The following is a 47,278-nucleotide window of genomic DNA, read 5'->3' as shown; positions in this document are numbered from 1 at the left end:
GCGGCAGGTCCTCGACGCCTTCGCCCGCGACCACGGCCGCCGTTCCGGGCCGTAGCCGACGGCCGCCGTCAGGCAGGCGGAATCAGACGGTTCTCGTGGGCGAAGACCACGGCCTGGATCCGGTCGCGGAGTTCCAGCTTGAGCAGGGTCCGCCCCAGATGGGACTTCACGGTCGCCTCCGCGAGGTGCAGGGCGGCCGCGATCTCCGCGTTGGACAGGCCGCGGCCGACCTCGACGAGCACCTCGCGCTCCCGGGCGCTGAGCCGTTCCAGCCGCTCGTCGCGGACGGAGACGCCCCGGTCGGTCAGGTGCGGACGGAAGTCCTCCAGCAGCCGCCGGGTGATGCGGGGGGAGAGCACCGCGTCGCCCGCCGCGACGTTGCGGATCGCGGTGAGCAGCTCCTCGGGCCGGGTGTTCTTCAGGAGGAAGCCCGAGGCCCCGGCACGGAGCGCGGCGAAGGCGTACGCGTCCAGGTCGAAGGTGGTCAGGATCAGCACCCGGCTGCCCGGGGAGACCTCGACGACCTGCCGGGTCGCCTCGATCCCGTCCGTCCCGGGCATCCGGACGTCCATCAGGACGACGTCGGGCCGCAGTTCCCGGGCGAGGCGGACGGCCTGGGCTCCGTCCACGGCCTCACCGACCGGCACCATGTCGGGCTGGGCGTCCAGGACCGTGCCGAAGGCCATCCGCAGCAGCGCCTCGTCGTCGGCGATCAGGATCCGGATCGTCATGCGGCGCCCGTCCCGGCGCTGCCCAGCAGGAGCCGGGTCCGCACGCCCCAGCCGCCGCCCGGAAGCGGTCCGGCCCGCAGCGTCCCCCCGTAGGCGGCGGCGCGCTCGCGCATGCCGGGGATGCCGTGACCGGACGGAGCGGTGGCGGGCAGAGCCGGCCGGGGGCCGCTGTCGGTGACCTCCACCCCGACGCTGCCGGCCGAGCAGTCGACCAGGACCGTCGCGCGGGTGCCGGCGGGGGTGTGCTTGAGGGTGTTGGTCAACGCCTCCTGAACCAGGCGGTAGACGGTGAGCTGTGCGGTGGCGGGCACATGGGCGTGGCCGCCGCGGACCTCCAGACCGGTCGGGAGCCCGGCGGCGGCCATCTGGTCGGCGAGCGCCTCCAGTTGGGCGATGCCCGGCAGCGGGTGGCGCTCGGCGTCCGGTTCGTCGGCCTGCAGGACGCCCAACGAGCGCCGCATGTCGGTGAGGGCCTGCCGGCCCGTCTCGGAGATCTGCAGCATCGCGGCGGTGGCCCGGTCGGGTGACCTGTGCTGCGCGTAGACGGCGGCGTCGGTGAGCGCGACCATGACGGACAGGTTGTGGGTGACGATGTCGTGCATCTCCCTCGTGATCCGGGCCCGCTCCTCGGCGACGGCCAGCCGCTCCTGCTGCTCCTGGTGCAGCGCCAGCCGTCCGGCCCGCTCCTGCACGGCTGCCAGGTAGGCCCGGCCGGTCTGTACGTTCACTCCGAGGACGGCGGCGGCGACCACCATCGCGGAGAGCGCGACGAACGGGGTCAGGAACGCGCCGTCGGGTGCCCAGCGCAGGCAGGCCAGCACGGCCCCGCCCTCCACGATGGCGGCGGCGAGCAGCGCGCCGCGCCGGCCGGTGTGCGCGGCCGCCGTGTACAGGGCCACCAGCAGGGCGATGTCCGCGGTCAGCTGGACGTCCGCCAGCCACTGGACGAAGGCCGCGGCCAGCACGCAGGCGAACACCGCGAGCGGGGCCCGGCGCCGCCACACCAGGGGCAGCCCCAGCGCGGCGGTGAGCGCTGCCGCCACCGGCAGCTCCCGCGCCGGGTAGGTGGTCACGACGTTGAGCAGGAGCAGCGCCGGCAGCACCGATTCCCACACCTGGGGCGGTACCCGATCCCGGTGGCGCACCGTCACACCTCTCGTCGACCGGTCGTCGTGGCGGCCCGACCCGGCCCGGCCGGGCCGCACCGCATACAGCCGCAGCCTAGGCCCCAGGCCCGCGCCGCACATGAGCCCGGCGTCGTAGCGTGGGGGGCCGGGGGTACGACTCCAGGAGGAGACCCCCGCCTCCTGCGGTCGCAGGCCGACTGCCGGTCGGGGGCGCCCGGTTGCCACTCCGGTCGCACCGCGGCCCGCCCCGGCTGCCACACCGGTCGCAGCCGGCGGCGACCCCGGGCCGATGTGGCGGCCCGGGCCCGGTGCCGAGCATGGCGGGGTGACCGAAACCATCCCGGGGCTGTTCCTGTCCCTTCCGGAAGTCCTCGTCCTGCTGGGCGCCGTCGCACTGCTGGTGGCGCGCTGGCTCCCACCGGCCGCCCGCCGGCCCGGCACCGTCGCCGCGGGGGCGGTCCTCGTACCGTCGGCTGCCGTGCTGGGCTTCGTGGGGATCCGCTGGCAGATGCTGCCGGTCCTGGCGGGCGCCGCCGCCGCCTCGGCGTTCGCCCTCCCGCCCCTGCTGCGGCGCGGTGCCGGCCGGCCGGTGTGGCGGGCCCGCTGGTGGCCGGCCCTGCCGGGATCGCTGGCCTGCGCCGGCCTGATCGCCACCGGCCCGGTGGCCGCCTGGGCGTTCCCCGTCCCCGTCTTCCCCGAGCCGACGGGCGCCTTCGCGGTCGGCACCCGGGTGGTGCAGTGGACCGACCCGCTCCGCCCCGAGGGCTTCACCGCCGATCCGGGCGACCTGCGCACGGTCGTCGTCCAGCTCTGGTACCCGGCGCAGAAGAGCCCCGCCGGCGCCTCCCGCGCCCGGTACCTGGGACGTACGGAGGGCGAGGCGCGGACCGTCGCCGAGGCCCTCGCCGACGGGGTCGGCCTGCCCGGCTTCCTGACCGACGGCCTCCCGCGGGCCCGCAGCCGCGCGGTCGTCGACGCCCCCGTGGCCGACGGGGGAGAGCGGTTCCCCGTCGTCCTCTTCTCCCCGGGGGCGGGCGGGGTACGGACCCAGAACACCGCGTGGGCGGAGGAGCTGGCCAGCCACGGCTACCTGGTCGCCGCTCTCGACCACCCGTATGACTCCACCGCCGTCGTCCTCGCCGACGGCCGTACGATCCGCGCCACCACCGCCTCTACCGGGGACCGCGACCGCGACGAGGAGCGGGCCGCCGGCTGGACCGCGGTACGGGCCGCCGACCTCGGCTTCGTCCTCACCCGGCTGGAGCGCCTGGACCGCGGGGGGACCGCCGACCCGCTGACCGGACGCCTGGACACCGCCCGCGCCGCGGCGGCCGGCCACTCCCTGGGCGGGGCCGCCGCCCTCCAAGCGGCCCGGCAGGACCGCCGGTTCGACGCCGTGATCGACCTGGACGGCTACCCCCACGGCCCCACCACGCCCGCCCTCGTCCAGCCGGCGCTCGCGCTCACCCAGGAGATCACCGGCGGCACCGACCTGCGCTACCTGCCCCGGCTCACCGAGGCCCTCCGGCACAACACCGCGACGAGCTACCGCCTCACCGTCCCCGGCGCCGGACACCTCACCTTCACGGACGGCCCGCTCTACCTGCCGCCGGTGCCCTCGATCGTCGGCACCTTGGGGCGTACCGAGAGCCCGCGCGTCGTCGCCGCAGCCACCCTCGCCTTCCTGGACGCCACCCTGCGAGGCCGCCCGGGCGACCCGGCCGACGCCCTCCGGGCCTACGGCGCGGTCACGTCATCAGGGGGGCGGGGGACCGCGGGGCCCACGCCGTACGTGCATGCGCATCGGAGAACGGCCGTCGAGGCGGCGTGGTTCGCCAGGGCGGGCGCCGAGCGGTGAATCGGCCGGCGCCTACGCGGAGTGGAGAGAGGACGCTCGGGGGTGGCGGTCGCCCCTGGCAGAATCCCGGAGTCGTCACAGACTGCAACTGCAACTGCGACGGCTGCAATGGCCAGGGTGCGTGGCTCCTCGTGCGCGCCTGACCGTCCCGACCGCGCAGCCGGAGGCACCGCCCACCACGCGGCGCCTCTGGTGCGTCACAAGGATGGCATCCTTGGCCAATGCTCCCCTCTGATCATGCAGGTGCCGCGTTCTTCGCCGCCGACGGCACTCTCGTCCCGCGTCGACGGGCGGGACGGTGAACGAACCGGTCTTGGTCGAGTCCGTCGGGTACTCCTCCGCATGCCAGGGATGCGGCGCCGAGGCCGCCTGCTGCGGTGTCCAGGCGCTGGTGGGCGAGGCGCTGCGGTGGGATGTCGAGTCGAGGTGTCAGGCCTGCGGGTTTGCCGTGGCCGTGTGCGGTGGTGACCTGCCGGAGGACCTGCGCGGTCGGCTGCTCGCCGAGCACGGAAGGGCAAGGTTGCAGGTGGCGCCGCCGGCGAGAAACGCCGCCGTCATGCGAGTGCTCCGGTCGGAACTCGGCATCGGCCTGGACGGCGTCCGGGCCGTGCTGGACCAGGTCCTGGCCGGTCAGTACGAGGGGACCCTTCCTGAGATGGAACTCCTGGCCCGGAAACTGCGAGCCTCGGGCATCGAAGCGACCGCTGCACGGGTGGTGGACTGAGCGGGCCTGCCGGGCCGGGGAAGCCTCAAGCCCGTCTTCGTAATCCCTTCGTATGTGACGGTAGCGGACCCGCCACCCGCCACCCGGCGGCCCGAGCAGGGCAGGGACGTATCGTAGGCGCGAAGTTTGCTCACATGTTCGGGGGTTGGGTGCGCATTACTGATCACGCGCGGTGGGACCGGGGCTTCCCGGTGAAGTACCTCCTGGTCCAGGAGGACGAAGACGGCGTGGAACGGCTCTGGGGGAGGTGCGCGGGCGTCGAAGGGCTGTTCGTCGAGCCCGTCCCGCCGACACGGGAGATCCTCACCCTCCGCGGATGCAGCCCCGACGGCCTCCTGAGCGAGGTCCTGGCCGAGCCCGGCGCCTCGTACCGGGGCCTGGGCGACGTGTGCGTCGAGGTCTGGAACGACGACCGGCCCGTGCAGTGGTGGACTCTCGCCGATGCGGTCGTCGTGGCCCATCAGCCCCACCCCGGCGACCCGGCACGCCACGACCTTGTGGTCGGTGCCGGCGTCACGAACGACGAGGGCTTCTTCGAAGTGCCTGAGGCGACACGCTTCGAGCTCTTCGCGGGAACGACGACCGTCGCGGCAAGTGCAGGCCGGTGCTCCGCTGTGGACGGCCTGTTCGAGCCGCGGGCGGACGCGGCCCCCGTCCCGATGGAACTGATCGGCTGCGAGCCTGCGGAACCGCTCCTTGCGGCGCTGCGGCGACCCCAACGGGCGGAGCGGGACTGGGCCGACCTCCTGGTGCTGGATCGCCACGGCGCTGTGATGGCCTCGCGCACCGTGGGCCTGGACATCACCGGCGCAAGCCCGTCCGTGCTCGGTGGCACGCTCGTCGACATCACCCTCGCCGACGGCGGAGACGACCGTCCATCGCCGACAGCACGCGCGATCTGGGCGGAGTGGTACGAGGGACCGCCGACAGAGCCCAACAGGTGGGCGCCGTACGACTCGAAGGGCAGAGCCGCCTGGCTCGACCTCGCCACCCGTGCCTGGCGGGTGCCGACACCCCGACCGGACCGCACCGGCGGCGCGTACGACCTCGACGGCCGGTTCGTCACGGACGTCCCCGGACTGCACTGCGCGATCGCCGAGGCCCTGCTCGGACCCGGCCGCTACTTCGGCCGGGAGTGGAACGCCCTCAAGGACTGCCTGGGCGGCGGCTTCGGAGTGGCCCCGCCCTTCACCTTGACCTGGCACGACTCCGAAGTCGCACGCCGCGCACTGGCGGATGCGGAGGACCCGGAAGGCCGGCCCTCCTACCTCGAGGAGATCGTGCGACTCCTCGAACGGCACGGCGTCACGGTCGTGCTCCGGTAGCCCGCCGATCAGTCGGGGCATCCCGGAGGTCGCGGAGCGCCGTTTCCGCGACGTGGAGTTCTTCGGGGCCGGGTGTTTCCGGGGATTGGGAGCCCATGACGGTCGGCCGTTTCCGCGAATCGCCGCGGGAACGAGGGCCGTCACGCGCACGGCCTCGGGTGGCCGTACCCAGCCGAGCAAGGCTTCCGTACCGTCCGGCAGCCATACGCCACGCACGGGACGAGCGCAGCACGGAGCCGGGGGATGGCGAACCGTGCATCCCGGACGGGGTCACCAGCGGGCGACGAGGGTCTCCTCCTCGCCCCGGTTGCGGTACAGCCAGGTGGTGCCCGGAGCGACGGCCCCGCTGAGGTAGCCGACGATGGGCTCGCGCTGGGTTGCGCTGTCCAGCTAGCCGAGCAGCTTCAGTGCCTCGGGCAGGGGGAAGAAGGCTGCTCGCTCGATCTCGCCGTCCGTGGGCGCGAGGTCGCCCCGCCATGCGTCGACTTCGAAGGCGACGGCCACTGCTGACGGGTGCCGCTCGGAGTCGATGTGCATGAGGAAGGCGGTCCGTACCGGGTTTCCCACCAGGAGCCCGGTCTCCTCCCGCAGTTCGCGCCGGAGTGCTTCGTTCATCAGCTCGCCGTCCTCGACCCCGCCGCCGGGCAGGGACCAGAGCACCTCGCCGTTGACGCCCAGGCTCTCACGGACGAGCAGGACCTCCTCGCCGCGCCGGATGACACCGATGACCAACTGCACCCGGGGCTTGGGGACCTTCGCGTGTTCTGCCGTCATGCCGTAGACCGTATGCGATGGCCCGTATGCCGTATGCCGTATGCCGTATGCCGTCGGCACAGGCCGTCGGTGCTGTCTGACGCCGCTGCGGGCCCCGGCACGGTGGCGCAGCAGCCCGGCGGCGATGATGGCCGGGGCGTCCGGGGGAGAGGCGCCCGCTGACCGGAGAGGAACGCCCCGTGCGCCGCTACCACAACAGCCGCTTCCGTGACGTGGAAACGGTGCTGACCGGCGTTCAGGACCCGCGGGCCCACCTGCTGGTCCTGGCAGCGTTCGGGCAAGGCCTACGGGACGATCTTGCTCGGGCCCTGCGCGAGGTCATCGCCACCGGCATCTGGGACGAAGACCCCGAAGCACCGCTGCGTTCGGACGGGCCGGGGCCGTCCGACGCCTTCCGGCAGTTCCTGAACCGCGACCTCAAGGACCGCCGTGATCGGGGCCCGACGTGGACGCACTTGGCGGCCGCCCTACTGTTCGACCGGGAGGCGCGCGCGGTGCTCCACCGCAGCAAGTTGGGCTGCCCGCAGAACTGCCGGACCACGGCGGAGCCGTACAGCGAGGGCTTCGACCAGCTGGCCGACTACTGGCAGGCGCTCTACGGCTGGTACGGGGTGATCCGGCATGCCGGAGACGGGCTCGCCCGCGCGGCCGCGCACTTCATCCAGGACGAGTCCCGAGCCGAGCACGCAACGTTCACGGCGTACCTCACGCCCTCCGAGCCCTGGCCGGTACGCAGGAACGGCAGGACCGACGCGAGCGCTGCTGATGCCTCACTGAGGGTCCTGATCCTGATGATGCAGGCGTGGGACCCCGGTACGGTCCACACGCTCCAGCAGGTCTTGAAGTACGCGGAGGACCCCGAGTGGCACTACGAGCCGGGCCGGATGGGGCTCTTCGGAGCTCAAAACGCTCCTGGGATCCTTGTGGAGGCTCTGAACGCGGGGGAGCGGGCGCGGCTGCGGGGCATCGTGGAGGAGTTGCACCGCGCCCTGGAGTCGGACTCGCGTCCCGAAGGCGGAACGGAGGACCCGGGGCCGTGCTCCAGCGACGTCCATCGGCCGCCGAGGGGCCGGGAGGTCAAGGGCGAACGGGCCCGGTGTACAGCAGCCCGGACTGCCGTTTTCCGGGCCGGGAACAGCCCGGAGGCTCCCCTGTGGTTCCACATGGCCAGTGGGAGCGCCCGTATCACGTGGCCGCGGGCCGGGCAGTGGCTGCTGGGCAGCCCGGGCCGGCGGCTCGGAGCCCTGGCCGCCCGCCTCGTCGCCGGGCTGCCGCAGCCGCTCACGGCGGCCGCGGCTTCGTGCTGGCCGGACCGCGCCGCCGAGCTCGGGCAGTTGCGCAGGGAACTGGGCCTGACCACCGACGCCATGGCGCAGGCACTCGGCATGCAGGAGAAGGACATCTCCGCAATCGAGACCGGCACGGCCCCGCGCCCGGCGACCGTGGCACAGGCGGCCGGCTACCTGTTGGTGCTCGCCCTGGCAGCCGCGGAGGAGAGCAAAGAGACCGAGGTCCTTCCCACGGACCTGACGGATCACGTCCGGGCCGTACGGGAAACCGAAGGTGCGGTGGCGCTGTAGGGCAACCTGCGCCGTTCCGGCTGCGCGCGTGGCTCGGACTGGACACCAGGAGCCACCGGAGGGCACTGCTGAGTTTTTTCGTTCAGGCGACACGGCAATGGCCGAGTGGCTACGGTTGCGTCAGCGAGTCCGGGTCCAACCGTCGGCATAGTGAAGCCCTCCAAGGACCCAGGTTGCTGGCGGAACGCGTGGGATCCGGATGTCCTGCGCGTGTCGTCAGCCGGCCCGAGGATCCGCAGCTCAAAAGGCATGGCCATGCCTCGTTCAAAAGTTCCGAACAGCTCGATCAGCAACAACACCTGAGTCTCCAATCACCGGCACGGAACTCGGTTCAGCCACACGATGTGGCCGAACTGAGCAGCCCTGCGCAGTTCGGCCCCTGCCTGCGAGGGAAGACGAACGGTGGATTCAGCAATCATTCTCGGGGTTCTGGCCTGGTCTGGGGTCGCAACGTTTACCGTCTGGGCGGCCCGGGAGTTCCTGGCCCAGCTACCGCCACTGATCGACGCCTGGCGACGGGTGTCGGAAGCGCTGCGCCGGGATGGTGATTCCAGCGAGTGACGCCCCAGACAGGTGACCCGAGAGCCATGCCTGGCGATGTCAGACCCCTGCGGCATGCTCGCCGGCATGAACGAAGACGCCTTCTGGCAACTCATCGAGGACTGCCGTCCCACAGGACCTGACCCGGACGCCGAGGTCCTTGCGGCCACGCTGACCGAGCGGCTTGCCCGGTCCCCGTTGTCGCTGGTCATCGGCTTTGCCGAACAATTGTCATGGGCGCTCTACCGGCTGGACCGCAAGGAGTACGGACACGACCTGGGCGGAGACGCCTTCCTCTACACGCGTGCCGCGGTCGTCGCCGCCGGCCGCACCGTGTTCGACAGCGTCCTCGCAGATCCCTCGGTGTTCACTCCCTACGTCACCGACCTCATCTGGGCCGAGAGCCTGCTCTACGCACCGGACCGTGCGTACGAACGCATCACCGGTGAGGGCTGGGACCGCGACACGCGTTATTCCTACGAGTCGTGCTCGAACACCGAGGGCTGGGCCGTTTGAACGCATGGGCCCTTCCTCCCGCCTTGTTCATCGATTATCGTCGATTGACGATGAAGGAGGCTCTATCCGTGCTCAGCGACGATGACGCCCGCATGTATGCGGGCTGGTTCAAGGCCCTGGCCGACCCCACCCGCGTACGCCTGCTGCACCTGCTGGCCGGCGAGGGCCGGGCGATGAGCGTGGGCGAGGTCGTGGAACGGGCCGAGGTCGGCCAGTCGACGGTCTCCCACCACCTCAAGATCCTGGCCGAGGCGCGGTTCGTCCTGGCCGAGCGCCAGGGCACCTCCACCCTGTACACGGTCAACCGCACCTGCCAGAGCGTCTTCCCCCGCGCCGTGCGCGCGATCCTCGGCGAGGAGGAACCCGCCGATGGCTGCTGAGATCCGCATCGCGGCGATGACGGCCGCACACGCCGAGCAGGTGCTGGCGATCTACCGGGCCGGGATCGACGAGGGCGACGCCACCTTCGAGACCCAGGCACCGGCCTGGGACGTCTTCGATACGGGGAAGCTGCCCGCGCACCGGTTCGTCGCCCTCGACGAAGACGGCGACGGCCGGGTGCTGGGCTGGGTCGCCGCGAGCGCGGTCTCCGACCGGTGCGCGTACGCGGGCGTCGTCGAGCACTCCGTGTACGTCCACCCCGACGCCCGCGGCCGCGGCGTCGCCGGCCGGCTCCTTGCCGCGCTGATCGGGTCGACCGAGGCCGCGGGCATCTGGACGATCCAGTCCGGCATCTTCCCCGAGAACACCGCCAGCCTCGCCCTCCACGCCCGGGCCGGATTCCGCATCATCGGCACTCGCGAGCGCATCGGCCGCCACCACGGCGTCTGGCGCGACGTGGTCCTGCTGGAGCGCCGGAGCCCGCGGATCAGCTGAGTGCCGTGCGTGCTCGGTGGTCTCAGGATCCCAGGAAGTCCGCGATCTCGCGGACGGCCCCGCGTGCCGTGCGGCCGACGCCGATGAGGGTGGCGGAGGCGGGGCCGGTCCAGTCGCCGTAGCCGAGGAGGTGGAGGCGCGGGTCGGCGACGGCTCGGGTGCCCTCGGTGGGGATGCGGCCGCCCTCGGTGCGCAGACCCAGCGGGGACAGGTGAGACAGCGTGGGCCGGAAGCCGGTGCACCAGATGATCGTGTCGGAGGGCCAGGTGCTGCCGTCGGCCCAGCGGGCTCCGTCGGCCGTCAGGCTGTCGAACATCCGGTGGTCCGGGATGAGGCCGGCGTCGCGGGCGGCGCGTACGGGCGGGACGGCGACGATGTCGCCGAGGTCGGAGATGCGGGGGCCGCCGGACTGGACCCGCTGGGTGGCGAGCCGGAACAGGGCGCTGCCGTCGACGTCGTCCGGAAGGTAGCGGGCAGGCCGCTGGGTGACCCAGCGGACGGTGGCGTGCGGGGCGAGGTCGGCCGCGATCTGGGCGCCGGAATTGCCGCCGCCGACGACGATGACGCGCTGTCCCGCGTAGTCCCCGGGGCTGCGGTAGTCCACGGTGTGGTGCCGGCGGCCCCGGAAGAGTTCGCGGCCGGATACGGCGGGCAGGAAGGGGCGCCACCAGGTGCCGGTCGCGCTGATCACGACGCGGGCCGTGTAGTCGCCGGAGTCGGTCCGGACGTGCAGGAAGGGGGCCTGGTCGCGGACGGCCTCGACGCGGACACCCCGCTGGACGGGGAGCTCGTACCGCTTCTCGTAGTCGGCGAGGTAGGCCAGTACGTGGGAGACGTCCGGGAACGTCTTGCCCGCCTGCGCCGGCATGAGGCGGCCGGGCAGGGAGGAGTAGGCGGCCGGGGAGAACAGGTGCAGCGAGTCCCAGGCGTGCTGCCAGGCCCCGCCCGGGGCGGCCTGGGCGTCGAGGATGGTGAAGTCGATGCCCGCCCGGCGCAGGTGGTAGCCGGCGGCGAGCCCGGCCTGGCCGCCGCCGACCACCACCACGTCCGCGTGCCGCGTCATGCTGCGGACTGCCCGCTGCCGGTCTTGCCCCGCATGAAGATGACCGCCACGAGCGCAAGGCCCACGACAGCACCCGCCAGCTGCGCGACGACGAACGCCGGGACGGACGCGGGGGCGATGCCCGCGAAGGTGTCGGTGAAGGCGCGGCCGATGGTGACAGCCGGGTTGGCGAAGGACGTGGAGGAGGTGAACCAGTACGCGGCGCCGATGTACGAGGCGACGGCCACGGGTGCGAAGCGGAGGCGGTCGGTCCGCGCGAGGCCGAAGATCAGCAGGATGAGGCCCGCGGTGGCGACGACCTCACCGAGGAGGAGGTTGCCGGCGGAGCGGTCGTGCTGCGACCACTTCACCAGGGGCTCGCCGAACATCGCGTCCGCGAGGATCGCGCCCGCTATGGCGCCGGCGATCTGGGAGGGCACGTAGACGGCGAGTTCGCGGGCGGTGACGCCGGCGCCGCCGCGGCGGGCGGTCCACCACTCGGCCAGCGTGACGGCCGGGTTGAAGTGGGCGCCGGAGACCGGGCCGAGGAGGGCGATCAGGACGCCGAGGCCGAACACCGTGGCGGTGGAGTTGGCCAGCAGCTGGAGGGCGACGTCGTCGGTCAGCTCGGTGGCCTGGATGCCGGAGCCGACCACGACCGCCACGAGGGCCGCGGTGCCGACCAGCTCGGCTGCGGCCCGGGCGACGAGCGGGGCGCGGGGCGGGGTCGCGCCGGGGGCGGGCTGGGGCGCGTCGGCGGCTGTGGCGGTCTCCGCTGCGGGGGCGGCGCCGACGGGCTCGGTGGCGGTCAAGGCGGGTTCTCCTAGGCAGGTGAGGCAGTACGGCTGCTACGGGCTACGGGCTGCCGGCTGTGAGCTACGGGCAGGACCGCTTGAGGTTCGCGTCGGCGGTGGCACGCCCGGTCCGGGCGAGCTCGGCGAACTGGCCGGCGAGCGACTCGATGACTTCCGGGCGCAGGCGGTAGTAGGTGAACCGTCCGCAGGGCTCCGTCTCCACGACCCCGGCCTCGCGCAGCACCTTCAGGTGGTTGGAGAGGTTGGTCTGCTTGGCGCCCGTCTCCTCCACGAGGTGGGTGGTGCAGAGCGTCTCCTCGGCCAGGAGGGTCACGATCCGGAGCCTGAGCGGGTCGGCCAGAACCCGGAGAAGATCAGTGTCGACTGACGTCATCATGGACTGATATTTTCACATCACTCGGGGCTGATACCAGTCCGGGCCGAGTCATTGGATTGAAGGAAGAGACGATGTCCTCCACCCCGCTCGCATCCGTGCTGTTCGTCTGCATCCACAACGCAGGCCGCTCCCAGATGGCCGCAGGCTTCCTGCGCCACCTCGCCGGGGACCGCGTCGAGGTCCGCTCCGCCGGCTCCGTGCCCGGCGACCAGATCAACCCCTCCGCCGTGGCCGCCATGGCCGAGCTGGGCATCGACATCTCCGACCAGAAGCCGAAGGTCCTCACCCCCGAGGCCGCCCAGGCGTCCGACTACATCATCACGATGGGCTGCGGCGACGCCTGCCCCTACTTCCCCGGCAAGACCTACCTCGACTGGCAGCTCGAAGACCCGGCCGGCCAGGGCGTCGAGGCCGTCCGCCCCATCCGCGACGAGATCAAGGGCCTCATCGAGGGCCTGATCGCCGAGATCGACGCCAAGAAGCAGGGCTGATTCTCGCCGTAGTCTGGGCTGTGGCGTACTGACGGCACGGGCAGCAGCGAGCGGGGGGATCCGAGTGGATCTGGAGATCGAGAGCCGGCCTTCGGAGCTGCCCTCCATCGAGCGGGTATGGCGCAGCCGCAGTATCGGCGCGGGCCGGATGACGTCGATCGCGGCGTCGAATTGGGACCTCGTCTTCTGGGAGCACGAAGGGAAGATGCAGGCGGCCGTGGTGGGCCCGGAGCCCAAGGCGTGTTCTGCTCCGGTCCCCGAGGACGCCACGTTCTTCGGGATCAGCTTCGCCCTCGGCACCTCGATGCCGCACGTGCCGATCAGCCGGCTCGTAGGCGGCGGCGCGGAGATACCCGACGTGACACGGCGGTCGGTCTGGCTGAAGGGCTCCGCCTGGCACATGCCCGACTACGACAACGCGGAGGCCTTCGTCCGGCGCATGATGCGCGAAGGGATCGTGGACTGCGACCCGATCGTGCCCGCCGTGCTCGGCGGCGCGGTTCTCGATGTCTCCGAGCGGACCCTCCAGCGGCGTTTCGTCGCGTCGACGGGGCTCACTCAGGGTGCCATCCGGCAGATCCACCGCGCCCGCGAGGCAGCGCTGCTGATCCAGGGAGGGACGCCGGCCCACGAAGTCGTCCACGTACTGGGCTATTTCGACCAGCCGCACCTCTCGCGGTCCCTGTCCCGGTTCATCGGCCGGACCGCGACTCAGCTGGCGGCTCTGGACGGCGCCGAGCCACTGTCGCTTCTGTACAAGCCCTCCTCCTCGGCCGGCTCGTAGTCTTCCTGACGTAGCCGACGGGGTCGGCCCGCCCCGGCCGGAGCGCTTTCGGCCGGGACCGGGCAGACGGCCCCGAACTCTTCTCACGTCTCACGGAGGAATCATGCGCAAGGTTGTTTCGGGTCTGTTCGTCTCGCTCGACGGTGTCGCCCAGTCGCCGAACGAGTGGCAGTTCGCCTTCGACGAGGAGATGGGCGCAGCGCTCGGCGAGACGCTGGAGACGGCCGACACGATCCTGATGGGCCGTGTGACGTTCACCGAATGGGCCGGGTACTGGCCGACGGTGACCGAGGGCGAGGACGCCGGCTTCGCCAAGTGGATCAACGACTCGCCCAAGTACGTCGTCTCCTCCACCCTGGACGGCGTCGACGACTGGGCGAACAGCACGCTCGTCGACGGCGATCTCGCAACCGCGATCGAGAACCTCAAGGCGGGCGAGGGCAAGGACATCACCGTCGCGGGCAGCCCCACCCTGGTGCGTTCGCTGCTGGAGCAGGACCTGCTGGACGAACTGGTGCTGCTGATCCACCCGGTGGTCGCCGGCGAGGGCCGCAAGAAGCTGTTCGCCGACGACGCCTCCCTGAAGAAGCTCGAACTGATCAGCGCCCGGCCGACCAGCAGCGGAGTGATCATCGCCACCTACCGGCCGCTGCGCTGAGCGCAGCCCGCGCCTTCCTCCGGGCAAGTCAGCGGGGGGAAGCAGGGGCGGCCGGGGTGATCTGCACACGGACGACGGCCCGGTTGTTCTCGGGGTACGGGTCTCCCGGCGGAGTCTCCACCGAGATCTCACCGGTGGCGCCCGGCACCTCGCGGTCGATCCGCACATGGAACTCCGTCGAGTAGTAGCCGTACTCCAGCGTGCAGGTGACCTCCACGTCTCCCGGATTGCCGCACCAGCCGGTCTCGGAGCCGTACATGCCGTAGTCCGGCGGCGCTGCCACCGAAACGCCTTGGGGCAGGCGGATCTTGAACGACTGCCAGGTCGGCGTGCCGTGGGAGACCTGCGGGAGCGACAGGGGGAAGCGCAGGTTCTCCCCGACCCGGCCCCTCACGGTCGCCTCCGCGACCGACAGGTCCTGGGGCAGGGAGCTGTTGTCGGTCGCGAAGCGCACCTCGCCGCTGTGCCGGTCCCGGGCGGTCTCCGAGTCCGTCCGGATCAGGGTGAGTTCGTTTCCGGTACCGCGGGCGAACCGGGTGCGGTAGCCGGGCATGTGCGGGGGGAGGGGGAGGTCCGGATCGGCCCGCACCTTTCCGGCCCGCCCGATGTCCTGGAAGCTGCGGGCCAGGCGGCCGAGCGGCCACACCTCGTACACGTATCGTCCGTCGACCTGCCGCGTGTCGTTGTGCGGCTCGAAGGATGCGGAGGTCGTGTAGGTGCCGCCGGCCTCGATCGGCATCGGGAACTCGCAGTACGCCTGAGTCCGGTCCGGGGAGTAGAAGCAGTTGGTGAACGTGTCGGGCAGGGCGACCCTGTTGCCGGCGGAGGCCATCCGCAGCGCGAGGACCGCACCCTCGGGCGAGGCGCCGGTGCCGGCGTTGGTGAAGGCCGGCCGGAAGGCCGGAGGCTTGCCGACGAACGGCGGCAGGGGCTTCTTCTCCGGCCGGTTCTGCACGCGCAGGTCGGGGATGCCGGTACGGACCAGAGTCTCGGCGGTGAACCCGCCCGCGTCGAGGCTGTTGACCCGCATGGTGAAGGGGGCACTGAACTCCGTGCCGACTCCCTGCGCGGTGGTGAGCCGGAACAGCGGGAGCCTGTCGTGTTTGCCCGCCGGCAAGGTCCTGATGTTGCAGTGGAGGATCCGGTCGCGGAGCTTGCAGCGGTTCTCCGGATGCACCACGACCTTGTCCCGCAGGGCCGTGAAGTCGAAGTCCACGGTCACGCGATGGGCCACGTCCCCGCGCGAACCCTCCACGTTGAGCACCGTCACATAGAACGGCTGGGTCCGCTTGGTGGTGCCGACGAAGTACACCGGCTCGTGGTGGATCGCCGTGAGCTTCATCCCGGGCCGCGTCCCGCCGTGCGCGCTCCGGCTCTCTCCGCCCCCGCCGGTGGCCGCCCGCCCCGGTCCGACCGGCCCGGACAGCCCGAAGATCCCGAGCAGTCCGGCCAGGCACCCCAGCGCGAGGACCGTCACCGCTGCCTTCCGCGTGAGACCGCGCATGCTGTTCTCCTCCTGCCGGGCGGCGCCTACGCAGAGTTCGACTGCCCGGGCAGGGGCGGGGTTGCACGGCGTGACCAGCTCGTGATCCGGCCGGACCCGCCGTGCGGCGGCTGGGCCTACCAGGTCACCGGCAGTCCCACGGGCCCGCGGATGAGCACGTCCTTCTGCCAGGCCACCTCGCCGGGACCGACCGCCAGGCGCAGGTCCGGCAGCCGCCCGACCAGGGTGGTCAGGAGCAGCTCGGCCTCCAGCCGGGCGAGCAGTGGTGCCACGCAGTGGTGGGGGCCGTACCCGAAGGCCAGGTGGGGCGGGCCCTGCCGGTCGATGTCGATGCGGCCCGGCTCGGGGTAGCACGCCTCGTCCCAGTTGGCCGCCACGTACGAGACGTACACGGCCTCGCCCCGGCGGATCCGGACCCCGGCCACCTCGACGTCCTCGGTGGCGACGCGTGGCTGTCCCACGCCGTGCTTGTGCGGAATCCAGCGCAGCAGCTCCTCCACGGCCGCCGGCACGGCCCGAGGGTCCGACCGCAGGCGGCCCATCAGGCTGTCGTCGGTCAGGAGCACGTACATCATGTTCGAGGTGTGGTTGCGCACGGCGTGCCAGCCGTTCAGTCCCATCAGCACCGCCAGGGCGAGCATCTCCTCTTCCTCGATCCGGCCGTTGGCGACCGCGGCCGCCAACGTGCTCGTGAGGTCGTCCTGCGGCCGGGCCAGGCGATCCCGGGCCAGCTCGCGGAACAGGGCACGGGCGGCCTCCTTCGCCTGACGGGCCCGCTCGACGCCTGCCTCGTCCGTCGCCCTCGTCAGCACGGTGTCCGCCCAGACGCGCAGGCTCGGCAGGTCAGCCTCCGGCACGCCCAGCACCGCTCCGATGACGTGCAGGGGGAACGGGGAGGTCACCTCCCGTACGAGGTCCGCGGGCGGCCCTGAGGCCGTCATGCGGTCGATCAGGCCGTCCAGCGCGGCCTGCGCGCGCGGGCGCAGCGCCGCCATGCCCGAGCGGTTGAACGCCGAAGAGACCACGGAACGGACCCGGGTGTGGTCGGGGGGATCCACGAAGCTGACCGCCCGGTCCAGCGGCACGAGGTACATGTTCATGCTCGGCAGCGGCCGGCCGACGATGTCCCGGCTGAACCGGGCGTCGGAGGTGACGAACCGGACCACGTCGTGCCGCGTCGCCAGCCAGCACTCACCAGGGGTGCCGTGCAGCAGCCTGACCCGGACGACCGGCGCTTCTCGCAGTGCCTCGCGCAGGAACGGGTCGAAGTCCAGCGCCGCCAGATCGGCGGCCTCGTACACCGGTGGAGCGGTGTCCTGCCTCACTGACCCCCCTCCGGCCGGTCGTGGCGCAGCGGAGTGAGCTGCTCGATGTCGTAGCGGCGGCGCAGGGCCTCGATGGCGGCGTGCTCGGGGGGCCCGTCGGCGGACAGGATGTCCATGAGCTCCTCGAAGTACCGCTCGTGGTCCGGCGGCGGGGACGACTGGAAGAACATCCGCGCCGGGGCTCCGGTGGGATTGGCGAACGCGTGCGGGCAGCCCGGCGGGACCACGATGACCGTGCCGGGCGTCGCACGGACCACACGTTCTCCTTGCACGGACCGCCACCCGCGCCAGCCGTCGGCAGTCCGCACGCGCGGCTCGAAGGCAAGGACGTCGAGTTCCCCTTCGAGCACGTAGAAGAGCTCCTCGCTGCGGGTGTGGACGTGGGCGCCGACGTCGAAGCCGGGTGGTACGACGACCTCGAAGCTCGATGTGATGCGCGACTGTTCACCGGTCACCTTGAACGTCACCTGCTGCGCGGCGGTGCGCAGCGCACGGCCGCCGCCGGGCGGCACGATCAGGCCGCCGGGCGGCGGCGGGGCGGTGCGGGTCGTGGCGGACGTGGTCGTGGTGTCTGCTGCGGGCATGGTCACGGCGTACGGCTCCAGCGGCCCAACGTCATCTCGGCTGTGATGCCCGGCCCGAACCCGGCCAGCAGGCCGCAGGCCCGGTCGGCGGCACCGCCCTCGTCGAACAGCCGGCGCAGCGCGTCCAGTACGACGACGCTCGCCACGTTCCCGTACTCGGTGAGCGTGGCCCGGCTGAACCGGAAGGCGCCCGGAGGCACGCCCAGGCATTTGCTCAGGTCGTCGAGGATCCGCGGCCCTCCGGCGTGCACGATGTAGAAGTCGAGTCGGGACGCGTCCCAGCCCTGTCCGTCGGCGAGGGCGCGCAGCGCGGGGGCGAGCGGCTCCATGGTGCCCGGCACTCGCTTGTCGAGCAGGAAGTGGAAGCCGGTGGCGCGCACGTCGTACGCGATCCAGTCCTCGGTGCCCGGGAGCAGGTACGAGCCGTTTCGCTCCAGGTGGATGCCGGTTCCGCCGGTCCCGCGGACCGCTGCGGCGGCCACGCCGTCGCCGAAGAGTCCGTTGGACAGCAGCGATCCGATGCCGATGTCGGTGGGCTGGTAGCTCAGGGAGCAGAACTCGCAGGCCACGATGAGCGCGTTCGCGTCCGGGTAGGCCCTGCAGAAGTCGTGTGCCCGGTTGATCGCGGCACCGCCGGCCGCGCAGCCCAGCTGGGCGATCGGCAACTGCCGGGTGGTGGAGGGAAATCCCATCGAGTTGATGAGCCGGGCGGTGTGCGAGCGTCTCTCGACCGGTTGGACCAGGTGGCGGGTCCGTACCCCGGTGTTCTCGATCAGGCGCAGCGCGAAACCCAGTTGGGGGTGATCGGCATGGCGCGAGCGCGCGAGCTCAAGCGGCTCCTCCATGCAACGCCCTTTCCCCCACGGGCCACCAGAGTGCCCGGTCCGACCCGACTCGCTGAGTAACGATCACCGTCGGCATGGGTCACAGCGGCCCGCAGTCCGGCCGTACCGGCTGCCGGTCGTGCCCTCGGAGGGAGTTGGGGCGGAGGGGCGGGCAGGGGCCGGGCTACTGGACCAGGGCGAAGTGCGGGTGTTCCGGCGACGAGGGGCACGTGTAGAGCTGGAGGTCGTATCCGTCTGCGATCTCGACCTTGGTCGGCTGCTCGGGGTAGGGATTGAGGGCGGATGCCGGGACGTCCCGGTCCTCGTCAGGGATCCACGACGTGCTCGTCTCGCCCCATTCGGACGAGGCGATGGTCAGCAGCGGATCCATCGCGGTGCCGCAGGCACCGCAGAGCCGAGGGTAGGGGTCGGTCAGGCCCCAGCGGGTCCACCCGCCGGTCTTCCAGCCGGGTGCGATGGACAGCGACCTGTCGTAGACGTCCTGCGGGGTGGGCTCGTCCTCGTACGGGTCCACGTCGTGCGGGTCCACGTCCAGCTGCCAGGTGTGGCAGTCCTCCATCTGCCGCCGTACCTCGTCCTCCAGCTCCGCCGAGTGGGGATACTCCGTCACCTGCTCGGGGAAGAGCAGGCACGGTTGCGGAAGGTAGGAGGAGAACTGGACCACGGGAGGCTCGGGCGGTGCGGCGAGCACATCGGTGACCGAGGCGGCGGTTCGCCAGAACATCTCAGTCCTGGGCACAGCGGGGTGTTCGAAGGGACACCACAGCACCTGGAGCAGGTCGGCCGGGCCCGGCGGGCGCAGCGACGGGACGTCGCGCAGGTACAACTGGGCCACGGGAAGCAGCGGGACCGGCCCGTCGGGCCAGGGGCGGCCCTCGCGGGCTCGCTGGTGGTCGGCCAGTTCCTCGGGCGTGTATTGGAGGGCACCGGGGTCGCCGTCCGCCCGGCGGACCGCGTCTTCGGTGATGCGTCGCTGCAACCGGACGCCATCGGGCGACGGCGCCGGATTGCGACGGTCCCACACGTGCGGACCGTCGCAGTGCGGCCACGGTTCGGTGGCCGGCCACAACAGCGGGCCGCCGACCGAGCTGTCCCGCGTCGACGGAGCCCCGGCCCGGGGGTGCAGCCGGGTCGCCGTGCGGGCCAGCGGAGCCAGCGGGGGCAGGTCCGCGGAGGCGTCGAACGGCCGTGGCGGAGTGGTGCGGGCCATGCCGGCTCCTCCTGGTCGGTGGTGGACGGTCGGTTGCCGAGGTGGTGCTCGCCGGTGTCGCCCCGGGTGCGGGGGACGAACTCGTGCGCGACCGGTGCCCGGACGATGCCGTCGGCACGGTGGATCATAACGGTCGTCTCGACTCCCACCGGGATGGTGCCGACGGCGTCCGTTACGCACCTCGTGCCGGACGCCCGAGCAGGGCGTTGCAGGCAGGGGCGGGTGATGTCCGCCTTCAGCGGTGGTTCTGGGGCCAGTTCCTCCGTAGCCAAGTCAAGTCGCTCTGCGCGTGGATACGGGCTGCTTCTTCGCGGGCGAAGACCGCGTTCGTCTTGGTCAGGACCAGGGTGTAGGGGCTTCCTTCCCGACGAGTGGTGTGGGATACGGGCAGGCCGGCCAGATCGATGCGGCTGTGGATGTGCCGGCGCACTCGCCCGGTCACTCGCCCCCTTCTGGACCGACCGCGGTCCGGTCACCGCGTCCGTCCCGCTGTTCAAGGCCGCTCTGCATGCCGCGGGGGGACTGGAGGCACTCCCTGAGCTCGTGCAGGGCTGCCTCGGGGCCGGCTTCGGCGCGTGCCGCGAAAGACCGCTGGCGGGGCCAGAGCACCACCGCGGCCCGTCGGTACCAGCGGTCCAGCGTGTTGCCGTAGTTGCCCATGACGTTCGTCCCCCTGGCCAACGCAGTGCCTTTGCGCCAGTCTTGCAAGAACCCCGTACGGGCGATGGCGGTGGACGGAATTCGCCGCCGGCGTCACGCCTCACGCGCCGGTTTCAGGGGAGGGCGGGGCGCTGTTCGGTGACTGTCAGTGCGTCCACCATGCGGTTCAGTTTGGCCCGTGCGCGTGGGGCGTGGGCCTGCGGCACCTGGATCCGGACGGTGGCCCGGTCGGTGCCCGTCACCGCGTATGACAGGGCCAGGACCGGGATGCTGCTCAGGGTGGCGGCGATCCGGCCCAGTGCTCGATGGCTGTCCCGGAGCGTCAGGGTGAGGGTGCAGGCCGCGTGGTCCGGGGCGGGGGCGGGGGCGACGAGCTCGTCGATTGCGTGCCGGGTGCGCAGAAAGCCGTCGCGCTGGGCGCTGTCGGGCGGCGTCGCGTCGAAGACGTGAAGGACATCGTGGTTCATGTCGACTGCTTCCTGTCCAGGTCTGCCGGGCCGGGTGAGGCTGCTGTGTCAGGGCTGCTGATGACAAACAAAAAGACCCCTCGCGGAATGCGAGAGGTCTGCGTGCGGGCGGTGAGGTGCGGGAACGGTCGTTCCCGGTCATCTCGGTGCCGGCACGCTGCCACTAATAATGAGCTGGCGCTGCATGGGGGGATGGTCCCACAGCCCCCTCGGCAGCGAGAAGGACGTCTCAGGATTCGGACGGCGCGTGGAGCGAGTGGGGGCGGGTGTGGAGCAGGGGGTGCGGGGGGTGAATCGGGCGTTCCCCTGTCGACTCCGGCTACTGGACGGTAATCTTTGGGGCCGTTTGCGTGCCAGGGGGGAATCGCATGGACAGTGCCGCGAAGTTAAGTCCTGTCGGTGAGCACGAGAAGACCCGCGCGGCAGTGGCCGCCGCGAGGGAGCGCCTGGTGCGGCTCCTGCGCGACGTGCGCGACCCGGACGCGGCGTCCGGAGTACCGGTGTGGTCGGTGGGCGACGTCGGCTCGCACCTCGCGGCCGTGTATCTCGCGTACTGCTCCGCCGCCACCGGCGACGGGTCCATGGACTGGGACGGCATCCTGCCGCCGGGTGACGGAACCCTCGAAGAGCGGATCACGGCTGTGAACGCCGCGTCCATCCGTCTCTTCGCCGATGCGGACCGCGACCGACTGGGCGACTTCATCACCGAGCGGGGCGAGACGTTCCTGCGGGAAACCGCCGGCCTCGCCCCGGACACCCCCGTCGCCGTGCCCTGGTTCGGGAAGGACGCGACGTTCACGCTGGCGACGCTGACCGGTCTGCTGCTCAGCGAGACTCTCCTGCACGGACTGGACATCGCGCGCGGCGCCCGTCTTCCTTGGCCCATCGCCCAGGAAGAGGCGCGCCTGGCGATCGGCCAGACGATGCCGACGCTCATGCCGCTGACGCTGGACGCGACGCGGGCGCGGGGGATCAGCCTCGCATTCGACCTCTCCATCAAGGGCGGTCCGCGACTTGCGGTCGACGTCGCCGACCGGACGATGACGGTGACCCGCGACGCCCCGCCCCGCCGCTACGACTGCCGGATCACCGCGACACCGGTCGCCTTCCTGCTGGTCTCGTACGGGCGTACCCCGCCCTGGAAGGCGATCGCACGCGGTCAGATGCGGGCCGGCGGGCGCAAGCCCTGGCTTGCCGCCCGGTTCGGACAGCTCATCAGCGCTCCGTAACCTGCGGACCGTGCTGCGCCGGCCTGCTCCCCGCGTGGCGGGCGGGGCCGGGCGCTCGGGGCGAGGACGCGGACCAGGCCGCGCTGCGGGTGGGGGTGTTGGGGCGGGCGTGCACGGCAAGATAGGAGCGAAGGCGGCCCGCCTCCCGGCGCCACGAGGAAAAGAACGCCCACCATGACCCTCAAGCCCACCCCGTTCGACGAGCTCGACCGCAAGATCGTCGCGACGCTGATGGCGAACGCCCGAGCGAGTTTCGCCGAGATCGGCACGGCCGTCGGCCTGTCCGCCACCGCCGTCAAACGCCGGGTCGACCGGCTGCGCGACACCGGTGTGATCACCGGGTTCCGTGCCACCGTCCGTCCTGCCGCACTCGGTTGGCGCACAGAGGCGTACATCGAGGTGTACTGCGACAGTGCGGCACCGCCCAGGCGGCTCGCGGAAGTGGCGCGCAAGTATCCGGAGATCGCCGCGGCCATGACCGTGACCGGAGCCGCGGACGCACTGCTGCACATCCGGGCCACCGACGTCGGGCACTTCGAGGAAGTGCTGGAGCGGATCCGCAGCGAGCCCTTCATCCGCAAGACGATCAGCTACATGGTGCTGTCCCACCTGCTGCCCGAGAGCCCGGAGGCGGGCGCCAGCGAGCCCGCGCCGACCGCCGGAACGGGGGAGGCCCTCGGCCACGCAGGGAACCTGCTCTAGACCTCGGTTCCACGCAGCATTCCTGCGTGTGCGCGCAGCCCTTCGTTCTTGCCGGGCGTATCGGCCGCTTTCTACGGTAGGGGCATCCCTCATCGCCCCCGTGGAACGCGGAGGAAATTCCCTGTGCCCGTAGAACGTGCCCAGCTCGGCAGCGCCCCGATCCCCAGGCGCTATCTGATGTGCGAGCCCCGTCACTTCGAGGTGCGCTACGCCATCAACCCGTGGATGAACCCCGGCACACCGGTCGATCCCGAGCTCGCCCGGGGCCAGTGGCAGACCCTGGTCGAGACCTACCGGGCCCACGGCCACACGGTCGAGACGGTCGCTCCGGTGGCCGGCCTGCCCGACATGGTGTTCGCGGCCAACGCCGCCCTCGTCCTGGACGGCAAGGTCTTCGGCTCGTCCTTCCACGCGCCCGAGCGGCAGCCGGAGTCCGCGGCGTACGCCGCCTGGTTCAAGGAGGCCGGGTACGACGTCCACCCTGCCGAGTCGGTCTGCGAGGGCGAGGGCGATCTCGTCCCGGCCGGCCGGTACGTGCTGGCGGGCACGGGCTTCCGTACGCAGAGGACCGCTCACCGCGAGGTGCAGGAGTTCTTCGGCAGGCCCGTGATCAGCCTCGATCTGGTGGATCCCCGCTTCTACCACCTGGACACCGCCCTGTTCTTCCTCGGCCCGGAACCGGGCGAAGACGGCGGGACGGGCGAGGGCAACATCGCCTACTACCCGGCGGCGTTCTCGCCGGGCAGTCGGGAGGCGCTGCGCCGGCTCTATCCCGACGCGGTGATCGCCACCGAGGAGGACGCCCTCGCGTTCGGCCTCAACTCGGTCTCCGACGGCCGCCACGTGTTCGTCGCCCCGCAGGCGCTCGACCTGATCGACCGGCTCGTCCACCGAGGCTACGTCCCCGTCCCCGTCGACCTCTCGGAATTCCGCAAAGCCGGCGGCGGCATCAAGTGCTGCACCCAGGAGATCCGCTCATGACCAGCCCCGCTGCCGTCGCCGAAAGCTCCGCTGCCGAGCCGCGTTCGTCGGAGCAGCTGATCCGGGCCGAGGCCCGGCTGCTCGCACACAACTACCACCCGCTGCCCGTGGTCGTCGCCCGCGCGGAAGGCACCTGGGTCGAGGACGTCGAGGGCCGCCGCTACCTCGACATGCTGGCCGGCTACTCCGCTCTCAACTTCGGGCACCGCCACCCGGCCCTCGTCGACGCCGCGCACCGCCAGCTCGACGAGGTCACCCTCACCTCCCGCGCCTTCCACAGCGACCGGCTGGCCGGCTTCGCCGAGCAGCTGGCCGCGCTGACCGGGCTCGACATGGTGCTGCCGATGAACACCGGAGCCGAGGCCGTGGAGAGCGCGATCAAGGTGGCCCGCAAGTGGGCGTACGAGGTCAAGGGCGTCGCACCGGACCGGGCGACGATCGTCGTCGCCGGAGGCAACTTCCACGGCCGCACCACCACGATCGTCAGCTTTTCGACGGACGAGACGGCCCGCGCCGGGTTCGGACCCTTCACCCCCGGCTTCCGCACCGTCCCGTACAACGACCTCGCCGCGCTGGAAGCGGCCGTGGACGAGACGACGGCGGCCGTGCTGATCGAGCCCATCCAGGGCGAGGCCGGTGTCCTCATCCCCGACGACGGCTACCTCACCGGGGTCCGCGAACTGACCCGCCGCGCCGGGTGCCTCTTCATCGCCGACGAGATCCAGTCGGGCCTGGGGCGTACGGGCCGCACGCTGGCCGTGGACCACGAATCGGTGGTGCCGGACGTCCTGCTCCTCGGGAAGGCCCTGGGCGGCGGGATCGTCCCGGTCTCCGCGGTCGTCGCCCGCCGCGACGTGCTCTCCGTACTCCGCCCCGGCGAGCACGGATCGACCTTCGGCGGCAACCCCCTCTCCGCCGCCGTGGGTTCGGCGGTCCTCGACCTGCTGGCGACCGGCGAGTACCAGCGGCACGCGGCCGAGCTCGGCCAGGTCCTCGACCGCGGCCTGGCCGAGCTGGCCACATCCGGCGCCGGTGTCACGGGCTACCGGGCCCGGGGCCTGTGGGCAGGCGTGGACGTCGACCCCGCGCTCGGCACGGGACGGCAGATCAGCGAACGGCTCCTCGCCGAAGGCGTCCTGGTCAAGGACACCCACCGATCCACGATCCGGCTGGCCCCACCGCTGACCATCACGGAGGACGAACTCCACACCGCACTCGCGGCCCTGCGGAAGGTCCTGGCGCAGCCGTGAACCGGCAGGCGCTGCCCCTTGCGGCGGAGGAGTCCGGTCCGTATGTGCCGGTCCCCGGCAGCGTGGTGCGGACGGGGGTGCGGGCACCGGACTCCCGGCTCAATGACAGGGAACCACGTTTGTCTCAGGGGGAGTTGTGTGGAGGCAGGGTCTTGTGCGGGTGCCGCTGGAGGGTGGCGGGTCGATCCTGCTGGAAGCGGTGGACGGAGCGGTCGAGCCCGGCGCACCCGAGTCCGGCGGCCCGTGAAGGCGGGGCGGGCGGGGTGACGCGATCCGCGACCTGCCCCGGACGCTACAGGAGCGACGCCTCGACAGAGACCCTGCTGACGGCGGCAGGGGGCCGGTTCCCGCCACAGCCGACCGGGGCCAGGGACATTCGATCGGCGCGCGAGCGGCCGTCGTCGTCCGCCCTGTCCGGGGCGTAAGCAGAACGTCAGCGGAACGGTAGGGGTGGCGGTCAGGCTGGATCCCGCATCGCCACTCGTACTCGGACAGGAGTTCCATGTCCCGCTTCACCCCCCACGCCGTCGGCGCCGGATCGCGCGGGCGGTCCCGCCGGCTGACAGGTCTGCTGACGGCCGCCGGTCTCGCCCTGGGCACCGTACTGCTCACGCCCGCCACCGCCGGGGCGGCGGGGTCGACCAACCAGCACGCCTACCGCAACCTCGGACAGGCGGACCGCGCCGAGTGGATGTGGGGCATCGCGAACGACACGCCGCTCTCGGCCATGTCCATCCCGGGGACCCACGACACGCTCTCCATCCACGGCGGCGGCATGGTGGCGACGCAGGAGGACTACGGCAACAGCGCGGACACCCTGACGGCGCAGTTGGACCGGGGAGTCCGGGCCATCGACATCCGGGTCCGGGCCATCGGGGGCAGCTTCACGATCCACCACGGCAAGGCCTACCAGCAGGCCAACTTCGACGACGTGCTGAGCAAGGCCAGGAGCTTCCTCGCCAAGCACCCGACCGAGACGATCGTGATGCGTCTCCGCGCCGAGTGCCCCTATGGCGGCGGTGGCATCGCCGACTGCTCGAACGACCCCTCTTCGGTGACCCCGACGCAGGTCCGGGAGATCTTCGACGGCTACCGGAGCCGGTACTCCAGCCTGTTCTACAAGGACTCGGTGTCCGGCGCCGGCCGGGCGAAGGTCCCCACGCTCGGGCAGGTCCGGGGCAAGCTGGTCCTGGGCAGCTTCGACAACGCCGACGGCGACCACTACGGGATCGCCGGCTTCAACGACCACAAGGAAGACCACTGGGGGGCGGACAACGTCCCGGAGAAGTGGGGCTACGTCAAGGACAACGTCGACAAGGCGATCAACGGCCGCGCCGGCGACACGTACCTGACGTACGCCTCCGCGTCCAAGGCCCCCATCGGCCTGCTGCCGTCCGACTTCGCCGGCGGCCACTCGGAGCCCCTGGGAGACGCCGGCGGCGACTGGATGGACGGCGTCAACTACCGGCTGATGAAGTACCTCAACGGCAACTCCGGCCGCGTCGGCATCATCATGACGGACTTCCCCGGCTGGGGCCTGGTCAACGCGGTCATCGACCACAACGCCGACAACGCGGTCAAGGGCGGCAACCGGACGGTCTGGCTGGTCAACGACAACAAGACCTACGTGAACAGCCTGTACAACCGCTGCATGGTCCGCGGACCGGAGTTCGACAGCTCGAAGACCGGTGGCCTGGTCACCCAGCGCGACTGCCAGTCGAGCCCGCCGAGCAGCCACCAGTGGGGAGCCGAGAAGCCGTCGACGTACGACGGCAAGGGCCACTTCTGGATCAAGGCGAGCAACGGCAAGTGCCTGACCGTCCCCTACAACAACGGCACCCCGCCCGGCTCCGGCACCCAGCTGTTCTGGTGGGACTGCGAGACCCGCTGGTTCTCCGGCAGCCAGCTCTGGAACATCATCCCGACCAAGCTCGCCACCCCGACCGGATCCCGCCCGGCCTACCAGTTCATCAACAACTGGACCGGCCTGTGCCTGTCGATGGACCCGGCCACCGCCACTGCCTCGGTCGGCAAGGTCACCCAGGAAACCTGCTCCAAGTAGCCCCGGAACCCTTCCAGCCATCGGGCCGCTCCCCTTCAGGGGGGCGGCCCGATGGCGTGCACCGGTCAGTGATCGTGCAGGCTGGCCGGACACATGGCCACTCGTGTGGAGAAGTACCTCGCCCATCCGGGCCACGAAGGCCACGACGTGATCAACATCCAGGGGATGTACCCCATCCACGAGGTCGAGCGTCAGTTCATCAGCGAGCACTGGTTCGAGGCCTTCTGGAAGAGCGACTGGGAGCCCACCGACGTCCTCCGGCGCCCCGCAATCTGACGGGAGGACGGCCGACCGGGTGCGTCCCGCTGGGCATGTCTGATGAGAACAGGGAGATTTGCCCTCCACGGCACCGAACGCAAGGGCAGACTGTCGGCAAGCCTGTGCGGTCCGAATGGGGTGCGAAGACCATGGGTCAATCGACATGGCGGCCGACGGGCATGCCGTTCCTCCTGGTCTGCGTCCTCGTGGCCGTGACCGGGCTGGTGTCCTGTCGACTGGCTCCTCGGGGTGAGGTGCCGGCTGATCCGATCGACCTGCGCGCCGTGGACTGGCGGAGCATCGAGATACCGGGAACGCTGTGCAGGTCCCGGAAGGCCATCCGCCTGCAGGAAGGAACGGCGATCGGCGTGCCTTCGGATTTCGACGGGCCGGAACCGAACATGCCGCAGGACGTGTCGGCGGCTACGGATGAGGTCTTCTACGGCGATATCACGGGCGACGACCGAGACGAGGCAGCGCTGCCCGTGCTGTGTGGAAACCACGGCTCCACCCTGGCGGGGATGAGGGCGATGGGCATTCTTGTCTTCGACGGTGCGGGTCGACAACTGTCGGTGCTCGGAACCCTGACAAGCCGTAAGCCGAGGCTCGATGGGCCACCGAATCAGCTGAAGGTCGAACGGATGGAACCGGACGGCATCACGGTCAAGGACAGTTTCTATCTTCCGGACGACATCAACTGCTGCCCTTCCGGGGAGGTCATGGAGACCTGGGTCCACCGGAAGGGGCGGCTCGTGGCGCGCTGAACCGGTGCCGCGTCAGAAGAGGTTGAACTCCCGAAGCACGTGCAGCGTGCCGGCGCTGACGGTCACAAAAGCACCGCAGGAACTCAGCGTCGTGGTCAAGATGTTCGCGCCGAGGTGCGGCAGGACGATGAAGGTGACCAGGGCGGCGACGAGGGCGCTCAGTGCGGAGACGGCGAGGGTCATGACCCGGACAGCGGGGCTCGGCGTAGGCATGGGAGTCCGTCCTTCGTGGTGGTGGTGCGGAGTGCTCCACACCGTGGGACAGGGCGCCCGGACACCTCCAGTACAAGATCATGCCAATTGAGGACACCCGCGTTCGTGCAGGCAGGCGGGCCGAGGTGACCGCAACTGCACCGGATGTGCGCGAGTGCCACCTGCGGGTCGGCGGTCCTCGGTGGCTACAGCGACAGACAGGGGTGCACATGGCTGAGGAGACACCGACGTGGCAGGAACTCCTGGACGCCGCGGCCGAAGAGCGGACGCCGACGGCGTTCCGCGCGGCTCTGAACGGCCTGCGGGACGACGGCATCTCGTACGACCGGCTGGTGTCCATCTCCAACGGGATCGTTGGAGGCGAGACGGTTCCCGGCTTCGAGGACATGAAGAGCGGCCCGTCCAAGGGCACGTGGCTCAACGCCCTGACGACGAAGGGACACAAGGCAGCGCGGCTGCCCGACTGGAAGTACGTGGAACTCCTGGTCGTGGCGTACTGCAAGCACCACGGCCTGGGCGAGGACATGCGCGAAGCCTTGGTGACGCGCTGGGCGGTCGGCTACACCGTCTGCGGCGGTCGGCCGCGGCCGCAGTACCGGCTTTCGGGCGAAACCCCGGGCGCGGCGACTTCGGCGAAGCGGCGCGGTCGTGTCCCGTACGCCGTGGGAGCGGCATTCACGGTGCTGCTGCTCGGGGTCGGTTCGGCGTACGTATTCCGGGAACCGGACCAGAAGCCGCCCCTGTCCGTGGACGACGTGTCCTTTCTCGGATTGAGCAATCACGATTACGTGTTCCCGTCCGTCATGAAGTTGTCGAGCTCTCAAGTGGAGAAGCTGGAGAACGGCGACTACGGGCAGGGCGTGAAATTCGACGACTGGTTCCGGCGGAACGCGGGAGTGCCGGTCGGCTTCAGAATCATCTTGCTTACCGTCAGCGGGCAGAGCGATGAGCAACTCCGCATCACGAACATTGATTTGATCAAGGAGAAGTGCGCCCCTCCGCTCACTGGCACGTTCTTTCTGAATGGCGGCACCAATGCCGGCGAGTCGAAGGTGAAATTCTTGTTCTTCGATCTGGACGATCGGCTTCCCGAGCCCACCGACGAAGACAACGAACCCTACTTCGCGCGGAAGAGCATCACTCTGAAGAAGGGGGAGAGCGAGACGGTGGCGGCTGCCGTCGGCGCCAACGACCGATCGTGTGGATTCACCTTCCGTTTCACCGTCGTCGTCCCGGGCCGTGAGCCGGTGAAACAGGAGATCAGCGACGACGGAAAGCCGTTCCGGCTTTCCGCGCACGCGCGTGGCGAGGAAGGTCGCCCGTACCAGCGCTACCGGGCCATGTACGTGGGAGGCGTGGCGGCCCCGGTCGGCGCAGGGATCGTCCCGGCGGACCCGTCCACCTACAACGGCGACCCCCAGACCCTCGCCGTCCCCTGACCCGGGCACTCCACCGTCAGCCGGCGTCCGGTGTCTGCTGTTCCATGCGTTCCTGCATGTGTCCGAAGAACTCCTCCGGCCGTGTCACGCCGGCCGTCACCCGGGCGAACTCGTCCTGTGCCGAGCGGCTGCGGGAAACGGCGAGGAGGAGTTCCTGCATCTCGGGGGGCGGCGGCTCCAGTGTGGCGAAGTCGGCCGTGAACTCGTACATGCTCGTGACTTCGGAGTCCCTGGTCTCCTGGCAGGACCGCATCGCTTCGTCGAAGGGCCGGCGGCCGGCGAGTGCGTCGTCGAGTGCCCGGGTGCACCGCTCCGCGTCGCGGAAGGCGTCCTGGATGCCCTGCGCGGTGATGGGGTCCCTGAGGTATCCGGCGTCTCCGACGAGGATCCAGCCGGGGCCGTAGGGCTTGCGGAAGTAGTTGGGGATGGCCATGCCGACGAGCCGCCCGGTCCGAGTGGCCTTCGAGACCCGCTCGGCGAAGGCCGGCGCGCGGGCCAGAACGGCGTGGTAGTTGCCTTCGACATCGCCGCGGTTGGCCTCGAAGTCGCGCATGGGCCAGGCGCAGATGACCAGCGTCTCGTCGTCGTTGGTCGGCCATGCGGCGAAGGCGCGGTCCTCGCGGTCGTACGCCTCGAACGTCCCGTCCATCGGCAGGCCGGCCCAGTAGGCGTAGTAGTAGGCGTTGATCTTCGGCTTCTCCGCGTAGGCCGCTGCGTTGGTCGCCCTCGCAACGGACGAGTGGACTCCGTCCGCGCCGACGACGATCCGGGCGTGCTCGGTGGCCGTCGTGCCGTCCTTGCCGTGCCCCTTGATGCCGGTGACCGTCCCGCCGTCGAACAGGATCTCCTCGACGGTGAACCCCTCGCGCACCTCGGCGCCCGATTCCGCGGCGGCGTCGACCAGGATCTTGTCCAGGACCGTGCGGCGCGGGGCGTAGGAGACGTCGAAGCCCTCACCGGCAGGAGAGCCGGCGATCACGAAGGGGCCCAGGTCGAAGGCGTAGGTGTGGATGGCGGGGCAGCCGGTCGCGACCACCCGGTCCAGGAGTCCCCAGCGCTCCAGCGCGGCCAGACCGGGCGGATGGATCAGGTGGGTGGAGATCGTGTCGCTCGGGAACGTCGCCCGGTCGACGAGGAGGACACGGTGACCGAGGCGGGACAGGAGCATGGCGGTGGGAGCCCCGGCGCACCGTGCTCCGACGACGATCACGTCGTGGCGATGTGCTTCGGCAGCGGACGCCGACGCGCCGGCCGTGCTGGTCATGGCCCTCACCTGCCGATCGGGCACACCGCCCGACGGGGACGTCTGCGGGTGTACGTGGCGGTGCGCCTCTCTCCACGCTAGCCCAGGTACGCCCGGCCTTCTTCCCGAGCGCAGACGACGGCCCCTGACACCGGTGTCCTGCGTGGCGATGGAATCCTTCGTCGAAGGGTGACGATCCACCGGTGCTTGCGCGGTGGGACCGGGCCAGGACCACGGCCCGGCCCCAGACGATGTCACCCGGACGCGGGCCGGACCGGGCAGCCCTCGGTGAACGGGACGCGGTCGACCAGTCCCTGCCAGCGGGAACGGGGCAGCGCGCCGCCCGCCCGGCCGCACACGGCGGTGACCACCGCCCGCAAACCGATCTCGTACGACCTCACCCCGGTGTGCCGGCCCGCCACCACGAGGCGGGTGCCGTCCGGGCTGTACCGGAGTGCGACCGGGTCGTACCGGCGAAGGACGTCCAGGACCGGAAGCCAGGGCGAGACCGCCCGCGGCGGGGCGGCACGGCCCAGGACCTCCCGCAGGCCGGGCATCGTGCGGCGCGGGCGGCGGGTGTCGAGGTCCATTCGATGACGCTGCCGGAGCCGATGCTGAGCGGCGTACGGCCGTCCTCGCCGAGGTGGCGCAGGATGCTGCGGCCCCGGTCCGGGTCGTGGAACACGTCCCGTTCGGGCCGGTTCGCGGCCGTCAGCAGGGCTGCCCGGGTCTCGGGCAGGTCGGCGACGGTCCAGGCCGCCAGTTTCAGCCGCATGGCCAGCACCGGATCCGACTGCCGCAGGCTCTCGGCGACGCCGACGAGCCGGCGGGCCTCGTCCGGGTAGGCCGGGGCGTACCGGAACGACGAACAGCACGTCGCTCAACGGAAGGCGTCGGCGTTCTCCGCAGCCCACTGGCGGAACGGGCGGGCGGGCGTTCCGGTGATCTGCGCAACGGTGTCACGCACCGCCAGCAGCTCGTCGTTCACGTCTCCGCCCGTGAGGTCGAGCACCGCGTCCGCGGCCTCGGCGCCGAAGACCGCGGCCATCTGTGCACGGGCCTGCCAACGGCTGATCTCGGCGAAGGGGACCTCCCGGCCCAGTGCCGCCCCGATGGCCTCGGCCTGCTGCCGGGGAGTCACCGGCTCCGGACCGGTCAAGGCATACGTGCACCCGTGGTGGCCGGGCTCGGTCAGCGCCACCCGTGCCACCGCCGCGATGTCCGCAGGGTGGATGGTCGGGAGCGCGGTCTCCGCGTACGGCGCGCGGACGGTCTCGTGGCCGCGGACGGAGGCCGCCCACATCAGGGTGTTCGAGGCGAACTGCGTCGGGCGCAGGATCGTCCAGGCCATGCCACTGGCCTTGAGCAGCTCCTCCACCGCCTGGTTCTCGCCGGCGGGGCCGAGGTGCGGGTGGGTCTGGACGGGGCGCTGCCGATGTTTCCGGTGGCTCCGGTCACGAGGATCATGGCGTGTCTTGCCGTCATCAGATGATCAAGTAGTCAACACCCTGGAATCTCAAGCACACTTGAGGTCAAGGAGTACCCGGCCGGTATCGCTCGTGCGTCCGCATGCTGGACGGTGGTCGTCGCTCGGCGGTCGCTCTGCCTAGGCTGGCCGGTGCAGCTGGTTCGCCCCGTCCGCCAGGCGGGAGGCGTCGTAAGAGGGAACCCGGTGGGAATCCGGGACTGCCCCGCAGCGGTGAGCGGGAACGACCGCCGTCATACGCACTGGGACCGGACAACGGTCCTGGGAAGCGACGGCCAGTAGGTGCCCGCCGGGAGACCGGCAGGCGTGCCCGCGAGTCCGAAGACCTGCCCGTTGCCCGCGCCCGGCCGATGCCGTGCGCGGATGTCCCGGTGACCTCGTGGGCGGGTCGGCGTACACAACGAGACGGTCGGCCGCGCAAGCGCGCGAGGTCGGGACCGTCCGTTTCCGGTACCCCTTCGCGCCTTCGGATCCCACCGGGACCTCAGGGATTCATCTCGCGAAGGAGACATCCGTGACCACCAAGTCCACCCCCGCCGCAGGCGCCACTGTCCACGGCTACCCCCGCCAGGGCGGCAACCGGGAGCTGAAGAAGGCGATCGAGGGCTACTGGAAGGGCCGCGTCGACGCCGACGCCCTCCGCGCCACCGCCGCCGAACTGCGCCGCACCAACTGGCAGCAGCTCACCGCCGCCGGCATCACCGAAGTGCCCACCGGCGACTTCTCGCTCTACGACCACGTGCTGGACACCACCGTCATGGTCGGCGCGATCCCCGCACGCCATCGGGCCGCGGTGGCCACCGACGCCCTCGACGGCTACTTCGCGATGGCGCGCGGGACGCAGGACGTGCCCCCGCTGGAGATGACCAAGTGGTTCGACACCAACTACCATTACCTGGTCCCCGAGCTCGGGCCCGACACCGTCTTCACCGCCGACCCGGCCAAGCAGGTCGCCGAGCTCCGCGAGGCCCTCGCCCTCGGCCACACCGCCCGACCGGTTCTCGTCGGACCGGTCACCTACCTGCTGCTGGCCAAGCCCGCGCCCGGAGTACCGGCGGACTTCCAGCCGCTGACCCTGCTCGACCGGCTCCTGCCCGTGTACGCGGAAGTCCTGGCCGCCCTGCGTACCGCCGGGGCAATCTGGGTACAGCTGGACGAGCCCGCCCTGGTGCAGGACCGCACCCCGGGCGAACTCAACGCGGCCGCCAGGGCGTACCGCGACCTCGGTGCCCTCACCGACCGCCCCAAGTTGCTGGTCGCCTCCTACTTCGGGCGGCTCGGCGAGGCCCTGCCGGTCCTGTCCAAGGCTCCGGTCGACGGTCTGGCGATCGACTTCACCGAAGCCGGCGCCGCCAACCTCGTGGACATCGCCGCAGTCGGCGGCCTGCCCGGCAAGCGCCTCGTCGCCGGGATCGTCAACGGCCGGAACATCTGGGTCAACGACCTGGAGAAGTCCCTTTCGACCCTGGGCACCCTGCTCGGCCTGGCCGACCGGGTCGACGTGTCCTCCTCCTGCTCCCTGCTGCACGTGCCGCTGGACGCCGCGGCGGAGAAGGACGTCGACCTGCAGATCGTGCGCTGGCTGGCCTTCGCCCGGCAGAAGACCGCCGAGATCGCCACACTCGCGAAGGGACTGACGGCCGGCACCGCCGCGGTCGCAGGCGAGCTCTCCGCCAACCGCACCGCCCTCGCCTCCCGGGCCGCATCCCCCATCACCCACGACCCGGCCATACGAGCCCGCACGGCCGCCGTCACCGATGCCGACGCCCGCCGTTCGCAGCCCTACCCCGAACGCGCCGCCGCCCAGCGGGCCCACCTGCGCTTGCCAATGCTGCCGACCACGACGATCGGCTCCTTCCCGCAGACCGACGAGCTGCGCGTGGCCCGCGCCGACCTCCGGGCCGGACGCATCGACACCGCCGGCTACGAGGCACGCATCAAGGCGGAGATCGATGAGGTGATCTCCTTCCAGGAGAAGACCGGCCTCGACGTCCTGGTGCACGGCGAACCCGAACGCAACGACATGGTGCAGTACTTCGCCGAGCAGCTCACCGGCTACCTCGCCACGCAGCACGGCTGGGTCCAGTCCTACGGCACCCGCTACGTCCGTCCGCCCGTCCTGGCCGGTGACATCTCCCGGCCCGAGCCGATGACCGTCCGCTGGACCTCGTACGCCCAGTCCTTGACCGCCAAGCCGGTCAAGGGCATGCTCACCGGCCCCGTCACCATGCTCGCCTGGTCCTTCGTACGCGACGACCAACCCCTCGGCGACACCGCCCGACAGGTTGCCCTCGCCCTGCGGGACGAGGTGAACGACCTGGAGGCGGCCGGGACCTCCGTGATCCAGGTCGACGAGCCCGCACTGCGCGAGACCCTCCCGCTGCGCGCCGCCGACCACGCCGACTACCTCGCCTGGGCCACCGAGTCCTTCCGCCTCACCACCAGCGGGGTCCGGCCGGACACCCAGATCCACACCCACATGTGCTACGCCGAGTTCGGCGACATCGTCCAGGCCATCGACGACCTCGACGCCGACGTCATCAGCCTCGAAGCCGCCCGCTCCCACATGCAGGTCGCCCGCGAACTCGCCGCCCACGGCTACCCGCGCGAAGCCGGCCCCGGCGTCTGGGACATCCACTCCCCGCGCGTCCCCAGCGCCGGAGAAGCGGCCGGCCTGCTGCGCACCGGCCTGGAGGCCATCCCGGCCGAGCGACTGTGGGTCAACCCCGACTGCGGGCTGAAGACCCGCGGCTGGCCCGAGACCCGGGCCTCCCTGGAGAACCTGGTGGCCGCCGCCAGGGAGGTCCGCGCGGGCCTCACCGGCGACCACGCCTGACCTCCACAGAGAGAGCCCTGCCGCCCCGGATGCCCGGGGCGGCAGGGCTCCTGCCGTTACGTGGATCAGCCTCAGCCGTGGGTGAAGTGCGGCGGGCGCTTGTCCACGAACGCGGACATGCCCTCCTTCTGGTCGGCGGTGGCGAACACCGCGTGGAAGAGGCGGCGTTCGAAGCGGACGCCTTCGGCCAGGGTGGTCTCGAAGGCGCGGTTCACGGACTCCTTCGCCATCATCGCGACCGGCTTGGACATCTCCGCGACGGTCGTGGCCACCGCGAGGGCCTCGGCGAGCAGTTCGTCGGCGGGGACGATCCGGGAGACCAGCCCGGCCCGCTCGGCCTCGGCGGCGTCCATGGTGCGCCCGGTCAGGCACAGCTCCATGGCCTTGGCCTTGCCGACGGCCCGGGTCAGGCGCTGGGAGCCGCCGATACCGGGGATGACGCCCAGCTTGATCTCGGGCTGGCCGAACTTCGCGGTGTCGGAGGCCAGGAGGATGTCGCAGAGCATGGCCAGTTCGCAGCCGCCGCCGAGTGCGTATCCGGAGACCGCGGCGAGCGTGGGGGTGCGGACCTGGCCGAGGCGGTCCCAGGCGGTGAACCAGTCGGTGAGGTACATGTCCATGTAGGACTGCGGGCGCATCTCCTTGATGTCGGCGCCGGCGGCGAAGGCCTTCGCCGAGCCGGTGAGGACGATGCAGCCGACCTCCGGGTCCCGGTCCGCGGCCTCCGTGGCGGCCACGACCTCCGTCATCACCTGGAGGTTGAGCGCGTTGAGCGCCTCGGGGCGGTTGAGGGTGAGGACGGCCACGCGTCCCTTGCGTTCGAGGAGGATGGTCTCGTAGGCGGTCACGGTGTGGCTCCGTTCTGAGGTCGGAGGGTGCGGACGATGGCCGAGAAGTCCAGGTCGGCGCCCTCGCCCTCGGCGAATGCGGCATACAGCTCGGCGGCCTTGAGGCCCAGTGGTGCGTCGACTCCGCCGGCGCGCAGCGCCCTGGCGGCGAGGCCCAGGTCCTTCGCCATGAGGGGAGCGGCGAAGCCGGGCCGGTAGTCGCGGTTGGCGGGGCTGGTCGGGACGGGGCCGGGGACCGGGCAGTTGGTGGTGAGGGCCCAGCACTGGCCAGACGCCGTCGAGGCGACGTCGTAGAGGGCCTGGTGCTCGAGGCCGAGGCTCTCGGCGAGGACGAAGGCCTCGCTGACGCCGATCATGGAGATGGCGAGGATCATGTTGTTGCAGATCTTCGCGGCCTGTCCGGCGCCTGCGGCGCCGCAGTGCACGGCCTTCTTCCCCATGGCGTCGAGCAGCGGCTCGGCGGCTGCGAACTCTTCGGTTCCGCCACCGGCCATGAAGGTGAGCGTGGCCGCCTCGGCTCCCACGACCCCGCCGGACACCGGCGCGTCGAGCGCCCGGTGACCGGCGGCGGCCGCCGCCTCGTGCGCGGTACGGGCGTCGGCCACGTCGATGGTGGAGCAGTCGATGAACAGGGTGCCTGGCCGGGCCGCGGCCAGCAGGCCCTGCTCTCGGTAGAGGGCCAGTACGTGGCGGCCGGCCGGCAGCATGGTGATGACCACGTCGGCTTCCGCCGCTGCTTCGGCGGCGGAGGCGGCGGGCTCGACGCCACCGGTGCCGGCGGCGGCCAGCAGGCCGGGGACGAGGTCGAAGCCGAGGACGCGGTGTCCGGCCTTGACGAGGTTGACCGCCATGGGCCGGCCCATGTGGCCCAGCCCGATGAATGCCACGGTGCTGCTCACCAGACGACCTCCTGTGACGAAGCGGTCTCGACGAGCCGGAGCTCGTGCGCGTCGAGCGGGGCGAAGTACCGTTCCACGGCGGCGGGACCGACCTCTTCCAGCGTGGCGGGCGACCATCGGGGGTCCCGGTCCTTGTCGATGACCTGGGCGCGGATGCCCTCGACCAGATCGGGGGAGGACAGCGCCGTGCAGGACACGCGGTACTCCTGCTCCAGGACGCACTCCAGGGGACCGAGCCGCCGGGCACGGCGCAGCGCGGCGAGGGTGACCTTGACGGCGGTGGGCGACCTGGACAGCAGGGTGTCCGCGGCGGCCTTCGCGGCAGGTACGCCCGAGGACCGCAGGCGCGCGACGATCTCCTCGGCGGTGCCGGCGGCGTAGCAGTGGTCGATCCACTCGCGCGAGGCGTTGAGGTCGCCGGACGGCGGCTGTGCCACGTGGCGGTCGAGTACGCAGTGCACGGAGTCCGAGGCCAGCTCCCGGGCGAACGCGGGCAGGGCGGCCGAGGGGACGAAGTGGTCGGCGAGACCGCACAGCAGCGCGTCGGCGGCGCCGACGGGCGTCCCGGTCAGGGCCAGGTGGGTGCCGAGTTCCCCCGGAGCCAAGGCCAGGAGGTACGTACCGCCGACATCCGGGACGAAGCCGATGCCCGTCTCGGGCATGGCGACCTTGGACCGCTCGGTGACGATGCGGACGCTCCCGTGGGCGGAGACTCCGACGCCGCCGCCCATGACGATGCCGTCCATGAGGGCGACATACGGTTTGGGGTAGCGGGCGATCAGCGCGTTGAGCCGGTACTCGTCGCGCCAGAAGTCCGCCGAGGCCCCGCCGCCGGTGCGGGCGTCCTCGTGGATCGCGCGGATGTCGCCGCCCGCGCACAGGCCGCGCTCGCCGGCGCCTTCGATGACGACGACCGCGACGGTGGGGTCGTCCGCCCAGGTCGCGAGGGCCTGCCCGATGCGGAGCACCATGGGGTGGCTCAGGGCGTTCAGTGCTTTGGGGCGGTTGAGGGTGATGTATGCGGCGTGGCCCTCGGTGCGGAGGAGGACGTGGTCTTCGTGGTGGCCCGAGGCGTGGTCCGGGTCGGTTCGGTTGGTCATCGCAGGGTCTCCGTCAGTCCGCGCGCGACGATGACGCGCATGACTTCGTTCGTGCCTTCCAGGATCTGGTGGACCCGCAGGTCGCGGACGATCTTCTCGATGCCGTACTCGCTCAGGTAGCCGTAGCCGCCGTGCAGTTGCAGGGCCGCGTCGGCCACCGCGTAGCCGGTGTCGGTGGCGAACCGCTTGGCCATCGCGCACAGCCGCGGGGCCAGGGGATCGTTCGTGTCGAGGGCCTCGGCGGCCTGCCGGACCAGGGCCCGGGCGGCAGCCAGTTCGGTGGCCATGTCGGCCAGCCGGAACTGGAGCGCCTGCGCGTCCAGGAGGCGGGTGCCGAAGGCCTCGCGGGTGGCGAGGTGGGACAGGCTGCGGTCCAGGGCGCTCTGCGCGCCGCCGAGGGAGCAGGCGGCGATGCCGAGGCGGCCGCCGTTGAGGCCGTTCATGGCGATGCGGAAGCCGTCGCCCTCGGAGCCGAGGCGGCGGTCGGCGGGGATCCGGACGCCGTCGAGGACCACCTGGCGGGTGGGCTGGGCGTTCCAGCCCATCTTCCGTTCGTTCGGGCCGAACGAGACCCCCGGGTCGTCGCGTTGGACGACGAAGGCGGAGATGCCGGCGGGTCCGGGCTCACCGGTCCTCGCCATGACGACGTAGACGCCGGCGGCTCCGGCGCCGGAGATGAACTGCTTGACGCCGGTCAGCACGTAGTGGTCGCCCTGCCGCACCGCGCGGGTGCGCAGTGCGGCGGCGTCGGAGCCGGCGCCCGGTTCGGTGAGGCAGTAGCTGCCCAGGGTCGCGGCGGAGCAGAGGCCGGGCAGCCAGCGCCGGCGCTGGGAGGGGTCCCCGTACCGGTCGATCATCCAGGCGACCATGTTGTGGATGGAGAGGTAGGCGGCGATGGAGGGGCAGCCGGTGGCGAGGGTCTCGAAGACGAGGACGCCGTCGGCGCGGGACAGGCCCGAACCGCCGTGCTCCTCGAATACGTAGACCCCGCCGAGCCCGAGTGCGGCGGCCCGGCGGATGACGTCGACGGGGAAGTGCTTGTCCTGGTCCCAGGCGACCGCGTGGGGGGCCAGCTGCTCCCGGGCGAAGTCGAGGGTGACCTCGGCGAGGGCGAGCTGGTCCTCGGTGAGGGTGGTGGGCACGGCGGTCACCGCATCGTCGGGATGGTGAAGCTCGCGCCTTCCTTGACCCCGGAGGGCCAGCGCGAGGTGACGGTCTTGATGCGGGTGTAGAAGCGGATCGAGTCGGGCCCGTGCTGGTTGAGGTCGCCGAAGCCGGACTTCTTCCAGCCGCCGAAGGTGTGGTAGGCGACGGGCACCGGGATGGGCACGTTGACGCCGACCATGCCGGTGTTGACCCGGCGGGTGAACTCGCGGGCGGTGTCCCCGTCGCGGGTGAAGATCGCCACGCCGTTGCCGAAGGGGTGCTCGCTCGGCAGGCGCAGTGCCTGCTCGAAGTCGGCGGCCCGTACGACGGACAGGACGGGTCCGAAGATCTCCTCGCGGTAGACCCGCATCTGCGGCGTGACCCGGTCGAAGAGCGAGGCGCCGGCGAAGAAGCCGTTCTCGTGACCCTCCAGGGCGAAGCCCCGGCCGTCGACGACGAGTTCGGCGCCCTCGTTGACGCCGATGTCCACGTAGCGGTGCACCCGGTCGAGGGCGTCGCGGCTGACCAGGGGTCCGAAGTCCGCGTCGAGGTCGTCCGAGCGCCCGATCCTCAGGGCAGCGATACGGTCCTTGAGCGCCGCCACCAGGCGATCGGCGGTGTCCTCGCCCACGGGCACGGCCACGGAGATGGCCATGCACCGCTCGCCGGCCGAGCCGTAGCCGGCGCCGATCAGGGCGTCCACGGCCTGGTCGAGGTCGGCGTCCGGCATCACGATCATGTGGTTCTTGGCCCCGCCGAAGCACTGCGCGCGCTTGCCGTGGGACGCCGCGGTGGCGTAGATGTGCGCGGCGATCGGTGTCGAGCCGACGAAGCCCAGAGCCGGGACGCGAGGGTCTTCGAGGAGGGTGTCGACGGCTTCCTTCCCGCCGTTGACGATGTTCAGGACGCCCGGCGGCAGTCCGGCCTCCAGGAAGAGCTCCGCGAGGCGCAGCGGTACGGAAGGGTCGCGTTCGGACGGCTTGAGGATGAACGCGTTGCCGCAGGCGAGGGCAGGTGCGGCCTGCCACAGCGGGATCATGGCGGGGAAGTTGAAGGGGGTGATGCCGGCGACGACGCCCAGGGGGCTGCGCAGCGAGTGGACGTCGATGCCGGTGCCGGCGTTGTCGGTGAACTCGCCCTTGAGGAGGTGGGGGATGCCCGCGGCGAACTCGACCACCTCCAGGCCGCGTTGCAGGTCACCGTGGGCGTCGGCGACGGTCTTGCCGTGCTCGGCGGACAACAGGCGGGCGAGGCTCTCGCGCTCGTCCTCGACCAGCTGGAGGAAACGCAGCAGGACGCGGGCCCGGCGCTGCGGGTTCCACTGTCCCCAGTCCTCCTGTGCTTCGACGGCGTTGGCGATCGCCGCCTCGGTGTCGGCGCGCCCGGCCAGTGGTACGCGCGCCTGGACCGCGCCGGTGTTGGGGTCGTACACGTCGCCGAAGAGCCCGGACGTGCCGGTGGTGTGCTTTCCGCCGATGAAATGGGTGAGTTCACGGACCATGGGTGCCTGCTCTCGTCAGGTTGGATCCGGGGATGGCACGGCAGGCCGGCGGCCGCACCCGGTCGGGCGCGTCGCAGGGGAATGCCGTGGGACAGGGCGGCGGAATGCCGCCGGTGAGCTAGGTGAGCGCGGGAGTTGCCGCTCGCTCCGCCGGATCACCAGGGTCGTGGGTACGGACCGGTGCCATGCGTGTCTGCTCCATCCTCGTGGACAACACGGAACATCCGCGGCCGGTATCCTGACTCCCGGATCCCCGCGTGCCGCCCGCCTTCCCGACAGACCTCGTCAGTGGCGTGTGGATGGCAGCACACTCCCCGGTCACAGTGGCGGGACCGTGCCGGACTCACACCGGCTTCCCTGCACCGCGGACCTTGTGCCACGAACATATAGTTGGACGTCCTAGTAAGTCCAGAGCCGCCACTCGCGCGAGCCTGGAGTCCGGGACGAGACCCGGCGTGCGGGGTGACGCCGCGGCGGCGGGCCGGTTCGCCGGAGCTCCCGGCAGGCCCAATGCTCGGCCGTCGGCGTGATGTTGGTGGTGTGGCAAGGTGGTGGGGCATGTGGGCCTTTGAGGCCTGTGAACGCGAGAAAGGTATGCCATGACTGAGGCCGAGCTCAGGGCGCTGTTCGCCGAGATCGACACGGACGGCGACGGGCGGATCAGCATCGTCGAACTGGCTGAGGGGTTCAAGGCCGAGGGCGCCCAGGGGCACCTCGCCGAAGAGGTCAAGAAGGCCATGACGGCCGACGCGAACCGCGACGGGGTCCTCGACTTCGAAGAGTTCCGCACCCTGCTGAAGTAGCAGCAGGTCTGACGGTCTGGGCGCGCCTGGGGGCTGGGTGAGCCTCCCGAGTCCGCTCCGCGGGGCGCCGCCCGTCCCGCACCCCCTTGCGGGTGCGGGACGGGGGCTTCCTGCGACGCGGTGCGCGTGGGGCCCGGCGGCGCCCGTCCTGGCTAGTGGATCCCGGCGTACACCTGCCAGCCGGTGGCGATCCGGGTGCGGGGGCCGAAGCCGCCGTCGGCGGTGCCGTTCCAGCGCCAGAGGTTTCCGGCGGTGTCCCGGCCGATGAGGTCGGGGCGGCCGTCGCCGGTGAGGTCTCCGACGCCCACGAAGGTGTTGTAGGAGCCGGTGATGCGGGTGGCCCGGACGGGTTCGAAGGTGCCCTTGCCGGTGCCCGCCAGGTGCAGCAGGCTGCCGTCGCCGGTCTGGGCGAGGAGGTCTCCGGTGCCGTTGCCGTCGAGGTCCCCGGCGCCGATGACCTTCTTGTAGTCGTGCCCGGGGCCGATGCGTACCCGCGGGGCGAGGATCCCGGCCCTGGTCGTGTCGTAGCGGTACAGGGTGCCGTCCACCGCGTCGCGCGCCACCAGGTCCGGGCGGCCGTCCGCGTTGAGGTCGCCGGGGCTGGTGATCACGTCGTACGCGTTCCAGCCCTTGCCGAGCACCTTGTGCGGGCTGGTGGGCTTCAGCTCCGCCCCGCAGGCGGGCGTGTACCGGCGCATCACCCCGTCGGGGAAGCGCACGAGGGTGTCGTTGCAGCGGTCGCCGTCCATGTCCCCGACGGGCACGGGGCGGAAGCCCTTGGGCCAGCCCGTGGTGGTGGTGCTGCCGCTGAAGTTCCCGCTGCCGGCGTGCCCGTACGCCGTGCGCAGGGTGCCGGAAGCCGTCGTCTGAAGGAGGTCGCCGATGCCGTCGGGCGCGCCTGCCCGGGAGCCCGCGTCGCGGCGGACGGCCGCACCGCCGGAGACGGTCAGGCGTCCGGACGCGACAGGGGTCGGGGTGCCCGCCTCGGCGCCCTGGGCGGTGAACTGCCAGGTCAGGATGCCGTTCGGGGCCGGAACCCCGCGATCGGTGCGGCCGTTCCACTTCGGCGCCGCCGTCGTGCCCGGGCCACCGGTCAGTTCGCGTACGACGCGGCCCGCGCGGTCCCGCAGGATGACGGTCCAGCGGGCGGCCCGGTCGAGCTTCCACACCGGCGCCCAGACCGTGCTGTCCGCGGTGCTGCCGGCCAGGGCAGCGGAGGCGGGAACCGTCGACCCGGTCAGGACGGGCGGGGTGACGGTGCTGGTCCGAGCCGACCAGAGGGATCCTCCCCGGTGCCAGAGGGCCGTGGCAGTGCCGTCCGGTGCGGCCGCGATGTCCACGTCGCCGAAGTCCCGGTGCAGGCCTCCGGGCAGGGCTGCGGGTGCTGACCAGGTGCCCGTCCCCGGGTCGCGGACGGACTCGGTCAGGACCTCGTCCTTGTCGGGCCAGGGCTTCCGCTGCGTCCACAGCGCGCGGACGGTGCCGTCCGCGCCGAGGGAGACGTCCGAGGCGCCCCGGTCGTCCATGGCCGGGACGATCGCGCGGCTGCGGGGCCAGACGGCCGAGCCGGGGGGCAGGGTCGTGGCAGCCAGGTCGGAGTCGGCCATGTCGCTGTCGTATTCGCGCTGCCACCACGCCAGGGTGACCTCGCCGCGCGGCCCGATCAGCGGCTCCGGTGCCCCGGACGGGCTCTCGTGGCTCCGTACGGGCAGCCCGGTGGTGGACTTCCAGGTGGGGGAGCCGGGCTCGCGGACGGCGGCGCGGAGGCTGCCGACCTCGTCGTCCTCTTCGACCGTGACCCAGGTGAGGGCGAAGGTGCCGTCCGCGCCGGCGGCGACGGACGTCGCCTGCAGACCCGGGTGGGGGCCGGTGAACCGGGCCGGGGCATCCCAGGCGGTGTCGGCGGCGGGCCGCGAGACGGTCTCGACCGAGCCGGGACCCACCCCGTCCGGGCCGCTGCGGCGATAGACGATCACGGCCGCTCCTCGGGCGTCCACGGCCACGTCGGCCCCCGCGACGGCGTCGTACGCATTGGTGTCGGCGGGCGTCCTGGTGCCGGCGGGCGTACCGGTGCCGGCGGGCGTCTCCGCAGCCCGTGCCGAAGCCACGGACAGGGGACGGCTCCACGTCCCGTCGCCGCGGCGGGTCGAAGTCCGTACGGAGGTGCGGCCGTCCAGTTCGGTGTTGCTGGTCCAGGCGGTGGTGAACGTGCCCCCGGGCCCGGCGGCGAGACGCACCCGGTCCACCTGCTCGACGGCCCCCCGGCCGAGCAGATCGACGGGCGACGACCAGGAGCGGTCCGCCGGCGTGAACGCGGCGGCCTTCAACCTGGCCGCGGAGCGGCCGAACGGGCCGGGATCCGGTGCATCCAGGAGTTCCGCCCACACGGCGGCCACCGACCCGCCCGTCCCCGCGACGAGCTGGACGTCGGCCGCGGAGGCAGCGCGCCCCAGCAGCGCGGCGCGCTGCCAGACATCGCTGCCCGGGGCCCGTGCGGAACCGTGGACGCGGTACCCGCCCGACTCCTCCCGGACCTGCCAGACGGCCACCGCCCAACCGTCCGAGGCGATGACGAGCTCGGCCGATTCGTGGCCCGCGGGACCGCCGGAGACGGCCGTGGCGGGCGTCCACGGCCGCGGCGGAGCGACCGCCGCGGCGGCGGTGGGCGGTGGAGCGGCCAGACTGCCGGAGACGGTCAGTGCGGCGACGGTGGCTGCGGCGGCGGCCAGCCGGCGCCCCCCGGTTCGTGCGCGCATGCGCGGGTGTTCCTTCCCCCGTACGAATGAGTGGTCGGGGGTTGGACCACCGAGCAGCCGTCAGGGTTGTAGACCAGGTCGGCGGATCGAGACCGGGCGTGCCGCGTTCGACCGGGCACGCGACGGTCCCGTCAGGATCGCCCGCGACGGCCGGATCGCAGACGGCCACCACCGGATCGTGGCGGCCCGGCTCGCCGGCGTGTACATCCCGCAGTCCGCCATCGTCACGGTCGACCGGGCCGAGGGCCAGGCACGCCCGTGGTCGTCGGTCGCGGTCCGGACCGGGCGCAGGTGGCGGTGGCCGCAGGCCGCCTCGGTCCCGTCGTGGACGGCGGTGGCCTGCGCCGCGCATCTTCAAGGGCGTGCACGGGTGGGTCCGGTTCCCAGCGTGCTGGGGCAGCCGCTCCTCCCCGTGCACGAGGGGAGACTTTTGCGCGGTTGGTTGACTTCGGGGCGGCCCGGGGGCGAGCCTGCGGACCCGGCCCTCAGGCTCGCCCGGCCCCCAGACCGTCCGGTCGGCCGCCTTCCCACAGCCCATCTGTCCTTGATGCGTGTGTCGGCGGGGGACTCTAGGTGGGCGGCAGACCCAGGAACTTCGCCGGGGCCAGCTCCAGGAACTTCGACCGCTCGGCGGCGAGGCGGGCCGCCTCGGGCCCGTCGGGGTCTCCCGCCAAGCTGCGGAACGTCAGCTCCAGCGCCCGGTCGCCCTGGCGCACCAGCAGGGTGGTGATCTGCGCCTGCTGCCCGGGCACGCCGGCCAGCATGGTGCGCATCAGGGCCTCGTCACCGAACTTCTGCTCCACCTTCAGGGGTTCGCTCGGGTCGTCGGCCGGGTCCACCACCCCGACGGTGATCTCCTCGTCGCCGATGCTCATCGTCCACGAGGTGCACTCGGCGTACACACGCCGCATGTCGGCCATCCAGGCGGCTGCCGCCCCCGGCACCCGCTCCGACACCCCCTCGTCGACGACGATCGAGGAGTCGGCGTTCATGAACGAGGTCCTGACCTCCCTCACGGCCTTGTCGCCGAACGCCCGGTTCAGCACGGCCGTGAGTTCCGGGGTCCGGGCGGTCATCGGCGGAGGGTCCTCGTCGGACGAGGGCGAAGCCAGCTCGGTGAAGTCACCGAGGCCCGCAGCGTCCAGATCCACGGCCGTGACCAGCAGCCGCTCAAGGTCCCCGGACGGAGAGGCCGGCGCCGGCTGCACATCATCATGCGTGCTCACAAGTTGCCTTTCGTCGAACGGTGTTGGTACGTCGTGGACGCCACCGTAGCTCCTCGGACACAAAAATGATCATGGATTTTCGCGCTGTGTGAAATCCGCCGGCCTCCAGCGGCATCCAGGAGGAACTGCGGCCACTGATGGCCTGGAAGGTGTGAGCCGGTCACGTCATCCTGCGGGCATGGCGGTGGAAGGACGATGAACCTCCAGGACGACTGCGGTGCCGGCCACGGTGCGGTCCTCGTGCATGGTGATCTGCCGGCCGGGCCGGACGTGCGTCCAGTGGGAGGGAGTGAAGGGCACGAGCCGAACCGTGGCTCGCCCGCCGGGCTCCAGACAGGGCATGTTCTCAACCCAGAGCGAGGCGATGCTGACCGCACGTCCGCCGGTGGGCGCGATGTGCCCGATGTCCCACATGGGTCGCAGCACACCGGCGCCGGAGACGGGTGTCGTGCGTCGCGCCTCGGCGGCAGGACGGAGCGTCAGATCCGCCCGGATCATGCCGTTGCGGATCTCGTAGCACCGCCAGTGGCACCAGGCCGCGCTCCGCTCAAGCCGGAGCTGCTCAGCCGCTTCGGCGAGCTTCTCCCAGAACTCAAGAGGGAGCGAGGGAACGTCCCCGAGTTCCTCCAGCAGGCCCAGGGCGATCTCCCACTCGTCGTGGACGAGGTAGTCCCAGATGTCCCCCACCGTGATGTCGTTCTCGGTGGCGGCATCTTCCGGAACAAGCAGGGAAGCTGATTCGAGCAGCTCGGGGACGTCCATGCACTCATTGTCGGCCATACGAACACGACCCATCGGGCCGCGCTGGACGCGGTCCTCGATCGCCGCTGTAGCCGTAGCCGTAGCCGTAGCCGTAGCCGCAGCCGTAGCCGGTGATGGCGAGGTTGCCGGCAACGGGGCTGTGCGGATGTGGGGCTGTGTGGTGAGATGCGGGGCATGGAGGCTGTGCTGGCCAGCTTGATCGCTGTCTCGGGAACCCTGCTGGGTTCCGTCATCACCTTCGCCGTCCAGCGGCGTACGAGTGCGCAAGCCGAGGTCTTCGCCCGTTCCCAGCAGCTACGACAGGAACGTCTGACGACATACAGCGCCTACGCAGGAGCCGTGACGGCGCTCAAGCAGGCCACCGTCGCCCTCTGGTTCCTCCTGCAGGAAGCCCCCGAGAGCCCCGAAACCCGACACGCCTTCACCGAGTGCGACCGGCTGGGCGCGGCCACAGAGAACGCCCAGTTCCGAGTCCGTCTCCTCGCCGAAGACTCCACGCTCGTCGCCCTTGCCGCCTCGGCGTTCGATGCCATCTCTCCCCTACGCACGGCATCCACCAGGACCGAACTTGCCAACCGCGAGCAAGACCTGCAGGACGCCCTCAACGCCTTCATCACCGCAGCCACCGCCCAAATCCGTTGATCCACCCGGGTGCCGCCCAGGATGCCCTCAGGGGGCGGTGGGGCTGGCGTTGTCGTCGGTGTGGTGTAGGCGTTCATGTCGACCGCGGCCTCCAAGCCGTGGCCCATGAGGTCTCCGATCACCAGCAGGGTCCGTCCGAAGTGCAGCCGGCCCCCCGGCTGTCGATGTGGTCCCACTCAACGTGCGCGAGCACGGTCGCGCAAGGCGCGCATCGCCCGGTCGCTCCCGCTCGCACTCCTCGACAGCGGCTTGATCCCGCTGACCAGTGGAACGATCCGAGCTTCCACCGGCCCGAGATTGTTGCGCCGCCCCTGCCCGGC

At 71.5% G+C, this 47,278-nt stretch carries 45 protein-coding genes, 1 pseudogene and 2 riboswitches; of the genes and pseudogenes, 21 read left to right on the top strand and 25 right to left on the bottom strand.

All coding sequences use genetic code 11. The annotated features are described in order from the left end of the window. Positions 1–68 precede the first annotated feature (68 nt). Both LG634_RS29200 and LG634_RS29195 read right to left on the bottom strand, forming a co-directional pair. Entirely contained in the window at positions 69–731 is a 663-nt protein-coding gene (locus LG634_RS29200; protein ID WP_226738047.1) for a response regulator, read from the bottom strand. Then, the gene (locus tag LG634_RS29195; protein ID WP_443729024.1) at positions 728–1,876 is read right to left on the bottom strand and encodes a sensor histidine kinase; all 1,149 of its coding nucleotides are present in this window, start codon (positions 1,874–1,876) and stop codon (positions 728–730) included. Before LG634_RS29195 ends, LG634_RS29200 begins: the two co-directional genes overlap by 4 nt. A gap of 271 nt (positions 1,877–2,147) precedes the next feature. On the opposite strand from LG634_RS29195, the gene LG634_RS29190 reads away from it, so the two are divergent. The 3 genes from LG634_RS29190 (at position 2,148) to LG634_RS29180 (ending at position 5,765) form a co-directional block, all read left to right on the top strand. Beyond that, positions 2,148–3,716, top strand: a complete 1,569-nt coding sequence (locus LG634_RS29190) for an alpha/beta hydrolase family protein (protein ID WP_226738043.1) — start codon at positions 2,148–2,150, stop codon at positions 3,714–3,716. Positions 3,717–4,029: 313 nt separating this feature from the next. Beyond that, the gene (locus tag LG634_RS29185; RefSeq protein WP_226738041.1) at positions 4,030–4,440 is read left to right on the top strand and encodes a hypothetical protein; all 411 of its coding nucleotides are present in this window, start codon (positions 4,030–4,032) and stop codon (positions 4,438–4,440) included. Between the two features lie 149 nt (positions 4,441–4,589). Next, entirely contained in the window at positions 4,590–5,765 is a 1,176-nt protein-coding gene (locus tag LG634_RS29180) for a barstar family protein (RefSeq protein ID WP_226738039.1), read from the top strand. A 390-nt stretch (positions 5,766–6,155) separates the two neighbouring features. Here LG634_RS29180 and LG634_RS29175 read toward each other — a convergent pair whose 3' ends face one another. Continuing rightward, positions 6,156–6,539 (bottom strand): NUDIX hydrolase, encoded by a 384-nt coding sequence (locus tag LG634_RS29175; protein WP_226738038.1) that lies wholly within the window; start codon positions 6,537–6,539, stop codon positions 6,156–6,158. Between the two features lie 179 nt (positions 6,540–6,718). On the opposite strand from LG634_RS29175, the gene LG634_RS38335 reads away from it, so the two are divergent. From LG634_RS38335 to LG634_RS29155, 4 genes are all read left to right on the top strand, one after another. Further along, positions 6,719–8,119, top strand: coding sequence for a helix-turn-helix domain-containing protein (locus tag LG634_RS38335; protein WP_226738036.1), 1,401 nt, complete (start codon positions 6,719–6,721; stop codon positions 8,117–8,119). 627 nt (positions 8,120–8,746) lie between these two features. Continuing rightward, entirely contained in the window at positions 8,747–9,175 is a 429-nt protein-coding gene (locus LG634_RS29165; RefSeq protein ID WP_226738034.1) for a DUF4240 domain-containing protein, read from the top strand. 68 nt (positions 9,176–9,243) lie between these two features. Continuing rightward, entirely contained in the window at positions 9,244–9,555 is a 312-nt protein-coding gene (locus LG634_RS29160) for an ArsR/SmtB family transcription factor (protein ID WP_226738032.1), read from the top strand. Then, positions 9,545–10,051 carry a GNAT family N-acetyltransferase gene (locus LG634_RS29155; protein WP_226738030.1) on the top strand — a complete coding sequence of 169 codons (507 nt, stop codon included), beginning with the start codon at positions 9,545–9,547 and terminating at the stop codon, positions 10,049–10,051. Before LG634_RS29160 ends, LG634_RS29155 begins: the two co-directional genes overlap by 11 nt. A 22-nt stretch (positions 10,052–10,073) precedes the next feature. On the opposite strand, the gene LG634_RS29150 is transcribed toward LG634_RS29155, so the two are convergent. From LG634_RS29150 to LG634_RS29140, 3 genes are all read right to left on the bottom strand, one after another. After that, on the bottom strand, positions 10,074–11,114 hold the full coding sequence (locus LG634_RS29150) for an ArsO family NAD(P)H-dependent flavin-containing monooxygenase (protein WP_226738028.1): 1,041 nt from the start codon (positions 11,112–11,114) through the stop codon (positions 10,074–10,076). After that, positions 11,111–11,905 (bottom strand): aquaporin, encoded by a 795-nt coding sequence (locus tag LG634_RS29145; protein ID WP_226738026.1) that lies wholly within the window; start codon positions 11,903–11,905, stop codon positions 11,111–11,113. Before LG634_RS29145 ends, LG634_RS29150 begins: the two co-directional genes overlap by 4 nt. A gap of 64 nt (positions 11,906–11,969) precedes the next feature. Beyond that, complete coding sequence (locus LG634_RS29140) at positions 11,970–12,284, bottom strand: ArsR/SmtB family transcription factor (RefSeq protein WP_226738024.1); 315 nt, start codon at positions 12,282–12,284, stop codon at positions 11,970–11,972. A gap of 71 nt (positions 12,285–12,355) precedes the next feature. Between LG634_RS29140 and LG634_RS29135 the strand changes: the two genes are divergently transcribed. The 3 genes from LG634_RS29135 to LG634_RS29125 all read left to right on the top strand — a co-directional run bounded on the left by LG634_RS29135 (position 12,356) and on the right by LG634_RS29125 (position 14,217). Next, positions 12,356–12,775 (top strand): arsenate reductase ArsC, encoded by a 420-nt coding sequence (locus tag LG634_RS29135; RefSeq protein WP_226738022.1) that lies wholly within the window; start codon positions 12,356–12,358, stop codon positions 12,773–12,775. A 64-nt stretch (positions 12,776–12,839) separates the two neighbouring features. Beyond that, the gene (locus LG634_RS29130) at positions 12,840–13,559 is read left to right on the top strand and encodes a helix-turn-helix domain-containing protein (RefSeq protein WP_226738020.1); all 720 of its coding nucleotides are present in this window, start codon (positions 12,840–12,842) and stop codon (positions 13,557–13,559) included. 103 nt (positions 13,560–13,662) lie between these two features. Further along, positions 13,663–14,217 carry a dihydrofolate reductase family protein gene (locus LG634_RS29125; RefSeq protein WP_226738018.1) on the top strand — a complete coding sequence of 185 codons (555 nt, stop codon included), beginning with the start codon at positions 13,663–13,665 and terminating at the stop codon, positions 14,215–14,217. 28 nt (positions 14,218–14,245) lie between these two features. Here the strand turns inward: LG634_RS29125 and LG634_RS29120 are convergent, their stop codons facing one another. The 7 genes from LG634_RS29120 to LG634_RS29090 form a co-directional block, all read right to left on the bottom strand. Next, on the bottom strand, positions 14,246–15,721 hold the full coding sequence (locus tag LG634_RS29120) for a hypothetical protein (RefSeq protein ID WP_226738016.1): 1,476 nt from the start codon (positions 15,719–15,721) through the stop codon (positions 14,246–14,248). Between the two features lie 116 nt (positions 15,722–15,837). Continuing rightward, positions 15,838–17,046, bottom strand: a complete 1,209-nt coding sequence (locus LG634_RS29115) for a cytochrome P450 (protein WP_226738014.1) — start codon at positions 17,044–17,046, stop codon at positions 15,838–15,840. Further along, entirely contained in the window at positions 17,043–17,630 is a 588-nt protein-coding gene (locus tag LG634_RS29110; RefSeq protein WP_226738011.1) for a cupin domain-containing protein, read from the bottom strand. The genes LG634_RS29115 and LG634_RS29110 overlap by 4 nt, the downstream gene beginning before the upstream one ends. A 2-nt stretch (positions 17,631–17,632) precedes the next feature. After that, positions 17,633–18,475: a type III polyketide synthase gene (locus LG634_RS29105; protein WP_226738009.1), complete on the bottom strand. Its 843-nt coding sequence runs from the start codon at positions 18,473–18,475 to the stop codon at positions 17,633–17,635. A gap of 163 nt (positions 18,476–18,638) precedes the next feature. Then, the gene (locus tag LG634_RS29100; RefSeq protein WP_226738008.1) at positions 18,639–19,685 is read right to left on the bottom strand and encodes a hypothetical protein; all 1,047 of its coding nucleotides are present in this window, start codon (positions 19,683–19,685) and stop codon (positions 18,639–18,641) included. Between the two features lie 438 nt (positions 19,686–20,123). Beyond that, positions 20,124–20,366 carry a hypothetical protein gene (locus tag LG634_RS29095; RefSeq protein WP_226738006.1) on the bottom strand — a complete coding sequence of 81 codons (243 nt, stop codon included), beginning with the start codon at positions 20,364–20,366 and terminating at the stop codon, positions 20,124–20,126. A gap of 92 nt (positions 20,367–20,458) precedes the next feature. Then, the gene (locus LG634_RS29090; protein WP_226738004.1) at positions 20,459–20,812 is read right to left on the bottom strand and encodes a hypothetical protein; all 354 of its coding nucleotides are present in this window, start codon (positions 20,810–20,812) and stop codon (positions 20,459–20,461) included. 368 nt (positions 20,813–21,180) lie between these two features. Between LG634_RS29090 and LG634_RS29085 the strand changes: the two genes are divergently transcribed. The 7 genes from LG634_RS29085 (at position 21,181) to LG634_RS29055 (ending at position 28,058) form a co-directional block, all read left to right on the top strand. Next, entirely contained in the window at positions 21,181–22,041 is an 861-nt protein-coding gene (locus LG634_RS29085) for a maleylpyruvate isomerase N-terminal domain-containing protein (protein ID WP_226738002.1), read from the top strand. A 174-nt stretch (positions 22,042–22,215) separates the two neighbouring features. Continuing rightward, positions 22,216–22,743 carry an Lrp/AsnC family transcriptional regulator gene (locus LG634_RS29080; protein WP_226738000.1) on the top strand — a complete coding sequence of 176 codons (528 nt, stop codon included), beginning with the start codon at positions 22,216–22,218 and terminating at the stop codon, positions 22,741–22,743. Between the two features lie 177 nt (positions 22,744–22,920). After that, a complete protein-coding gene (gene ddaH / locus LG634_RS29075; RefSeq protein ID WP_226738051.1) occupies positions 22,921–23,724 on the top strand; it encodes a dimethylargininase in 804 nt (267 codons plus the stop codon). Next, a complete protein-coding gene (gene rocD, locus LG634_RS29070) occupies positions 23,721–24,974 on the top strand; it encodes an ornithine--oxo-acid transaminase (RefSeq protein WP_226737999.1) in 1,254 nt (417 codons plus the stop codon). The genes ddaH and rocD overlap by 4 nt, the downstream gene beginning before the upstream one ends. Before the next feature lie 502 nt (positions 24,975–25,476). Further along, the gene (locus LG634_RS29065; protein WP_226737997.1) at positions 25,477–27,036 is read left to right on the top strand and encodes a phosphatidylinositol-specific phospholipase C domain-containing protein; all 1,560 of its coding nucleotides are present in this window, start codon (positions 25,477–25,479) and stop codon (positions 27,034–27,036) included. Positions 27,037–27,129: 93 nt separating this feature from the next. Beyond that, on the top strand, positions 27,130–27,312 hold the full coding sequence (locus tag LG634_RS29060; RefSeq protein WP_226737995.1) for a hypothetical protein: 183 nt from the start codon (positions 27,130–27,132) through the stop codon (positions 27,310–27,312). 161 nt (positions 27,313–27,473) lie between these two features. Beyond that, a complete protein-coding gene (locus tag LG634_RS29055) occupies positions 27,474–28,058 on the top strand; it encodes a hypothetical protein (RefSeq protein WP_226737994.1) in 585 nt (194 codons plus the stop codon). A 12-nt stretch (positions 28,059–28,070) separates the two neighbouring features. Here the strand turns inward: LG634_RS29055 and LG634_RS29050 are convergent, their stop codons facing one another. Further along, entirely contained in the window at positions 28,071–28,271 is a 201-nt protein-coding gene (locus LG634_RS29050; protein ID WP_226737992.1) for a hypothetical protein, read from the bottom strand. Between the two features lie 209 nt (positions 28,272–28,480). Here LG634_RS29050 and LG634_RS29045 point away from each other — a divergent pair, with 209 nt between their 5' ends. Next, complete coding sequence (locus tag LG634_RS29045; RefSeq protein ID WP_226737990.1) at positions 28,481–29,710, top strand: hypothetical protein; 1,230 nt, start codon at positions 28,481–28,483, stop codon at positions 29,708–29,710. Between the two features lie 16 nt (positions 29,711–29,726). Here LG634_RS29045 and LG634_RS29040 read toward each other — a convergent pair whose 3' ends face one another. The 3 genes and pseudogenes from LG634_RS29040 to LG634_RS29030 all read right to left on the bottom strand — a co-directional run. Then, on the bottom strand, positions 29,727–30,974 hold the full coding sequence (locus LG634_RS29040) for an NAD(P)/FAD-dependent oxidoreductase (protein WP_226737988.1): 1,248 nt from the start codon (positions 30,972–30,974) through the stop codon (positions 29,727–29,729). Positions 30,975–31,207: 233 nt separating this feature from the next. After that, positions 31,208–31,543, bottom strand: coding sequence for a hypothetical protein (locus LG634_RS29035; protein ID WP_226737986.1), 336 nt, complete (start codon positions 31,541–31,543; stop codon positions 31,208–31,210). Between the two features lie 290 nt (positions 31,544–31,833). After that, positions 31,834–32,376: pseudogene (locus LG634_RS29030) on the bottom strand (Rossmann-fold NAD(P)-binding domain-containing protein); the annotation flags it as partial. A 198-nt stretch (positions 32,377–32,574) separates the two neighbouring features. Then, positions 32,575–32,775: riboswitch (cobalamin riboswitch) on the top strand. A 178-nt stretch (positions 32,776–32,953) separates the two neighbouring features. Between LG634_RS29030 and metE the strand changes: the two are divergent. Further along, positions 32,954–35,275 carry a 5-methyltetrahydropteroyltriglutamate--homocysteine S-methyltransferase gene (metE, locus tag LG634_RS29025; protein WP_226737984.1) on the top strand — a complete coding sequence of 774 codons (2,322 nt, stop codon included), beginning with the start codon at positions 32,954–32,956 and terminating at the stop codon, positions 35,273–35,275. A gap of 71 nt (positions 35,276–35,346) precedes the next feature. Here metE and LG634_RS29020 read toward each other — a convergent pair whose 3' ends face one another. The 5 genes from LG634_RS29020 to LG634_RS29000 are packed head-to-tail and all read right to left on the bottom strand — an operon-like array spanning position 35,347 to position 40,769. Next, on the bottom strand, positions 35,347–36,123 hold the full coding sequence (locus LG634_RS29020; protein WP_226737981.1) for an enoyl-CoA hydratase: 777 nt from the start codon (positions 36,121–36,123) through the stop codon (positions 35,347–35,349). Further along, complete coding sequence (gene mmsB, locus LG634_RS29015; RefSeq protein ID WP_308072691.1) at positions 36,120–37,022, bottom strand: 3-hydroxyisobutyrate dehydrogenase; 903 nt, start codon at positions 37,020–37,022, stop codon at positions 36,120–36,122. Before mmsB ends, LG634_RS29020 begins: the two co-directional genes overlap by 4 nt. Next, positions 37,019–38,122: an enoyl-CoA hydratase/isomerase family protein gene (locus LG634_RS29010; protein WP_226737979.1), complete on the bottom strand. Its 1,104-nt coding sequence runs from the start codon at positions 38,120–38,122 to the stop codon at positions 37,019–37,021. The genes mmsB and LG634_RS29010 overlap by 4 nt, the downstream gene beginning before the upstream one ends. After that, positions 38,119–39,273 carry an acyl-CoA dehydrogenase family protein gene (locus LG634_RS29005; protein ID WP_226737977.1) on the bottom strand — a complete coding sequence of 385 codons (1,155 nt, stop codon included), beginning with the start codon at positions 39,271–39,273 and terminating at the stop codon, positions 38,119–38,121. Before LG634_RS29005 ends, LG634_RS29010 begins: the two co-directional genes overlap by 4 nt. Continuing rightward, positions 39,270–40,769: a CoA-acylating methylmalonate-semialdehyde dehydrogenase gene (locus LG634_RS29000; protein WP_226737975.1), complete on the bottom strand. Its 1,500-nt coding sequence runs from the start codon at positions 40,767–40,769 to the stop codon at positions 39,270–39,272. The genes LG634_RS29005 and LG634_RS29000 overlap by 4 nt, the downstream gene beginning before the upstream one ends. A 211-nt stretch (positions 40,770–40,980) precedes the next feature. Beyond that, positions 40,981–41,165, bottom strand: a riboswitch (cobalamin riboswitch). Positions 41,166–41,368: 203 nt separating this feature from the next. On the opposite strand from LG634_RS29000, the gene LG634_RS28995 reads away from it, so the two are divergent. Continuing rightward, complete coding sequence (locus LG634_RS28995) at positions 41,369–41,572, top strand: EF-hand domain-containing protein (protein WP_226737973.1); 204 nt, start codon at positions 41,369–41,371, stop codon at positions 41,570–41,572. 152 nt (positions 41,573–41,724) lie between these two features. Here the strand turns inward: LG634_RS28995 and LG634_RS28990 are convergent, their stop codons facing one another. The 3 genes from LG634_RS28990 to LG634_RS28980 form a co-directional block, all read right to left on the bottom strand. Next, entirely contained in the window at positions 41,725–44,328 is a 2,604-nt protein-coding gene (locus LG634_RS28990) for an FG-GAP repeat domain-containing protein (RefSeq protein ID WP_226737971.1), read from the bottom strand. Between the two features lie 569 nt (positions 44,329–44,897). Then, positions 44,898–45,554 carry a hypothetical protein gene (locus LG634_RS28985; RefSeq protein WP_226737969.1) on the bottom strand — a complete coding sequence of 219 codons (657 nt, stop codon included), beginning with the start codon at positions 45,552–45,554 and terminating at the stop codon, positions 44,898–44,900. A gap of 165 nt (positions 45,555–45,719) precedes the next feature. Continuing rightward, complete coding sequence (locus tag LG634_RS28980; RefSeq protein ID WP_226737967.1) at positions 45,720–46,316, bottom strand: hypothetical protein; 597 nt, start codon at positions 46,314–46,316, stop codon at positions 45,720–45,722. A gap of 174 nt (positions 46,317–46,490) precedes the next feature. Here LG634_RS28980 and kilB point away from each other — a divergent pair, with 174 nt between their 5' ends. Continuing rightward, positions 46,491–46,958: a plasmid transfer protein KilB gene (gene kilB, locus LG634_RS28975; protein WP_226738053.1), complete on the top strand. Its 468-nt coding sequence runs from the start codon at positions 46,491–46,493 to the stop codon at positions 46,956–46,958. The last annotated feature ends 320 nt before the right edge of the window (positions 46,959–47,278 follow it).

Source organism: Streptomyces bambusae, assembly GCF_020532645.1.
GTDB classification, from domain to species: Bacteria; Actinomycetota; Actinomycetes; order Streptomycetales; family Streptomycetaceae; genus Streptomyces; species Streptomyces bambusae.
Note: the sequence above shows the minus strand (reverse complement) of the source record. Positions and strands in the feature narration are given on the sequence as shown.

Excerpts from the sequence above, each read along its gene's own strand:
- LG634_RS29200 (WP_226738047.1), bottom strand. The coding sequence starts at position 731 with ATGACGATCCGGATCCTGATCGCCGACGACGAGGCGCTGCTGCGGATG.
- LG634_RS29190 (WP_226738043.1), top strand. The coding sequence starts at position 2,148 with ATGTGGCGGCCCGGGCCCGGTGCCGAGCATGGCGGGGTGACCGAAACC.
- LG634_RS29175 (WP_226738038.1), bottom strand. The coding sequence starts at position 6,539 with ATGACGGCAGAACACGCGAAGGTCCCCAAGCCCCGGGTGCAGTTGGTC.
- LG634_RS29165 (WP_226738034.1), top strand. The coding sequence starts at position 8,747 with ATGAACGAAGACGCCTTCTGGCAACTCATCGAGGACTGCCGTCCCACA.
- LG634_RS29155 (WP_226738030.1), top strand. The coding sequence starts at position 9,545 with ATGGCTGCTGAGATCCGCATCGCGGCGATGACGGCCGCACACGCCGAG.
- LG634_RS29150 (WP_226738028.1), bottom strand. The coding sequence starts at position 11,114 with ATGACGCGGCACGCGGACGTGGTGGTGGTCGGCGGCGGCCAGGCCGGG.
- LG634_RS29140 (WP_226738024.1), bottom strand. The coding sequence starts at position 12,284 with ATGATGACGTCAGTCGACACTGATCTTCTCCGGGTTCTGGCCGACCCG.
- LG634_RS29135 (WP_226738022.1), top strand. The coding sequence starts at position 12,356 with ATGTCCTCCACCCCGCTCGCATCCGTGCTGTTCGTCTGCATCCACAAC.
- LG634_RS29125 (WP_226738018.1), top strand. The coding sequence starts at position 13,663 with ATGCGCAAGGTTGTTTCGGGTCTGTTCGTCTCGCTCGACGGTGTCGCC.
- LG634_RS29120 (WP_226738016.1), bottom strand. The coding sequence starts at position 15,721 with ATGCGCGGTCTCACGCGGAAGGCAGCGGTGACGGTCCTCGCGCTGGGG.
- LG634_RS29110 (WP_226738011.1), bottom strand. The coding sequence starts at position 17,630 with ATGCCCGCAGCAGACACCACGACCACGTCCGCCACGACCCGCACCGCC.
- LG634_RS29105 (WP_226738009.1), bottom strand. The coding sequence starts at position 18,475 with ATGGAGGAGCCGCTTGAGCTCGCGCGCTCGCGCCATGCCGATCACCCC.
- LG634_RS29100 (WP_226738008.1), bottom strand. The coding sequence starts at position 19,685 with ATGGCCCGCACCACTCCGCCACGGCCGTTCGACGCCTCCGCGGACCTG.
- LG634_RS29090 (WP_226738004.1), bottom strand. The coding sequence starts at position 20,812 with ATGAACCACGATGTCCTTCACGTCTTCGACGCGACGCCGCCCGACAGC.
- LG634_RS29085 (WP_226738002.1), top strand. The coding sequence starts at position 21,181 with ATGGACAGTGCCGCGAAGTTAAGTCCTGTCGGTGAGCACGAGAAGACC.
- LG634_RS29080 (WP_226738000.1), top strand. The coding sequence starts at position 22,216 with ATGACCCTCAAGCCCACCCCGTTCGACGAGCTCGACCGCAAGATCGTC.
- ddaH (WP_226738051.1), top strand. The coding sequence starts at position 22,921 with ATGTGCGAGCCCCGTCACTTCGAGGTGCGCTACGCCATCAACCCGTGG.
- rocD (WP_226737999.1), top strand. The coding sequence starts at position 23,721 with ATGACCAGCCCCGCTGCCGTCGCCGAAAGCTCCGCTGCCGAGCCGCGT.
- LG634_RS29065 (WP_226737997.1), top strand. The coding sequence starts at position 25,477 with ATGTCCCGCTTCACCCCCCACGCCGTCGGCGCCGGATCGCGCGGGCGG.
- LG634_RS29060 (WP_226737995.1), top strand. The coding sequence starts at position 27,130 with ATGGCCACTCGTGTGGAGAAGTACCTCGCCCATCCGGGCCACGAAGGC.
- LG634_RS29055 (WP_226737994.1), top strand. The coding sequence starts at position 27,474 with ATGCCGTTCCTCCTGGTCTGCGTCCTCGTGGCCGTGACCGGGCTGGTG.
- LG634_RS29050 (WP_226737992.1), bottom strand. The coding sequence starts at position 28,271 with ATGCCTACGCCGAGCCCCGCTGTCCGGGTCATGACCCTCGCCGTCTCC.
- LG634_RS29045 (WP_226737990.1), top strand. The coding sequence starts at position 28,481 with ATGGCTGAGGAGACACCGACGTGGCAGGAACTCCTGGACGCCGCGGCC.
- LG634_RS29040 (WP_226737988.1), bottom strand. The coding sequence starts at position 30,974 with ATGACCAGCACGGCCGGCGCGTCGGCGTCCGCTGCCGAAGCACATCGC.
- LG634_RS29035 (WP_226737986.1), bottom strand. The coding sequence starts at position 31,543 with ATGGACCTCGACACCCGCCGCCCGCGCCGCACGATGCCCGGCCTGCGG.
- LG634_RS29010 (WP_226737979.1), bottom strand. The coding sequence starts at position 38,122 with ATGACCAACCGAACCGACCCGGACCACGCCTCGGGCCACCACGAAGAC.
- LG634_RS29000 (WP_226737975.1), bottom strand. The coding sequence starts at position 40,769 with ATGGTCCGTGAACTCACCCATTTCATCGGCGGAAAGCACACCACCGGC.
- LG634_RS28995 (WP_226737973.1), top strand. The coding sequence starts at position 41,369 with ATGACTGAGGCCGAGCTCAGGGCGCTGTTCGCCGAGATCGACACGGAC.
- LG634_RS28990 (WP_226737971.1), bottom strand. The coding sequence starts at position 44,328 with ATGCGCGCACGAACCGGGGGGCGCCGGCTGGCCGCCGCCGCAGCCACC.
- LG634_RS28980 (WP_226737967.1), bottom strand. The coding sequence starts at position 46,316 with ATGGACGTCCCCGAGCTGCTCGAATCAGCTTCCCTGCTTGTTCCGGAA.
- kilB (WP_226738053.1), top strand. The coding sequence starts at position 46,491 with ATGGAGGCTGTGCTGGCCAGCTTGATCGCTGTCTCGGGAACCCTGCTG.